Here is a 52,214-nt window from a genome sequence, read left to right as displayed (position 1 = left end):
ACTTACAGTATCTACAAAAGTATGTACTTTCAGGTAGACGATTCTCTTTACTAGTCATATAAATTCTTTTTGGGTCAATAGAATAATGCGACAAGCCTTGTCATCATCACCTTTTCAAGAGGGAGTCGCCGCCATCTTCCGCTTCCATCCTACGTTGAAAGTAGAAGGATTTAGAATACTTACTGCCGTTAGTGAGTGACTTAGTGTTGCTTTTGAACATATTTAAATTCAAGAATAGATCCAGTTCAACTTTAGAACTAAGGACAATCCGAACTTCAATGCACGACAGGAAGTATCACCCACTTACACTGCAGGGATTGGAGCGTAGGAGGGGCGACTCCTGGAGGATCAGTTCGACAGGTGAGACAACCAAGGGAGCTTGCGACTGGTTGGCTCAACGCGAACCCTCAGGAAAGCGTCCCCTCCGAAGCGCAAATCCCCACCCCAACACAACCGCCAGCCTTACTAATTCTAAACTCCAAAAACAACCTCCATCAGCAATACCCGATAGAGGTTGTTCGTGTTTAATTCGTCGCTTTAGCGAGCTGTTTGTTCAAATCCGCGAGGCGGTCTTCCATTTTAGAAAGGCGCAACTCTGCATTTTCGATCATCTTCACATGACCTGTCGACTCCAACTTCTCCATATCACCCTGCAAGCTGATGTAGTCCATCTTCAGCTCCGCGATCTCTTGCTCCAACTGATCCTTCGTCATAACGGAAAACTCCTATCATATGTTTTCCTTTAGTGTAACATATTCTGCCTGGTGCGTTTAGGAAACTCTAGCAAGTAACGGATCGCCTCAATTACCTCTTCGTTACTCGTACCGACATCGATCTGCAACTGCTTTTTGATCGCGCGTTCCTTACGCGCATCATGCAACAACGGTTCCATAATCGCGTTCAGTAAGTTCGACTGTGTTACTTTACGGCCGAGCCCGAGGTGGGTGAAGCCGTTTCTTTCGGTCGGAAAGCCGAGGTTTGATTCGAATTCGTTTTGGGCAAGTACAATACATGGGACACCAATAACAGCTATTTCATAAGGCGTATAGCCCGCATCGCACAGAACCATATCGGCTTGTGAGAACAACTCTGCACGGTTGTCCGGGGCTTGGACGACTTTTGTGTTCGGTCGGCTCAATGCCATCATTTGGATTTCACTCACATCATGTTTATAATTCTTTCCTAGTAGCACCATAACGGATAAAGGAATTTGCAATTGCTTTAAATGTCGTAACGCACGAAACGTGAGATTGCCCGGATCTTCATCGCCGAATGAAATGACAAGTTGCGAAGAAGACGGGGATTTTCTCTTTAAACCGGCATGCCGAAAAGATTCTAGTGAAGCGTCTGCCATGAATGTCTGAGGCCCCACGATATAGTGGTCAGCATTCAGTTCTTGAGTTTCCGGATACAGCGTCTGAATCACCCAGTCTGCTAATTGTCCGCCATCACCAAAATCATCGAAATGTAGAATACTAGGCACTAGTTCATGAATTTTAGTCATTTCTTCCTTATAGCTTGGACCACTGTCGCGAATCAAAAGATCAGGCTGAAGTTTGCCTATTAATTTAATGAATGAAGAAGGACCGATTACTTTATGGCATGGGAATTGTTCGCTTGGAACTAGTGTTTCTTGATCGTATAAAAAGATGATTTGTGCTTCGCTTTTTAGCGTATTTGCCAGTATTAGTGCACGGCGTAAAGGATAACTTCCCTTACCTTCAGTTATGGAAAGATAGATCACGATTGTTTTTTGGACTTGTTTTTCGATAGGAACCACCCTTTCTGAATCTGCTCGTTCCTCTTACCCTATGAAAAACCGGAATAGTTTATTACAATGGGGAGAAAGCGATTCGGAAAGGCTTGGAAGAGGGAAGGAGGCGATCAACCTAATGTTCAATTCATTGATTATGGATTTGATGTTGGTCGTGTTAATTGGCGTGGCATCGCAGTGGATAGCTTGGCGTACGAGGATGCCAGCGATTGTCGTGATGGCAATTGCAGGGCTATTAGTTGGACCGATTTTTGGTTTGATCAATCCGCAGCAATCCATGGGAGATTTATATTCACCCATCATTACATTCGCAGTGGCTATTATATTATTTGAAGGTAGTTTGAATCTCGATTTTAAAGAAATTAAAGGATTTGGACGTCCCGTTGCGAGAATCGTAACGTTCGGTGCGTTTATCGCGTGGATTGCAGGTTCACTTGCAGCTCACTATATCGCAGGATTGTCATGGGAAGTGGCATTCATCATTGGGGGACTATTTATCGTCACAGGTCCTACCGTAATTTTACCTCTTCTTAGACAAGCACGGTTAAAACCCCGTGCAGCCGCCATATTGAAGTGGGAAGGAATTGTCGTCGATCCGTTCGGCGCACTTCTAGCAGTATTTGCATTTGAAGTCATCAAGTTCATCAATAGTGAAGTAACTGCCAAAGCGATGTTGTTGTTCGTTGGTGCTTCATTGTTCTCTGTACTTCTAGGTTGGGGAACGAGCCGGATTCTAGGTACAGCATTTGAAAAAGGTTGGGTACCGGAGTATTTGAAAGCTCCAATTTTATTCGGCCTCGTGTTATTTGTCTTCGTATTATCTGATGAGATTATGCATGAGACAGGGTTATTGGCCGTCACAGCGATGGGGATGACGATGGCTAATATGCACTTGACTACATTAGAAGATATCCGCAATTTCAAGGAGAATATTTCGGTATTGCTCATCTCAGGAATTTTCGTCATGTTGACGGCGTCTTTAGACCCGCATATCTTGATTGAAATTTTGAATCCGAAAATTATTCTATATGTACTCGCGATGCTATTTGTCGTCAGACCTCTGTCAATATGGGTATCAACAATCGGTACGGATTTGACGAATCGTGAAAAAACACTCATCGGGTGGATTGCGCCACGTGGTATTGTAGCGCTAACCGTCTCAGGCTATTTCGCGACCATATTGCTTGAGAATGGTTATAAAGATGCGGAGCTGTTAACCGCTTTGACATTCGCACTTGTGTTTGCGACTGTTGTCGTACATGGTTTTTCAATTGGCTGGCTCGCAAAGAAACTCAATTTGGCCACGCCGGAAGAATCCGGTGTAGTACTGATCGGAAGTACAAGATTTGTAGCAGAACTTGCGAAGAATATTAGTAACGCCGGTCATAAAGTTTTAGTTATGGAGGGCTCATGGGGCGGTCTGTCCAATGCACGAAAACTCAGTGTGCCAACGTATATGGGGGATATTTTATCCGAGCATACAGGCTATCATTTAGACTTGACGCCATATCGTTATATTTTGGCGATGACCAAGACAGATTCATATAACTCACATGTCTGCGCCGATTTCACACCGGATCTAGGACGGGACTTACTATTCCAGACGACCACACATAAACGAAGCGCAGGTCAACAGTTTAATTTGGCAACAGGGCAATTCCTGTTCACGCCGAACTTGTCCATCCATGAACTGGACGAACGTATCAACCAAGGGCACGTATTCCGTAAGACGTTGCTGACGAAACAATACAGCTACACGCAGTACTTACGCGAGCGCGATGACCAATCGATATTGTTGTACATCATACGGGCAAATGGAGAAATGGAGTTCTACACGGCGGAGAAAGAACTGAAAGCACAAACAGGGGATACAATCGTAGCGCTGTCGACGCTGAATAAAACAATCGAACGTACAATTGACCGACTAGAAGAAAAGAACGGCAAAGCGACTGTGCCGAAAGAAGTCATCGAAACAAAGTTCTTAGAAGATACACCGAATGAAAAACCAGCGATACCAGGCGAAACACCGCCGAAGATCATGAAAGATTGAGTGATTTGAAATATAAAGTAAGGTACTCGTGTTAAGTGACATTTATCGGTGTTCATTGAAGTTGAGATTGTGATTGTTTCTTTGTGTGAATTTGACAAGCCCTTGAACTTAACCAAGTTCAAGGGCTTTGCTTATTCATGCACTGTCTACAGTGGCAGATCTATTACCTCCATGATGAATGTAGGATTGAAGCGGAAGCTGGGGCGACTCCGGGAGGATAAGCGTGCGCCTTGAGACCCCGCAGGGAGCGAAGCGGACGAGGAGGCTCAAGCCACGCCCACGCCCTCCGGAACGCGTCCCCAGCTGGAACTTCAATCCCGTGCACTCTGAAACTAACCAGTAGCATTGTTTGTTCACATGCAAAAAAGGGTACCTATACTACACATATTCCCAAAACAAAAACTAGTAAATACCACCCGCCTCGCATATCCATCTGGTATGAAATGCGTACCTATTGGACAAAATGAAATCACCAATCTAAGCGAATCCAATCTTTTGTTGGATTGGCACTTCGCGCGCTACTGCGTAAACTAGTCATACTAGATACATATGTCGAAAATACCTATTCGGAGGTGATACCATGAATGCTGTAATAGGGTTTGCGAGCGCCGCCGAACAACTACAGCGGTATGACGCAGTCCGTAGAAAGAATGCCGAAAACGCCTATGAACGCCAAACGGAATTCCGTGAACAAGTCCAAAAGACCAAAGACGAACTAGTCGCATTGTTACGTGGAAACACACAACCGATTGAAAAGTCCGATGAAACGCAACAAGATTTCCAAAAACTTGGCGCAGGCCAGATAAAAAATATTTCGATTCCGCTCGGCAATAATTTAGATGAAACGATCGATATCTGGCGTAAAGTCCGCAAAGAGGCATACTCTGAATCACCGCCAACGACTGCGGATTATCAGCTAGCTAGTAATGCATCAGCGAAAATAACACAAGCAGAACTACAATTAGCGTTACATAATCGCGCCAAAACGATTCGTGATCAAATGGGTACAGTCGACAGCACCGCGGCGAATGACAGACCGAATCGTATGCAACAGCAATATAGCCATGCGTTTTCCATCTATCAAATACAAAATCAAGCTAGAATGAATCAATACGAGATGGATCAGCCACAAATGAATGTCAGTGTTTGATCTGATTCAGTTGAAATCGAAGCCCGTTTTGCTGGAACCCAGTGAAGGGGCTTTTTCGATGATATCTATTTTGTGAGTTTTCTATCCAAACGAAGAGAAAGGAAGTACTACTTATGTCAAAGAAGAGTAAGTTACCGAAAACCAATGCAATTCGCCTGATCGAAAGCGAAGAGATTCCATTTGAAATCCGTAGCTATCAAACGGATGACGGACATAATGATGGTGTTTCGGTTGCGAATAAAACGAATGAACCGGTCTCTACCGTTTATAAAACACTCGTTGCCATGGCGAGCAAAACAGACCTACTCGTTTTTATCATTCCGGTCTCAGACGAGCTAGACTTGAAAAAGGCAGCCAAAACGGCAGGCTTCAAAAAAGTCGAAATGCTTCCAATGAAAGAATTGATGAAAGAAACGGGCTATGTCCGTGGCGGTTGTTCACCAATTGGGATGAAACGGGAGTTGCCGACATTCATTGACCAACAAGCCGAAACGCTCGATTATGTTTATGTGAGTGCAGGCAAAGTCGGTTTGCAAATGAAATTAGCGCCACAAGATTTGGCGCAAGTCGCAAAAGCACAATTTAGTGATCTCGTAAAGTAAGTCCATAGCAACTTTGTCGATTTCTGTTACAATGAATCAATGAAGACACTGACGATTAGAAGAAAGAAGAATGTATATGCGTAATTTATTAGCTTGGCGATGGATATTTTTCATCGGCGGCATGATGATCATGTCGCTTGGCATCTCGTTGATGATCAAAGGTCAGCGGCTTGGAATTGCTCCTTGGGACGTGCTCCACCTCGGTTTGTATCAAAACTTTGGATTAACGATAGGATCATGGAGTATTATATCGGGTTTTGTTATCATTTCGGTCACTTCGATTATTTTGAGAGAGTGGCCAAGAGTAGGTACATGGCTTAATATGTTGGTCATCGGATTATTTATCGACTTTTTCAACTGGCTTATCCCTGATGTCACTTCGTTGACTGTGCAGATTATTTGTTTCATTATGGGTGTATTTGTCCTATCTTATGGGGTGGGAATATACGTATCGCCGAATCTTGGGGCAGGGCCACGTGATAGCTTGATGTTGTTATTTGTTGAAAAGTTTGGCTGGAGCCTTCGATTAGTACGAACTACGATAGAAGCCATAGCCACACTGATCGGTTTCTTACTGGGTGGACCTGTGGGAGTCGGTACATTGGTTGTCGTCCTATTCTCTGGTCAAATCATTCAGATTGCTTTACCGCAATGCAAGAAAATATTATTGAAAATCACTCATCAAACAGATGAAAAAGTTTTATTACACTATAAAGGAGCATAAGCCCACTCGGCTGTGCTTTTTTTATTTGCCTATACATATAATGAAATGAAGAAAGAAAGGGTGGTCAATATATACGGACATATTACAGAATATATGGGAACGGCTTATACAGGACAAGGCGTGCAGCATAAATATGAGGAGTTGCTCGCGGAATCAAAGAAGACGATATTTTTGAAGTGTTTGCCTACCCATTCCTTATCGCAAGTACTCAATGACTTGGCGGTCTATTTCGTCAACAGGGGCTATAGTGTAGATCGCTTCATGAATCCTGGCCATGTGGATAAAACCGATGCACTTTTTGTTAAAGGACTGGAACTTTTCATCTTGCAAGCATCCCATCCGATTTCATTCGAACCGACAGATCTTGGCAAGCGACATAAAGTCTTTTGCTTTTATGATGTTTATCATCTGGATCAGCTACTTGGACATCATGACGAAGTGAGTGCTTTGTTGAAAGAAGAGCGAATGCACTTCGGTCAGTCGTTGAAGGAGTTAAAACGAGCAAAAGCGATTCATGACGAATGGGAAGCAGTGAATATCGCACGCATGGATTGGCCCCGCCACGAGGAGATTACGGAAGAATTAAAGCGAGAAATATTTAAGACAATTGAGTTAACCAAATCGGCTCACATCTCGCATCGCATTGTCGGTTCATTGTCATCTGGCAGCGCACATGACTTCATCCCGTCTATCACGAAACGAACGAAACGTCGCTTTCTAATCAAGGGATTACCCGGCACAGGCAAGTCGACGATGATGCGTGCGCTAGGAGACGAAGCGCAGCGACGGGGTCTAGATGTGCTGTACGGTTGGTGCGGACTAGATCCCGCAAGTATCGACTTAGTCCTGTTTCCGGAGTTATCGGTGTGTCTGTTTGATTCGACGCAGCCTCATGCTTACGATGCAGAAAGTCCGCGCGATGAATTAGTGGATATCGTGCCGTTATGCGCAGAAGATGAAGAAGCAGAAAAGCAAATCGATGATATTCGACGCCGTTATCAAGCAGTGATTGGGGAAGCGGGCAGTCAGATGAAAGTCGCTGTTCAATCACAAAATAGTGCTAGAATTCAAATGGACCGTGCGTTAAACGTAGAAGTATTTGAGAAGAAGTTACAAGATCTCTATGCCTTTATTAAAGCATTTGAAGAAAAGTAATGGCGTATAAAACACAAAAAAACCGCAGACTCTGCGGTTTTTTACTTGAATTCATGAATATAAAAGGCTTCGTTATACAACCAGTCAAGTGCATCTTTGTCGTTTGCAGCCCATCGTTTTTCCATGTCAGGTAGCATCCAAACTGTTTGAGAGGCATGTGCGCGTAATGCAGCAATCTTTTTATCTGCTACGTTCGGTGTATGGTGCACAACATGCGGCTCACCCAGTTGGTTCAATGTATCATTATCGAATGCTTTCATGTACAGTACCGGTCGATCCGCTTCTGGCATACGGCTCATCGCTTCAATCATGGCCACGCCTGTTGCGTTGTGGTCGGGATGTACAGCAAGCGTCGGGTGGAATGAGATGACTACTGAAGGATTTAATTCTTCAATGAGATCGGTCATCATTTTAATAAGTTTCTCGGGATCTTCAAATTCTATCGTTTTATCGCGAAGTCCCATCATTCGTAAATCTGTCAATCCCATCGCATCACACGCATCCAGCAACTCTTGTTTACGGATTTGCGGTAGTGTTTCGCGGTTTGCAAAAGGAGGGTTTCCGAGATTTCGGCCCATTTCGCCAAGGGTCAAGCAAGCATAGGTAACGGGTACGCCCATTTCAATATATTGTGCAATCGTGCCAGCAGTGCCGAATGATTCATCATCAGGATGAGGGAACACAACGAGTACGTGTCGTTCTTTTTGTAACATCAAAAAAATCTCCCTTCTTAATAAGCAAATGGCGTTTCACTGATTTCAAGCGCTACCGCTAATTTTCCGTCAGGTCCAAGCCCCGCCATCAGTAAACGATTATGTTCGTCAAGTGTATAGTGTGTGATCCCTTGTGCGTAAATCCAGCCACTCGGCAATTTCAAGCCAATGCGGTGAGGGGATTCGCCTGCCACTTTTCCAAGTTCATAACGGATCACGACATTACGAATAAACGCGCCAGCATTGAAAAATCCTTCTTGGAAATGAGAAGCATACGATCCATTTGTCGTTTCCAAATGTATGTAGACATCTTTATTGGCAAAGGAGTCCAGTAACTCCTGTAAATGTTTCACGTCAACAGTTTCCATGCTCATCCTCCTAAATCGTGCAATCTTTCTATTTAATATTATATAGATATTGCCGTTTGAATGCGATTAGACGGCTCACAAAAAAAGTCAGGAGTATACCTGACTTGTAAGCAATTCATTATACTTCCTGCAGCTCAACTTGCGGCACGTCGAACTGATTTTTCGCACCGTGCATGACAGGTCCTACATACTCATTGAGCTTCCAGCCATGCGCAATAGCCGCTGTGACAAACTGCTTCGCTTCAATGACCGCGTCTTTGATCGACAACCCATTCGCCAAATTTGCTGTAATAGCTGCTGCAAACGTACAGCCTGCCCCATGATTATGATACGTATCGGATCTTTCTGCTTTCAGTAACGTAAACGTCAATCCATCGTAGAATAAATCCACCGCTTCCTCATGTTCGAGTTGTTTGCCGCCTTTGATTACGACATTACGTGCACCGAGTTCATGAATTTTTTGTGCCGCTACTTTCATATCGTCTATTGTCTTCGGTGTTTTCATAGAAGCTAATTGTCCTGCTTCGAATAAATTCGGCGTGACGATTTCTGCTTTTGGTACGAGATATTTAATCATCGCATCCGTATTCCCAGGATTCAATACTTCATCTTCCCCTTTACACACCATGACGGGGTCGATGACTACATGATCCAAACCGGATTCGTCAATTGCCTGACCTGCTGTTTGAATGACTTCTTCTGTGCTCAACATGCCTGTTTTGATAGCATCGATGCCAGTAGATAACGCCGTTTTCAATTGTGCTTTCACGACGTCGATTGGCAATGAATAGACATTATGTGACCAATTCTGATCGGGATCCATCGTGACAATCACTGTCACTGCTGTCATGCCATACGTACCGTGTTCTTGAAAAGTTTTCGAATCTGCTTGAATGCCCGCACCGCCTGAAGTATCCGAGCCGGCAATCGTCAATGTTTTCTTCAATGCCATAATAAAACGTCTCCTTCACTTACTAAATTTTCTTGTTACTTATAGTATACAACTAATTGTCGAAATACAAACAACTCGGGTATGATGAAAGTCTAGAAAGCTTGTAATACGTACTGGTTTTGCCAATGAAACCTATTATTCGACAGAACGTACAAATAGAAACGGAGTGTTTGATTAAATGAGAGGGTGTGAGCCATGAGTAAGCATGAATCGTCTAAGAGAGGGAAGAAGGAAATAACGGAGGCTGATGCGCAAGCAGCCGTAACATTTGCTGGACGAAAAAAGACTAAACGGAAGCGTAGGGGAGGACTTTTCGAACTCGCTTTCACTTTATGGTCTTCGTGGAGAAAAACCTATATTTTATTAATTTTAATTATGGTCGCCGCACTTATAACCCTGCCAATCGCAGGTTTTTATTTAATGCAACTGGGCTCTACTTTTTCAGAACAAAAAACTGCTTTTGTTGAGCGTGTCCAAGAGCTTCAACAACTAACAACAGCGGAAGCTTATACGAAAGTGCTCGTCAAACGCACCGACAATGAATTATTTGGCCAAAGCATCGGCGTCAATTTTCCTGGAACGAAACGAAATTTATTAGTAATCATTCCTGGTTCCGTTAAAGCGGGGATTGATTTAAGTAAAATCACTGAGCAAGATATGCGGGTGGATGAAGAAGAAAAACGTATTGAGCTGACAATCCCGAAAGCTGAATTCCTCGGCGGGGCAGAATTGTATTTCGATAAAGTGGAAGTCTATTCTGTAGAAGGACTATTCCGTGGAAAAGCAGATATAAAGGAAGGCTATGAGCTAGCGAATGAAGCCAAAAAGCTGGTTTTAAAAGAGGCGTCCGAACAAGGCGTGCTGGAATCCGCTGAACAGAGTGCTGTAAAAACGCTAAAAGATATGTTTTCATTCGCAGGCTATCGACTGGATATTGAATTTAAGGAGTGATGCATATGGTAGCAGAATTTCGTAATGATTGGGATCACATACTAAAAGATGAATTCGACAAACCGTATTATCAGGAATTGCGTACGTTCTTGCGTGAGGAATATACAAATCACATCATTTATCCGCAAATGACCGATATGTGGACGGCGTTTAAACTGACACCTTTTCAGGATGTCAAAGTCGTGATATTAGGCCAGGACCCGTATCATGGGCCAAATCAAGCGCACGGTATGAGTTTTTCTGTCCAGCCTGGCGTGAAGGTACCACCAAGTTTACGCAATATCTTTAAAGAACTGTCATCGGATATCGGGATGGATGTCCCCACTGAAGGAATGTTGACAGGGTGGGCCGAACAAGGTGTATTATTATTGAATACTGTACTAACTGTGCGCGAAGGAGCAGCGGCCTCGCATCGTGGAAAAGGTTGGGAACGCTTTACGGACGAAGTGATTCGTAAATTGTCGATGCGTAGCGCACCAATTGTCTTTATTTTATGGGGACGACATGCGCAGGAAAAAACGGCATTGATCAACCGCAGGCGCCATGCGATTATTGAATCACCGCATCCAAGTCCGTTCAGTGCGTCCAGAGGATTTTTTGGCAGTAAGCCGTTTACTAAAACGAATGATTATTTACGGGAGTGGGGAAGAGAGCCGATAGATTGGGCGAAAACTACCAAGTGAATAAATTGAGAGGAAGTGTGACGATGGCCGTCAATTGCTTCGATTGTATCTTCTTTTATACAACATGGGATCCTGCAAGTCCGCGCGGCTGCAAGGCATATGGATTTAAGACGAAAATGTTGCCATCTATAGTGGTAAAGCGTTCTTCTGGTATGGAATGCATGAAATTCGAACCGAAAAAGGGGATGAAAATACGATGATCACAGCTGCACAATTGCTTGGAGAAATCGAGCAACAAGTACGCTTGGCGAAACAAACGCAGGATGAAGCGGCACGAAGAGAAGCCATCTATGCTGTGCGAACGTTATGTAATGTCATGCTCAATGATGAAAGACCCTCTACAACGTCCATCCCGCAAGCAATGCAAATGAGCTCTGTTCATGCGACGCCGATTACGTCGCTAAACGAGCAACCATTGCAGGAAGCGGATGCCAATGGAGAGTCACTGTTTGATTTCTAATAGCGCCACAAACCGTTCAAACACCTGTCATATCTACGTGTTTTAATATGGTAGACTGGAAACAGGACATACAAGATTCGTTAGAAAGAAGGAATAATCATGCCGTTTTTTATTATCGCAGGAGCTATTAACGCCGCGATCGCAGTTGCATTTGGGGCGTTTGGTGCACACGCATTGAAAGATCGCCTGTCCGAACATTACTTAGCCGTTTGGGAAACCGCGGTACAATATCAGATGTTTCATGCGATTGCGTTGCTCGCCATAGGTATTTTGATGAGCAGCACATTGCTTGGACCATCAACACAACTATCATGGGCTGGCTATTTAATCTTGGCCGGTATCGTGATTTTCTCCGGAAGTCTGTATGTACTCAGCTTATCTGGAATCGGAATCCTCGGCGCCATCACACCGATTGGCGGCGTTGCATTCATCGCAGGCTGGATCATGTTGATCATTGCCGCGGTGAAATTCGGAAGATAACAAGGGAAAACCGCTCACACATGATGAGCGGTTTTTTCTTATGGCGTTTGGTCGAAGTAATTTAATTCCTCAGGGAACTCCGCATAATCGAAGTAGATCATAGGGAATAAATAGCGTCGCCCTGTATTGGCTTCGCTGAGGATGACGTGATCGCGTCCTGCAGCTTCTACCATACCCGTAACAGACTTCGTATTCTTGCCTGCTTCTACCGCATGTTCAAATGAAAAATGAAAGACACCGGGTTTTCCTCTGTTAAGCCGTAAAATATTCTCGATGTACGACTGCTCTCTAAAAGGCGTATTTGGTGCGTTCCCCTGTACATTTGTTTGTGGCGGGACCATTTGTTGCTGGGCATAGCCGGGATTCCAATAATATTGAACCATTTCAACATCCTCTCCAGATCTGTTAGTTTTACTCGCGGGCAGTCTTGTTGGGCGAGGGAAAGGTGCGTTGCGTTTTGAAGTAGTCTGGTCGTTTCAGACGTTCTTCAGTCTGCGTAAGACGAGCAAGCGCATGTATCCTCTTTTTGTTTTTCGCGATGAAAGCTAAAGCAAAACCCCCTTGGTTGTATCTTATGTTGGAAGGGTGGTGGGTATGAATGAAGTTTTTTTAGAGGGCGTTCTAGGCCTGGGGGGAAGGTACCGTTACACTGCGTTCCAGGCGGACGCGTTTGGGAGGGCCTGCGGTAAGCCTCCTAGTTCGCTAGTGCAAAGATGTGCTCCTAACGCTTCGCTTTTACACGCAAAAGCCGTCCTTCGTTACGGCTTTCGCTCCAATCTCTTCATTGCAAGTGGGTAATACTTCTTGTTGCGCATTGAACTGTCGCAAACGCTCAACAATCTGTTCAAGCGCTCATATTTCCTGCGTAGCCGCTCATTAAACTGATTAAACGCTCATAACTCAAGTCTAACCGCTCTATCATCAGCGACAAGCGCTCATACTGAGTCGACAAGCGCTCATACTGAGTCGGCAACCGCTCATATAAGCTGAATCCACCATATAAGTAGGATTGAAGAGGAAGCTGAGGCGACTCCCGGGAGGATCAGCGAGAGCCGTAGCGTTAGGAGCATGCACTTTTATAGGTTGCATTTGAGTAAGCCACGCCCTCCGGAAAGCGTCCAAAGCTGGAGCTTCAATCCCGAACCACTAGCCCAATTTGCTCTCTTTCTTCGCAACAAAAAAAGCCGCGAAGTGTTTCATTCGCGGCTTCAGTCGTACGTATTATACTTCGAAAAATGCTTCGCGTTTGTCAGCGTCCAAAATTGTACCGATGAAGAACGAGCCGAATACGCCGTAGCGTGCGCTGACTTCGTCAAAACGCATTTCATAGATGAGCTTCTTGAACTGCAACATGTCATCTGAGAACAACGTGACGCCCCACTCATAATCATCAAAACCGACAGAACCGGAAATGATTTGCTTTACTTTACCTGCATATCCGCGGCCAATCATGCCGTGGCTGCGCATTAAACTCTTGCGGTTGTCCATGTCAAGCATGTACCAGTTGTCTTCGCCTTCGCGTTTCTTGTCCATTGGATAGAAACAAACGTATTGGCTACGTGGTAATTCAGGATACAAACGTCCGCGTACATATGGGTTCTGGTATGGATCTTCGTCAGATTCACCTGCTAGGTAATTCGATAATTCAACTACCGACACATAAGAATACGCTGGGATTGTGTAATCCGCAATCGTTAACTTATTGAATTCTGCTTCTAGCTGCTGAAGTTCATCCATTGTAGGACGTAATGTCATTAGCATGAAGTCTGCCTTTTGACCAATTACTGTATAAAACGCATGACTGCCTGTTTTAGCATCATCCGCTTCTTGCATACGCTCCAAAAATGTTAGGAATTCATTGACTGCTGCCTGGCGCTCTTCTTTTGAAATCATTTTCCAAGAAGGCCAGTCCATCGTACGAAAATCGTGAAGTACATACCAACCGTCTAATGTAATAGCTGCTTCGTTCACTTGAATTCAGTCTCCTTTTAAATCAAAGTAGTTTCTATTTCAAGTGTATCATAAACAGTCTTTACTCGTTAAGGAATAAGGTAAGACTACCAATCGCCAATTATGAAATTAAGTATCTAGGTGACAGTTGTCTGAAAACTTCGGAATTCTTAGTGTATTCATCTAGCTTTTCAGGTATGATGAATAGGAAAATATAACAAAGGGTGGGAATGACACATGGCAGATCTTTTTGAAGGTATTCGTAAAACGTTGGAAGGTAAAGGAAAGACGATTGTCTTACCTGAAGGGGAAGACGTTAGAATACTAGAAGCAGCTGTACATCTTCAACAAGAGGGGATTATTACTCCGGTTTTATTAGGGAATGAAGAAACGGTAAATAAAGCAGCAAAAGATGGCGGCTTCGATATTTCTGAAATTAAGTTGATCGATCCTGCAAGCGCTTCCTATTTTGAAGAACTTGCGGAGAAATTCGTTGAACGTCGTGCAGGAAAAGCCACGCTTGAACAAGCACGTGAGCAATTGAAAGATGTAAACTATTTCGGAACTATGCTAATCTATACAGGACGTGTAGACGGTTTAGTGAGTGGGGCTGCACATTCGACAGCAGATACAGTTCGTCCAGCATTGCAGATCATCAAGACGAAGCCTGGTATTTCAAAAACAAGCGGTGCTTTCATTATGATGAAAGAAGATGAGCGTCTGATTTTTGCAGACTGTGCTATTACTGTGAATCCTTCAGCTAAAGAGTTGGCTGAAATCGCTGTGGAAAGTACAAAAACTGCAAAAGCATTCGGAATTGATCCGCGCGTTGCGATGCTTTCATTCTCTACTAAAGGGTCTGCCGTGACAGAAGAGACGGAAAAAGTAGTCGAGGCGGCTAAAATTGCAAAAGAACTGGCACCTGAGCTATTGATTGATGGAGAATTCCAATTTGACGCAGCCTATGTACCAAGTGTGGCAGCGAAAAAAGCTCCGGAATCTGTCATCAAAGGCGATGCAAACGTCTTTATTTTCCCAACATTGGACGCAGGGAACATTGGCTATAAATTGACAGAACGTTTAGGTGGCTACGAAGCGATCGGTCCGATTCTTCAAGGTCTGAATGGTCCTGTTAACGATTTGTCACGTGGCTGTTCCGCAGAAGATGTGTACAAACTGTCTATCATCACAGCCGCCCAGAGCCTATAATCGAAGGTTCGAAGTTTGTGAACCGTCTACATATAATCCAGATCAACCACCATAGGAGAGCTAGACATGTCACAAGATAAACATTTATTGAATCAACCAGCTTGGCGTTTCATCGACGAATCCATTTCAGCGCGTACTCGTTCTGCGCTTGAATCCTTCGCCATGGATGATACGTTATGCCAATTAGTTGGCCAGCAAAAAAGCGCCCCTGTCGTTAGGACGTGGGTACATGACAAGACCATCGTGTTAGGTATTCAAGATCATCGGATGCCGTTCATTCAACAAGCGATGGAAGGAATCGAGCAGCACGGTTATCAGTCAATTGTTCGGAATTCAGGCGGTCTGGCAGTTGTTCTAGATGAAGGGATATTAAATATATCCTTAATCTTTTCCGAACAAAAGTCCTCGATTGATATTCCAGTAGGCTATGAAGCGATGCTATCACTAGTTCAGCTATTATTCCCTGAACTAGGCGAACGGATAGAAGCCTATGAAATTGTTGGATCTTATTGTCCTGGATCGTATGATTTAAGTGTCGACGGCAAGAAGTTCGCGGGGATCTCTCAGCGACGTCTGCGCCAAGGAGTCGCTGTACAAGTGTATTTATGCATTGAAGGCAGTGGTTCAAAACGAGCGGAGATCATTCGTGAAGTCTACGAGAAGGGCTTACAAGGACAGCCGACAAAATTCAGCTATCCCGTGATCCAGCCTGATACGATGGCGTCGTTATCGGAAATTCTCGATACGCATTTGACGGTCAATGAAGTCGTTATTCGTCTGCAAATATTGTTGCGCTCGTTGACAGAAGATGTGCAACACGGTGGATTAACAGACGAGGAAATGGAATTGTACGGGTTTTATTTACAACGCGTCTTTGAACGCAATCAAAAGATGCTGTCATAGAACGAAAAAAAGCTGCCAATCAGTTATTGATTGGCGGCTCTTTTGATGAGATTAGATTTCCATTAGGTTCCATTTTGAACAACGGTGCTATGTGCTCGCTTTCTTCATTCAAAGCGATTAATCGGCGTGCACGATTCATAATTTGGACAAATTGCTCATAATCGTCTTTCAATGTTCTGTTCTCTTTTTTCAGATCTTCTATTTGCGTTTCCAGCGATTTCATTTGTTCCGTCGCTGTTTTTGCTGTCTGTCTCCATCGAAGTGCATCCGTATCCGCACCCCCGTTATGATGCATGCGAATCAAATACGCGATGACCGTGTCGAGCGATAGGGCGGATAAGGGAACCTGTATTTTCTCTTGGCCATCTGCGCCTGTCTCGGGGTTGTACATTTGCTGGTTACGTCTTTTAAAATCTGTACCTAGCACACGTAACGTTTGCTTTCTCTCTTTCTTCGCTTCGGAGAGTTCACTCTCGTAGTCTCTTCGCACGACTGCATTCCATCTGAACCCGCAAGCTGCTGCTGTTCGATTCAGTGCGTCGCCTACTTCCTCAAATGCACCTAGCTGTGTACTTCCTTCTCTTACATGTCGTAGCACCGTCTCTGCCAATAATTCATCGTCCTGTTCTAACCATGCATCTTGTCTAACTTTCACCATCTCCATGCCTCCTGTCTTGTACTCTCTTTCTACTGCCATTATGACCACGAAATGAGTCTTTTATTCAGAGAGTCACAAAATTCTATCAAGATGGTAATAAAGTGGGCAGGTTTTTGGGTGAGTGGGAGTTAAATATGGTAGTTGGTAGGGTGTTGGGGTGGGAATTGGCGCTACGGAGGGGGACGCTTTCCTAGAGGGCTCGCGGTGAGCCAACCAGTCGCGTTGCTCCCTTGGTTGTCTCACCTGTCGAGCTGATCCTCTGATAGTCGCCCCCTCCTACGCGCCAATTCCTTGCAGTGTGAGTGGATGATGCTCTTTGTTGCTCATTAAAATAAGTGTTGTAATGAATTTCGAACTTCAGGACTTGGACTTAAATAAGTTAAGACAAAACAACAGTTCACATACCACCTACAGTGAGTGATCTAAGTACCACCACTCATTAAGTAGGATGGAAGCGGAAGTTGGGGGCGACTCCCGATGGATCAGCCCGATCAGGTGAGACAACTAAGAGAGCTTAGCGAACAGTTGGCTCACCGCGGGCCCATGGGAAAGCGTCCCCCAACTGGAGCTTCCATCCCCAAGTAGACACTAAGTCCTTCACGTTTATAAACACGTGCCATCATCAACCGTTTAAAATCCGTCATAGAGTACTATGTCACGTTCCGTCGTTTTTTGTTATACTGGAACGAATGAAGGATGAGGTGACGACATGGCGTACCAAAACGAAAAACTGTCCGAAGAGAAAGTGTTTAAAGACCCCGTGCACCGCTACATACACGTCCGGGATCGCGTAATATGGGACCTGGTCAACACACGCGAGTTCCAGCGATTGCGTAGGATTCGCCAGCTCGGCACCACGTACCTAGTGTTCCACGGCGCAGAACATAGCCGCTTCCAGCATTCGCTCGGTGTCTATGAAATCGTTAGACGAATTCTCGATGACGGCTTCAGTGGGCGTGAAGAATGGGACGAAGAACAGCGACTCGTCGCTCTTTGTGCAGCGCTATTGCATGATCTGGGACACGGTCCGTTTTCCCATGCATTTGAAAAAGTGTTCAATCTGGATCACGAACAATTCACCCAGCAAATTTTATTGGAACAGACAGAAGTCCATGAAGTGCTGCGTCGTGTGTCGCCAGATTTCCCTCAAAAAGTGGCAGATGTCATCGACAAAACGTATCCTGATAAATTGGTCGTCAGCTTGATTTCCAGTCAAATCGACGCAGACCGTATGGATTATCTTCAGCGCGATGCGTATTACACTGGCGTTTCCTATGGCCATTTCGACATGGAACGGATTTTGCGTGTCATGCGTCCGACCGAAGATCAAGTCGTCATCAAGCAGAGCGGTATGCACGCGGTGGAAGACTATATCATGAGCCGCTATCAAATGTACTGGCAAGTTTATTTCCACCCCGTGTCGCGAAGTGCAGAAGTGATTTTGATCAAAATTTTACACAGAGCGAAACATTTATTTGAAACTGGGTATGCATTTAAGCAAGAACCTATGCATTTCATCTCGTTCTTCGCACAAGAGTTCAAATTGAAAGAGTACATAGCTCTTGATGAGGGCGTGTTATTGACGTATTTCCAGCTGTGGATGGAAGAAGACGATACGATTTTAGCGGATTTATGCGATCGCTTCGTGAACAGACGGCTATTTCAATATGCCGAATTCGATCCTGCAGTGCAGTACATGAAATTCGGTGAACTTATTACATTATTCAAAGAAGCAGGGCTCGATCCTGACTATTATTTAGTGACGGATTCTTCATCTGACTTACCGTACGACTTTTATCGTCCGGGTGAAGAGAATGAGCGTGTGCCGATTTATTTACAACTAGAAAATGGCGATTTACGTGAACTATCACGGATGTCTGATGTAGTCGAAGCGATATCAGGCAAACGCAGAACAGACCATAAAATTTATTATCCGGAAGATTTATTAATAGATGGAAACCCGTTGCATGAGAAGATTTTGGAATTGTTAAGAGGTTAAGAGAGGGGTTGCGGGACTTGCTGCAAGAGCATGCAAAAATCGTTCAGTTTATATCGTTGGCGAATGAAGTAAATGGCCGTAAGAAAATGCAGAAGATGGTTTATATATTAAAAAAAATGAATTTCCCGTTTGCTGAGAAATACGAACTTCATATGTATGGTCCTTATTCGGAAGAACTGACATTGCGAGTGGAAGAATTGTGTGAAATGGGCTTTTTGGCTGAGCGTTTCGAGGACAAGGGTTCGTATAAGCAATATTGCTATCAAGTGACGGATGAAGGGTCGAAATTCCTTGCGACAGCGGAAGCACCGAAAGAACAGTTGCCAAAATGTATCGAGCGATTGAATGAGAAGTCGTCACGCTTTTTGGAATTGGTCTCTACATTACTGTTTTTCGATCAGCTCGACAAAGAGGATCAAATTGCTAAAGTACGTATCGTGAAAAACAAACTGAATTTTACTGATCAGGAAATGGATCAAGCTTTTGCCTTCATCGAAGAGATGCAAGTGAATTCAGTCAGCTAAATGGATCAAGTGAAAAGGATTCTCGCGATGAGAATCCTTTTGCTGATTTTACTGTTCACTCATAAGTTTCCCGTTCTTAAAAAGATGATTTTTTGGCATTTCTTCAATGAAAACTGTTACGCTATCAGTAGTAGCACCAGTCGTTTCCACAACGGCTTGCGTAACTTTTTCACATAGTGCACGTTTTTGGTCGTCAGTGCGACCTTCAAGCATTTTTACTGTGACGTATGGCATTTCATTTCCTCCTTTGCAGAAAATTCAGGTATAGTACATATAATAACAGAGACGGAGGGCGATTTACATGGCAAGTGAGCAAAATTCAAAACCAAAGTTAGGCTTTACAATAATAAAAAATGACCCCACAGATGGACATAAAGGATTCGGCATCGGTTCGTTGTCGCTAGAAAACATTTCGCCTGTGATCATCGATGTAGAAGCGGGTACGGCACAAGTGGAAATGGGTGCTATGCATGCTCGTAGTGATACGGAACGAGGCATCAAATTTACCACAGACCGCAAAGATTCTGAAGGCGGCAAACCATACTGGCTCGTTTGGGTGACAATTGATTACCGTGAAGAAGGTCCATATTACGCAGGAATCACTGCGTGTGAAATGGTCGTCAACCGTGAAAAAAGACGCGGCTATAAGTTACTCGCAGACCACGTGAACCGTATGGATAAATCAATGAAGCGTCAAATTATCGTAGACGTAATGGACGATCGTTCGAAAAAAATTCTTAAAGACTTTCTGAAGTCGCATAACGCAGAACTGTGGGAACGTAGTACACCTGAATTACACGAAGGTTTGCGTACGGAGTAAGACCTAAAACAACATCATTGAAAAGTACAAATCTCGTCAAATACGTCAAAAATGTGACAATTTGCATTACGTCCTCTTTGAGGTTGAATGTCTGCAACAAAGGAAGTAAACTAAACATACAGCTTTGCGCTGTAATCTAGGACACCCGCTATGTAGACAGTCGTTTGATGAAACCACAAACCCAAGCAGTGCGGATTCATTCGATCCCTGCATAACGGTCAAAAAGCCTCGCTCTCCGCGGATACGGAGAACGAGGCTTTTTTTAATGGGGATTTGAGGATTTACTTTATTTGTGGCGTTTATATTTTGTGTCTATTCGCTCAATCGCGAAGGCTGTTTGCTCAATGCGAGTGGTCAAGCGCTCTATCTGGAGACGAATCCGCTCAATCACCCTGGCAACGTGCTCATAGTTCGTCGTTAACCGCTCAATCGCGACGGCTATCCGCTCTATGCAAGCAGCCACCCGCTCATTGTCGTCTGCCCCTAGAGCTCAATTGCCTGTGCGCTCAATATTTCGTGTACTCGCTCATTGTTGATGCACGACCGCTCTATGAGGAGAAATGTCCGCTCTATCATGGTCTGTATCCGCTCATAATTACAGGTCATGCGATCAATCCCGCCGCTTACCCGCTCATAACTCAAAAAATCCAAATCACTCCACATCACTCAAAAAACGAAAATGGGAATAAATCCATTTTAGAATTTTGCTCTTCTCCTGAATTTTGTTCTCTCAACGAGCGATCCGTACATAACTTTTTCGGAACATCTTTATCCTTTACATAGACCAATCGCTGCTTCGTGCATTCATTGACCGCAATTCCGCCAGTTTCGATATCGACAACGACGCTTTGTACACCGGAGGGGGGAAGGAATGGTTGTGGCGCCGTTCCTTCATGCGCAGCCTCCATGAAATCAATCCAGACTTTTTTCGAGACTGTTTTATCTTCTAAATCCTCCAGTTGTTTTCCGCGATCGAAGCCTGTCCAGATGCCCGCTGTTAATGTGGGCGAGAAGCCAATCAAATACTGATCCGATATCGTCGTTCCGGACTTTGCCGCGTAAGGCCGTGTTTGTTTCGGGCGCATCGACAAACCTGTAGAAGTTAAATAATCATTGAAGACAGGGTCAAACATTCCAGTCATTAAATGCGTCAGCACAAACGCGTCTTGTTCGGACATTGCTTGCTTCGGTTTATTCGAAGGATGCTCATAGACCAGTTTTCCGTTCGCATCTGTAATCGATAGAATCATTTGAGGTTCGACTTGTTTCCCTTTTGACGCAATGCGATTATACGCTGACGTCATCTCGAACAGTGTCACATCGGAAGTTCCGAGAGCAACGGCAGGGGATTCAGGAAATGCGACATCGATGCCAAGTCGCTGCGCCATTTTCGTGTACGGTTTGTAACCGACTTGCTCAAGCGTTTTGACTGCATAAATATTATCCGAAATCGCAATTGCCTGTGCCAATGAAATCGGCTTCGCCGCAAACTCTCCGTTAATATTGCTCGGCTCATACGTCGAACGACCGTCATCATACGTAAACAGCGTCTTTTCGGCTGTCATGAATGTTAAGGGGTTCATCCCTTTTTCCAGCGCTGCCGCATAGAGAATCGGCTTCATCGCAGACCCCGGTTGACGTTTTGCTTGAGTCACACGGTTAAAGGAACTATCGCCAAAATCCACTCCGCCGACCATCGACGTGACGAATCCGGTGTCTGCAGCCATGGAAATGAATCCAACTTGCAGATCATTTGCAGGCATTGCTTGTTGAATGGCTTGTTCTGCCGCTTGCTGGTGCTGTTGATTCAACGTCGTTCGGATTTGCCAGCCACCTTCCGCAGGTACTCGACCTTTCGAAGCAAGGATGTCTTCCGCCTGTTGCCACGCAGCGTCCAAAAAGTAAGGAGCCACTTGCTTCATGTCTTTCCAACTCTCTGTCTGCAACACGATACGCTCTTCCACCGCGCGTTCCTTTTGCGCAGTTGAGATATAATCATATTCCTCCATTTGATCGAGTACGAGAAGTTGGCGGTTGCGTGAATTCTCTGGGTTATCAAGAGGTGAATAAATGGAAGGACCTTTTGCGATTGCTGCAATTGTAGCGGCTTCTTCCAATGTCAGTTCTTTCGCGGCTTTGGAGAAATAAAATCGACTAGCCGCTTCTACGCCGTACATTCCATGGCCAAAGTAGACAGTATTTAAATAACCTTCCAAAATCGTATCCTTGTCATAGAAAATTTCCAGTCGATAGGCAAACAGCGCCTCATGGAGTTTCCGTGTCCAAGACTTTTCGTGTGTCAAATACAGATTCCGCGCATATTGCATAGTAATCGTACTCGCTCCTTGCGCCTTACTCATCGTTTTTACGTCTTTCAGAACTGCACCCGCAATTCGTTTATAATCAAATCCATTATGCGAATAAAATTGCTTATCTTCCGTTGCTACGAAAGCATCCGAAAGAAAAGGGGACATATCGGATAGCTTCATCCAATAACGTCTATGTTGTGAAAAATGATCCCCGATCTGATGCCCGCTATGATCGAGGAACAATGAAGCCTTTGGTACGCTCAATGAAGGGGCGCCAAGTACTTGAGCATATATTCGAAGGGCGATTAAGACAGTCACGACCGCGGCTATGGACGTGATCGATAGGGATAATACAATCTTTTTCCACTTTTTGCGATTAGTGGACTTTATATAATCGGTACGTTTCATTGCTCATCACATCCCGTTCCATTCAGTATCTTTTGACAGTATGGGACGGTTATGGCCGGATTAAACGACTCACAGGAAAAGTTTAGACGTGTAACATTGAAACTGGTGCCGGAAGAAGTGTATAATGAGTGAATCTATTTACTTAAGGCGGTGAACGAATGGAAGCGCCAAAAATGCAAGTTCAGCTCCGTTCCGTTATTCAACATCCAGAACAGCAAGCAGAAACGCATACGATGCAAGCGACTGGAGAAATCATTGAGAAAAAAGGGCAGGCTTACTTATTGTTTGAAGAACGATTAGAAGGAATGCCAGCAGTCCGAACGACCGTGAAATTACATGCCGAAGATGCCTTCATCATGCGTAAGGGCGGTGTGCAGATGCGATTGCCGTTCAGACAAGACGATGTTCGTTTCGGCACATACGGGAATGGCCCAGCAGTTATGGATTTAGCCGTTCGTACGAATCAACTGGAGTGGGTACCTGGACGCTTTACGGTAGCGTACGACTTACATTCAGACGAAAGTTTATTAGGGGAATACCATTTGACAATAACCTACTCGGAGGTAACACAATGAATGCAGTAGAGCAGATTCAACATGAAATTAAAGAAGCCTTGAACCAAGCTATTGAAAAAGCACAACTAGTCGAAGGTGCAGATATTCCAGAAATTAAACTGGAATCACCAAGAAGTAAAGAGAACGGAGACTATGCAGCGAACATTGCTATGCAGTTGACGAAACTTGCGAAAAAGCCACCACGTGCGATCGCGGAAAGTATCTTGGAGCACCTTGATACGACGAACACCGCAATCGACTCCATTGAAATTGCTGGACCTGGTTTCCTCAATATCCGTTTAAAAACAGACAGCCTCGGGGATATCGTGAAATCTGTCCTCGACCAAGGAGCAGACTACGGACGTTCAGACAGCGGACAGCAACAGAAGATTCAAGTTGAATTCGTCTCAGCGAACCCAACAGGCGACTTGCACTTAGGACACGCACGCGGGGCTTCCCTTGGTGATTCATTATGTAATATTCTCGACAAAGCTGGCTATGACGTAGCACGCGAATACTATATCAATGATGCGGGTAATCAAATAAATAACTTAGCGTTATCTATTGACGTTCGATATTTCGAAGCGCTTGGATTAGAAAAAGAAATGCCCGAAGATGGCTATCGTGGTGCAGATATTATCACGATCGCAAAAGGCCTCGTCGAACAATACGGCGACAAGTATGTCCATGTTCCAGAAGAAGAGCGACTGGCGTTTTTCCGTGAACACGGCTTGAATATCGAACTGGATAAACTAAAGAAAGACTTGGCAGACTTCCGCGTTCATTTCGACCACTGGTTCTCGGAAACGTCTCTATATAACAATGGCAAGATCGAAGTCGCACTCAATAAACTTCGTGAAAATGGTCACGTCTATGAAGAAGACGGTGCCACTTGGTTCCGTTCCACTACATTTGGCGACGACAAAGACCGTGTGCTGATCAAACAAGACGGTTCATTTACGTATTTAACGCCAGACATCGCCTATCACCAAGATAAATTGAGTCGCGGATTCGATAAACTCATCAATATTTGGGGAGCGGACCACCACGGATATATTCCACGTATGAAAGCGGCAATCCAGGCACTTGGCTATGACCGCGATACGCTTGAAGTAGAAGTGGCGCAAATGGTTCAGCTTTATAAAGACGGAGAAAAGTTCAAGATGAGCAAGCGAACAGGAAAAGCGGTCACACTACGTGAACTTGTAGAAGAAGTCGGCCTAGATGCTGTACGTTATTTCTTCGCGATGCGCTCAGGCGACGCACAAATGGACTTCGATCTAGATTTGGCAGTATCCAAATCCAATGAAAACCCTGTCTACTACGCACAATATGCGCACGCGCGTATTTGCTCAATCTTGCGTCAGGCAAAAGAACAGAACGTAGAAGCGTCAACAGACAACGTCACGCTATTGCAAGACGAAAAAGAGCTAGAGCTACTAAAGAAACTCGGAGACTTCCCGAAACTAATTAGCGACTCAGCTCGCATGCGCGCACCACACCGGGTGACAACATATATCCAGGAACTCGCGGCTACATTCCATAGTTTCTACAATGCTAATAAAGTGCTCGATCCGGAAAACAAAGATCTTTCCGAAGCGCGTTTGGCTTTGATTACAGCAACTAAAACTACGATTGCCAACGCGTTGAAACTGGTTGGCGTTAAAGCACCTGAAAGAATGTAATATGTTGAAAATGGCCAAGCGGGTTTACTGCTTGGCTTTTTTGCTTTCGCTTTTTGAGGGGGAAGGGGAAGAGCAAAAGCCGTCCTCCGTAACGGCTCTCACTTCGCTTCACTGGTGTTCCTTTCTGAGTTAGAGAATGAAGTTCAAGAGCTTACAAGCAATTGTTTTCTAAGGTTGTGAGAGGAAAAGCACCGTTACGCTACGTTCCAGGCGGACGCGTTCGGGAGGGCTCGCGGCAAGCCAACCAGGTCGCTGCGCTTCCTTTGGTTGTCTAGCCTGTCGAGCTGATCCTCCCCGAGTCGCCGCCTTGCACTTCGCTTCACTGGTGTCCTTTCTTGAGTGTGAAAGTGAAGTTCAAGGGCACACCTCGTGTTTTCTTGTCATATCGAGTAGGGGATGTAATTGATGCGTTGCGTACTTATCTTGTTGAAAAAATGAATATGTCCAAAAAGTTCCAATGGCCCTAGACGCATCAACAACTTAAAAGCGGTTCAACCTGCCAACACAACAAAAAGTAAGGAGTGAGGCGGAAGCAGGGGGCGACTCCGGGAGGATCAGCCTGACAGATGAGACAACCAAAGGGAGCAAAGCGACCTGGTTGGCTCAACCAAGGCCCTCCGGAAAGCGTCCCCCTGCTGGAGCCTCACTCCCAAACACGTTTCAATCTCCTCCTATCCCCTGTACAACCACCGCTATTATCGCTATAATAAGTCATAATTACATATCTTCTGAAAAGGTTCTCGAAACTTGAGATGAAAAGCGAAATCGGTTCAAATCCGATGCGGTCCCGCCACTGTAAGTGCGATGCACAAGCCAGGTCACCTGCCTTTTTAGAAAATGAAGTTCCGCGGCAACCTACGAGGATAGGTACAGTGGAAGAAATCATGCGCTGATTTCATCCCACCTAATCCTTCGAACTATCGGAGGTTTTTTTCATGTCTGCGGCTTGCGTAATGCACCACACATATTAGAGGAGGAACACACATGAAGAAGTTTTGGCAACTGATGCTGACAGCAATGATCGCGGTACTACTACTTGCAGCATGCGGAAGCGACAGTAAAAAAGAAGAAACACCGGCAGATGAAAATCAGTCTGGCGAAGAATCGAAAACAGAACAACAATCAACGGATACAACGAGTTATCCATACACGTTGACAGATGCAACCGGTGAAGAAATTACATTTGAACAAGCGCCGGAAACTGTCATTTCATTAATTCCAAGCAACACGGAAATTTTATTCGGTATTGATGCAGGTGATCAAGTTATCGCAGTAACAGAAAACGATGACTTTCCTGAGGAAGTAGCGGATCTTGATACAGTAGGGGACTTTACGGTCAACGTGGAAAAAGTCATTTCATTGCAGCCGGAAGCGGTATTTGCACATGAAATGATGATGGGTTCGAATGAAGAAGGTTTGAAACAAATTCGTGACGCAGGCATCCCGGTAATCGTCGTACCGAATGCGGGAACTTTTGATGAGACATATGAAACAATTGAATTGATTGGTAAAGTCATGGACAAAAATGTGGAAGCGAATCAAATCGTTGAAGATATGAAGACAAAAATTGCGGATATCGAGAAGAAAGCAGCGGACATCACGGACAAGAAGCGCGTGTTTGTTGAAAACTCCGATGCACCTGAAATCTATACGCCAGGAACAGGGACATTCCCTCAGCAATTCTTGGATATGATCCACGCTGAAAACATCGTGACAGAAGAAGGCTGGATTATGATCAGCCCTGAAACAATTGTAGATGAAAATCCGGATGTGATTTTAGCTATATATAGCTATGTTCCGAACGTCGTAGAAAATATTAAAACGCGTGACGGGTTTGATGCGGTGACTGCGGTCAAAGAAGATCAAGTTATTCAACTGGATGAAGATATTACAAGCCGTACAGGTCCACGTTTAGCTGATGGATTAGAATTGTTTGCGAAAGCAGTCTATCCTGAGGTATTCGGTGAATAAAACCGCTCTCGCCTATGTCGTGTCGATTGCCACATTGCTTGTGGCGATCTGGCTCGGCGTATCGATCGGTACAGTGAAAATACCAATAGAGACGCTATGGAATCAATCGGATGCGACTGCGAGTAATATTTTGTGGAAGATCCGTATGCCGCGTGTGTTGCTGGCAGGAATCGTCGGTGCATCACTGGCTATTTCAGGAGCCGCTTTCCAAGGGCTATTGAAAAACCCATTAGCTGATCCTTACACCCTCGGAGTGTCATCCGGTGCCTCTGTCGGCGCCGTGATCACACTCTTTTTTGGTATTTCACTACCGATTCTTGGCGCATTCACCTTACCCGTATTTAGTATGATTGGTGCCGCGGTGACGATGTTTCTAGTGATCGGTTTTGCACGTCTCGTCGATCGGTCAATGAAAATGGAAACGATTATTTTAACAGGAATCATATTTGGTTCATTTCTCGGTTCCGTACTGTCGCTGATGATTGCGTTAACGCAAGAAGAACTCCGTCAGATTGTCGGTTGGCTGCTTGGTAGCGTATCGATGCGCGGTTGGAATTATATTGTAATGGTACTACCGTTTTTCATCATCGGCTCATTCATGCTGTGGCTCAATCGCCGTGAATTGAACGCTTTATTATTCGGTGAAGAACGTGCACATCATCTCGGAGTCAATGTCAAACAGCGTAAATTGATGATTTTGCTAGGTGGTTCGGTATTAACAGGTTCTGCTGTTGCTGTATCTGGAACAATCGGCTTCGTCGGCCTAGTTGTACCTCATATGACACGCATGTTATGGGGCTCCGATCACCGTCACGTATTGCCGTTATCATTATTTAACGGTGCTTCATTATTGATCATTTGCGATCTCGTAGCACGAACTATTATTTCACCGGCTGAATTACCGGTCGGTGTCATTACAGCATTCATTGGCGCTCCGGTGTTTGCCTATATCTTTTACAAACAACGTAGAAAAGGAGCGATGTGAAGATGTTACAAGTGGACAATTTATCGGGAGGCTACGGTAAGGAACCGATTGTGCGAAATGTGTCGTTCCACGTGGAAAAAGGAGAAGTTCTTGGGATTTTAGGGCCGAATGGTAGCGGGAAATCTACGTTACTGAAAATCATCTCGGGAATTTTGCCGAAACAAAGCGGTAAAGTGATGATTGCAGGTAAACCTTCTGGCGCCTATACCCAAAAGCAGTTTGCGCAACAAGTGGCCGTCTTGCCACAGCTTCATGCGCACGCCTTTTCCCATAGCGTCGAAGACACCGTCGCTCTCGGTCGTTATCCATACCAGTCGGGGATTTTCTCGAGCTGGTCGGAGCTAGACGAGCAAGCGGTGCAGGAAGCGATGAACCATACAGGTGTCACGCGATATGAAAATACCGCGATTGAATTATTATCGGGTGGCGAGCAACAACGCGTATTCGTTGCGCAAGCACTCGCCCAGCAAGCACCCATTTTATTATTGGATGAACCAACGAACCATCTCGATATCGCACATCAACAGCAATTGCTCGATACGATACGCAATCAAACGAGACAGAAGGGGATCACGGTCATCTCAGTATTTCACGACATCAATCTGGCCGCTCTCTATTGTGATCGTTTGTTGCTGTTAAAGAACGGGGAAGTAGCATCCATCGGCACGCCGCAAGACGTCGTACTTGAACAGGAAATTCATCATGTGTACAACGCGCGCGTCAAAACACAGCCCCATCCTGAAATGCCGAAGCCTCAAATGACGCTGTTGCCGAACTTGCAAGAAAAGGTAGAACGGTTTTGTGTAAAGAAAGCAGATGTATTGATTCAGCAAGATCACGTCTTGTTGCAATCAAGCCAACCACTGAAGACGATTTCTTCCGCAGTTCATAATGCAGGACTTGGCTGGTACCGGACGTTCGTCAATCGTGGCGTGCGTGCGGATTATATGATCGAAGATGTACAAAAAGAGAACACGGATTACTTGCGTGCGCTAGGTTATCATCTGACAGATACAGTCGCCATGATGACTGCCGTTAGTCCGGAGCATGTTGAAGTGGAGGAATACGAAGGAGAATTCGGCTCGATTGTCGTAGCGGTGACAGCAGGTGTCGGAAACGCAGTGGACGTTTCGAAGTCCTGGCAACGTGAAGATATTCCTTACATCGGGACGATCAATACATGGGTCTTCATTAATGGTGAATTAAGTGAAGAAGCTTTCGTCCAAGCATTGATTACCGCAACAGAAGCGAAAGTGAAAGCGTTACAGGATGAGCAAGTGAAGGATCCGGAATCCGGCACGGTTGCTACAGGTACTTCGACAGACAGCTTGCTGATCGCGTCTACCCAGCAAGGAGAACACTTGCCCTACGCTGGACCGATAACGCAACTCGGGAAGTTGATCGGTAAAGGGGTTTATGATTGTACGGTGCGAGCTATTCATTCGTATCGATTAGCAGTAGGTGAACGTACATGATCCCTGCACATTTTATTGCGATCGCGATTGGCATGGTGCTCGACCGACTCATTGGTGATCCTCCGAACTGGCCGCATCCAGTCAAGTGGCTAGGTACGACAATTAGTAATTTGACAAAGCTATTGAATAAAGGCCGTATGCGCACTGTAAAAGGTGCGATTTTATGGTTGCTTATTTGCATGACGACGTTTTTTCTCGTCATTTGGCTCGTCAGTATCGCGTATCGTCTGCATCTGTTCGCAGGCATCGCAATCGAAGCGCTACTCATTGCGGCGGGTCTTGCGCAAAAGAGTTTGCGTGATGCAGCATTAGTAGTCTATGAGCCATTGAAGTCAGGAGACATGAACGAAGCACGTAAGAAACTTAGTTGGATTGTTGGCAGGGATACGAAGAAGCTTGATGAGAGTGAGATATCCCGTGCTACGATTGAAACGGTTTCGGAAAATACGTCTGACGGAATTACGGCTCCATTATTTTGGGCATTCTTGCTCGGAGCACCAGGTCTGTGGTTGTATAAAGCAGTCAATACACTCGATTCTATGATCGGGTACAAAGATGAGCGTTACCGTGAATTCGGAAAGGTTTCGGCTCGTATGGATGATCTCTTTAACTGGATACCTTCAAGAATTACCGGATTGCTCATACTATTGTTCACTCCAAATGAAGGTGGACATTCATTGAAACAGCGGATTAGCGGCTGGTTAGGCGATGCCAAAAAGCATATGAGCCCGAATAGCGGCTATCTGGAAGCAGCAACTGCATGGCAACTTAATATCCAGTTAGGCGGCAGCAGTACATATCGCGGAGTAGTGTCGGAACGGGCGGTACTTGGTCCGGCAGTCATTGCGAATAAAGAACATATCCGTTCCGCTACGTATCAAATGCAAGTCGTGTCTTGGACTTTCTGGTCACTAGGCACAGTATTAGGAGGGATTTTCTATGCGATTGCCTGAACACGGTGCGAACAGCAAACGATTGTATGCATCAATGAATATCACGATGCCTGATGAAGTGCTGGATTTCAGTGAAAATTGTAATCCAGCAGGACCTCCACCGTCCGTAGTAGAAGGGTGGCCAACGTTGATTTCGACCCTCAACAGCTACCCAGATCCAGACGGTCAGCCGTTTCGTTCGGCGGCTTCGGTTTTTCATCAAGTAGACGAACAACAAATACTCGTCGGCAACGGTGCGGCAGAAATACTATCTTTATTGGCGGGTAGCTACCGAGGGAAACGCGTCCTCTTAATTGACCCAACCTTTTCAGAATATCGCGCCACGCTTGAAGTGAACGGCGCAGAGGTCATATCGCTTCAAGCTAGTGAAGCAGAAGGTTTTCAATTGCCTATGCGTCAGATTTTGGAGACGTTACCTGAAGCGGATGCGATCTATATTTGCACACCCAATAATCCGACAGGCTTGTTGCCTACAAAAGACGAGCTACTGACGATTATAGAAGCAGCTAAAAATAGTTCGACAGATGTTGTGCTAGACGAAGCGTTCATTGATTTCGTCGATGAATCAAAGTCCTTTATTCCGCAAGTCGCGAACTATCCGAACTTGTTAATTGTTCGCTCGATGACGAAAATGTATGCGATTCCTGGTATCCGTCTAGGGTATCTAATCGCACATTCCGAACGAATCGGAATACTGAAAAGAAGAGCTTCCCACTGGCATGTCAACGGGCTTGCTGCTGAAATCGGTGTGTTATGTTTACAGGAAGAAGTGTATTGTGAACAAGCGATTTTGCATGCGCAAACAGAACGTTTGAAGATGACGCAGTTTTTGCATTCGCATGGCTGTGAAGTACTCGACTCTTCGGCAAACTATCTTGTCATGAAGCCTAGGCAAGATGCGAAGAAGCTGTATAAAGATTTATTGAAACAAGGCATCGTCCTGCGCCATTCGGAAAACTTCCGCGGGATGGACGGGCGCTGGTTACGGATCGGCATGAAGTCCGAACCCATGATGGCTACACTGCGGGAGGCGATGGATCAATGGTTCAAGCGACAGTAACGTTTATCAGTGGCGGTGCGCGCAGTGGAAAAAGTGCTTATGCAGAACGTCTGCTTACGAATCAACCAGCAGGTCGCCTCGTCTATATTGCTTCCGGTGTAGCAGCCGATGAAGAGATGAAGCAACGGATAGAGCAACATAAAGAAGATCGTCGACATGCGAATTGGCACACAATCGAGCAACCGAAAAATCTCCATGAAGTGTTGCCGTTTCTAAAGCCAGGCGATCTGGTTTTATGGGATTGCCTCACTACGTGGCTCGCCAATGAAATGTATGAAGGATACGAAGAAGGGGCACCTTGCGTTTCGCGTTCGGGCTGTTTAGAACAAAAGCAAGAAAAATTACTTCGTACGATTAAGCATATGAAAAAAATCGTCTCCCATCTAGTCATTGTTTCCAATGAAGTCCTCGATGAGTGGCCGCAATACGAAGAAGAGACGGAAATATACCGCCAAACAATCGGTACGCTTCATCAACAACTCGTGGAGTTTGCAGACCGTGCGATTGAAATGGATCACGGCATACCAATCGTATGGAAAGGGGAACGTATATGAACGGATTAATGATCGTAGGCACTGCATCAGATGTCGGTAAAACGATGATTTGCACCGCGTTATGCCGACTGCTTGCGAATGAAGGCGTCCGTGTAGCACCTTTCAAATCACAAAACATGTCGGGCTTCTCTGAAACAGTTGCAGACGGACGTGAAATCAGTCGGTCCCAATTCCAGCAAGCGCAAGCAGCTCGCACGCAACCGATCGTTGAAATGAATCCCATTTTGATGAAACCGAAAGAAAACTTGCAGGCTGAAGTTCTATTGATGGGCGTACCGCTTGAAACGATAGATGGGCAAACCTTTCGTGAAGAGTGGTTCGATAAAGGCCTTGAAACGATCCAACAAGCATTAGATTATTTGTCCGATCACTACGACACGCTGATCATCGAAGGGGCGGGAAGTACCGCGGAAGTAAATTTGATGGACCGTGAACTGACGAATATGCGCGTCGCGGAACTGGCGGATGTGCCTGTCATTCTAGTTGCGGACATTTCTAAAGGCGGTGCTTTTGCATCGATTATTGGCACGCTTCAACTACTTTCAGAAGAAAGACGTCAGCGCGTCAAAGGGATTATTATAAATAAATTTTACGGCGATGCTTCTTATTTCGAAGACGGCGTGAAATTCATTGAACACTACACGGGGATCCCGGTTGCGGGTGTCATTCCCGTCTTAGAAAACCATGGAATTCCAGAAGAAGACATGGACCGTGCTACGCTTCCTGCAACAGAAGGTATCGATGTCTACGAACAATGGGCGGCTCACGTCAAGAGACATATCGACTGGCCGTTCATTCAATCTATTTTGGCGTAAAGGAGCGAGAAGATGAATAGCATTTTATTAGCGCTCCAATTTTTCACATCGCTACCTGTTCATAAAGAACTGCCACTCGGAAAAAAAGAAGTATCGGGCATGTACATCGCCCTGCCGTTCGTCGGTGGGGGAATCGGTCTACTGCTAGCGGGCGTTGCCTATATCACGAGTGATTTCAATAGTTTCCTTGCGGCGGTATTCATTTTGCTGGCGGGACTCATTGCCACTGGAGGCTTGCATGTAGACGGTTTTGCCGATCTTGGCGATGCATTCTTTTCCTATCAAGATCGTGAAAAACGTCTGATCATCATGGATGACCCGAGACTCGGGGCATTCGGCACGTTGTCGTTACTCGTTTTACTCTGTTTGAAAATCGGTTTATTTATTGAAATTCTACAGCATGCAAACGGCTGGGCATTGCTAGTGGCGGTCCCGATTCTCTCTCGCGCGGCTTTGGTAGGGTATTACACATTAACGAAAACCGCGAAACCGAGCGGCATTGCGTACTTTTTCAAACAACATTTCCTGCGGGGGCGGATGCTAGTTGCATCGAGTGTAATCAGCATAGTGACGATTGTTCTGTTAAGTATTCAATTCCGCTCCATAGTATTAATTCCCGTCTTGTTACTCGTCATCTGCTTGTCCATCTGGCTTTATAATCGCTGGACGATTAAACATTTTGGCGGTGTCACTGGGGATCTATGCGGAGCATTCATTGAAGGAATGGAGGTGCTATTATGGCTCGTCCTTATCGTATATTTCTCGTTCGGCATTTAAAGACAACTGCGAATGCACAGAAGATATATTGTGGGTGGACGGATAGCGGATTGGTTTCTCTAGAAGGCGAGGCTATTGAATTTCCAGTAGCTGTCCAACATGTAGTGGGAAGTGATTTGATTAGAACACGTCAAACAGCGGCCATTTATTTTCCACAAATAGACTTTACGGCTGATCCACGCTGGAGGGAATGTAATTTCGGAGACTTTGAAGAGCAGACATATGATCAATTGAAAAATGACCCCGACTATCGCAACTGGCTAGACGATTCGTGGAACACACCACCACGTAATGGAGAAACATTGCAACAGGTTAAGTCACGCGTGTTGGATGCATTAGCTGAACTGCCGAATGATGCAGTCGTCGTGACGCATGGCGGCGTGATTCGTGTAGTGCTCGATACATTCACGCAAGACCAACGTTCATTTTGGGACTGGGACGTAACGAACGGCTCCATCTGGCAACTTGAATGGGCTAGCGAAGAAGAATTCAAGGAGGGGAAGCCATGCACGTCTTTATCGGCGGTGCCTATAACGGCAAAACAGACTATGTGAGACGTTGGATTGGCGATTCGGCGGCAAGTTTCTGTACAATGGATACAGCAGCAACCGCTAAATCTGGTGAATCACTCGTCATTACCGATTTACATGAGTGGCTGATGACTACAGACATAACAGAAACAGAAGCTAGCAACGCAGTACGCGAGATCGGCGGACCGAACACCGTCTTCATTTTGACGGAAATCGGGCGGGGCATTGTACCGTTTGAAGCACAGCAAAGAGAACTTCGCGATCGTTGCGGCCGTTTATACCAGCAATTATTCACAGAAGCAACAACTGTCACAAGAATTTGGTATGGTATACCTCACACAATCAAAGGAGTGAAGTGAAATGAAAATCTATACGAAGACTGGCGATAAAGGAACGACAAGTTTAATTGGTGGACGCGTCGCAAAAGACGACTTGCGCGTCGAAGCATACGGCACGATAGATGAACTGAATTCATTCATCGGTAAAGCGATGACGGAACTTGACGGCGAAAAGTTTGCAGATATCCTGACTGATCTAGAAACGATTCAAAATGAATTATTCGACGGTGGCGGCGACTTAGCAAACGTTATGAAAGAGCGTCATTACAAGCTCGACGAAGAACCTGTCACAGTTCTTGAAAACCGAATCGATAAGCTAATGGAAGAAGCGCCTGAACTAGAACGCTTCATCCTACCAGGTGGCTCACCAGCAGCTGCAACATTGCACATCGCGCGTACTGTCACACGCCGCGCTGAACGCGTAACCGTCACACTGATGAACGCAGCAGATGACGTATCACCGGTTGTTGGACGCTACTTGAACCGTCTATCGGATTACCTATTCGTAGCGGCACGCATCGTCAACGCTCGACTCGGCATTTCAGACAATGAATACGTCCGCAGCGCAAAAGTATTCCGCACGAATGAAAAGAAAGATAAGTGACCATAGGTAAACAGGGCCCCTGATTCGACTAGGGGCCCTGTTTTTTGTGGAGTGGTGCTCAAAGTGTCTGCGTATCCGCTCAATGACGAGGCATAAGCGCTCAAAGTGTCCGCGTATCCGCTCAATGTCGGGGCCCAAGCGCTCAATGCGTCTGCGTATCCGCTCAATGTCGAGGTCTAAGCGCTCAAAGTGTCCGCGAATCCGCTCAATGTCGAGGCCTAAGCGCTCAAAGCGTCCGCGAATCCGCTCAATGTCAAGGTCCAAGCGCTCAATGCACCCGCGAATCCGCTCAATGTTAAGGCCAAAGCGCTCAAAGTGTCTGCGTATCCGCTCAATGTCGGGGCCTAAGCGCTCAAAGTGTCCGCGAATCCGCTCAATCGCCCCGCATATCCGCCCAATCCAACAACCCCATCAAACCCGAATCACCTCATACAACTCCGTAAACTCTCTCCTCCCTAAAATCATCGGCACTGGATACAGCGGATTCGCTTCCGCAGCGGCGCGTTTAACCATCAGTGGAATATCTTCAACCATAATCCCATCCACCTGCTCGGGAATATTCATCGCATGATTCAACGCCCGAATTTCCTCGATGAACTTCTCTGCTTTCATGCGCTTCGTATCCGAGTGACTGGTAATACCAATTAAATCAGCCAACTCAGAAAGTGGTTCATACACACATTCGCCGTAATACTCGAGTACGTGCGGCAAAATAATCGCATTCGCTAATCCGTGCGGCACGTTGTAAAATCCGCCCAGCGTGTGTGCAATGGCATGGACATTGCCGACATATGCTCGAGTAAATGCTTTGCCGGCTAAATAAGAAGCGCGTTGCATATTCGTTCGCGCAGTCAAATTATCTCCATTGCGATAGGCTTCATATAAATTGGAGAACACGAGTTGTACGACTTCACGGCTATCGTTCCACGTTTCATTCGTATTACTGTTGCCGATATACGCTTCGACGGCGTGCGTTAACGCATCCATTCCAGTAGCTGCCGTAATCGCTGGGGGCAATTTCATCGTTAACAATGGATCGAGCACAGCGTAGTGGGGGATCAGTGACGTATCACTAATCGCATACTTCTCATGCGTTTCACTGTTCGTCACGACTGCAGCTAGCGTAGCTTCACTTCCTGTTCCTGCCGTCGTCGGTACCGTGAACAACGTGGGGATTCGCTTGCGCACATGGAATAAACCTTTCATTTCAGGGATTTGTTTATCGGGTCTCGCAATTCTGGCACCCACTGCTTTTGCGCAATCAATCGGGGAACCGCCACCGAACGCAATGAGTGCTTCGCAATCATTCGCTACGTACAAACTACGTGCTTCTTCAATGTTCATGATCGTAGGATTCGCGACAGTTTGGTCATACACTAAGTATTTAATGCCAAGTGAATTAAGCCCAACTAGCATGACGTCTAGTAAGCCAAGTTTGGCAATTTCGCGATCTGTAATAATGAGCACACTGCGTATTCCAAGACTTTTCACTTTTCCCGCAAGGCCTTCCAAACTACCAGGCCCGACTAGCAGCTCAGGCTCTCTCCAAGGTAAAAAATTCATTCCGACTTTGAGACCTTTTTGAACTGAGCGCGCATATAATCGATACATAGTAAAACCCCTTTCCAATGCTAGCAACACATTATGAGAACGTTATCATGAAATGACTATATTTACTATAATAAAATAAGAATATTCTAATTGATTCAATAATGATATACTAAATGTGTCGTGGGAATATTTTCATGAATTTAGAACAATTTTACATCTAATCTAGAGTTAGATGTAAAATTAGCATATCGATAAAGCCTATAATAGCAGCTTTAGATGAGTGAATTATTGTAATAAATAAATAACTACTTGACAAAAAGACCTTTCAGCCATAGTTAGAAAATAAAAAATAAACTTTCAAAAACAGTTGACTGAATGATCATTCATTATTACACTATACATAGAATATAATTGAAAGCGGTTTCTCAAAGGGAATCTCAAGTAGAAGAAATGGAAGGGGAATAAGAGATGAATATACTACTCATCGCAAACTGGATTTTATTTGTAGCAGTCGTCGTATACGGCTTTGGTCTATTCCTATACTTATTAAAAACTCGCTACGAATTCATCCGACTGGGGAGAAAAGAAGAATTCGACAATGACGTCAAAGCGCGTCTAAAGAAAATTTGGGTGTACGTATTTGGACAAAAGAAACTATTGAAAGATAAAAAGAGTGGGGCCATCCATGTCATGTTCTTCTATGGATTCCTACTCGTTCAATTTGGGGCAATCGACCTCATCTGGAAAGGCTTAAAGCCGGGATCACATCTGCCACTTGGCCCATTGTATCCGGCATTTACATTCTTCCAAGAGATTGTCGTATTCGTCATCCTAGTAGCGGTTGTATGGGCATTCTACCGTCGTTACATGGAAAAGCTAGTTCGTCTAAAGCGCGGCTGGAAATCAGGTCTAGTTCTTATATTCATTGGACTACTCATGCTCTCGACACTAGTTGCAAACGGCGCGAACATGATTTGGCATAATGAAGGCACAACATGGACAGAGCCAATGGCATCGATCATCGCAACGGTATTTAGCGGTGTTCCAACAGGCGTAGCCGTCACGATATTCTTTGTCGGCTGGTGGGTACACTTACTGACATTGCTGACGTTCCTAGTGTATGTACCACAATCTAAGCACGCGCACTTGATCGCAGGTCCGGCAAACGTTTATTTCCACCGCTTAGATCACGCGGGACGTTTGAAGCCAATCGATTTTGAAGCACTTGAAGAAATTGAAGACGAAGAAGATATGCCGCCACTTGGTGTAGGTAAGATCACGGACTTCACACAAGCGCAAATGATCGACTTCTATGCATGTGTAGAATGTGGACGTTGTACGAATATGTGTCCGGCAACGGGTACAGGTAAAATGTTGTCACCGATGGACTTGATTACGAAGCTACGTGATCACTTAACAAACACTGGTGCTATCATGACGAAACAACAGCCATGGGTACCTCAACTTATGTTTAAAAACTCACAAGGAAATCAATTGGCACTCGCTGCTACAGCAGAAGGAATGACAATTGATGAGCTATATAGTCCTTCATTGATTGGAGACGTCATCACTGAAGAAGAAATTTGGGCATGTACGACGTGCCGTAACTGTGAAGACCAGTGTCCGGTAATGAATGAACACGTAGATAAAATTATCGACCTTCGTCGTTATCTTGTGATGACGGAAGGGAAGATGGATCCGGATGCACAGCGCGCGATGACAAACATCGAACGTCAAGGTAATCCATGGGGCCTTAACCGTAAAGAGAAAGAAAACTGGAGAGATGCACGTCCAGACTTGCACATCCCGACAGTGAAAGAAGCGAAGAAAGCTGGAGAAGACTTCGAATACTTACTATGGGTTGGTTCTATGGGTGCGTTTGATAACCGCTCACAGAAAATTGCTCTATCTTTCGCACATTTATTGAATGAAGCAGGGGTAAGCTTCGCGATTCTTGGTAACAAAGAGAAGAACTCCGGAGACACACCACGTCGACTCGGAAATGAATTTTTATTCCAAGAGCTCGCAACAGCAAATATCGCCGAATTTGAAAAAGCGGATGTTTCGAAAATTGTTACGATTGATCCGCACGCATACAATATCTTCAAAAATGAATACCCAGATTTCGGTCTACAAGTCATCGTGAAACACCATACCGAGTTGCTACACGAATTGGTTACGTCAGGCAAACTAGTACCGAAACATGCAATCGATGAAGTTATCACGTTCCACGATTCATGTTACTTAGGCCGCTACAACGATGTCTACGATCAGCCAAGAGAAATCCTTAAAGCGATTCCAGGCGTTCAGTTGGTAGAAATGGAACGTAACCGCGAAGACGGCATGTGCTGTGGAGCGGGTGGCGGTATGATGTGGATGGAAGAAGATGCAGGCCAGCGCGTCAACGTTGCACGAACTGAACAAGCGCTTGAAGTCAGCCCGGGAATCATTTCATCTGGCTGTCCGTATTGCTTGACGATGTTGTCAGACGGAACGAAAGCTGTTGAAGTCGAAGAACAAGTCGGCACATACGACATTGCTGAACTATTAGAACGCTCGATCTTTGGCGAACACCAAACGATCGCTGAGCCTGAAGTAGAAGAAGTGATAGAAGAAACAGTAGTTGTGGAACAAGTAGTAGAGTCGGAAGAAGTGATTTCAGAGCCTGAGTTAGCTGTAACGGTTGAAACAGGGGATGAAACACTGGAAAACGCCGATAGAAAACAAGATTAAAATTATTGCGAATATCGTGTCAATACCGTACAATAAGATATCTAAAGCGCTAACAATTGAATGAACTATAAATAAGAGGGGCTATGCACCCTCTTATTTAGTAGTAAGATATCGAGCGAGCGTTCAGTCAGTAAACAAATAGGGGGAATGGGAAAATGAGAACAGTGATTTTACAAGGTGCTAGAACACCATTTGGGAAATTAAGCGGGGCATTGCAATCGAAAACAGCAAGTGATCTAGGCGGTATTGCTATCAAAGAAGCATTGGCACGTGCTGGCGTACAAGGTGATCAAGTGGATGAAGTCATCATGGGGACTGTTTTACAAGCAGGGCAAGGCCAAATTCCTTCACGTCAAGCAGCTGTCAAAGGCGGCATTCCGTACGGTGTCAAAACTGAAACGATTAACAAAGTATGCGCTTCCGGAATGCGCAGCATCACACTAGCTGACCAGCTGATCCGTCTTGGGGATGAGACAACGATCGTCGCTGGCGGGATGGAATCTATGACTAACGCACCGTATTACGCAAATGTCCGTTCAGGCTTGAAAATGGGCGATAGCACATTGGTAGATGGCATGATTTATGATGGACTGACGTGTTCATTTTCTGAAGGCAATGTCCACATGGGCACATATGGAAACAGTACAGCAAATGACTTTTCTGTAAGCCGTGAAACGCAGGATGAATGGTCACTGCGTAGTCATGAGCGCGCACTTGCAGCGATCGATAACGGATTGTTCGCAGAAGAAATCGTTGGCGTTAGCATTCCACAACGTAAAGGTGATCCAATCGTTGTGACAGAAGATGAAGGTCCACGTAGAGGCAGTTCACTCGAAGCGTTGGCGAAACTCCGCCCAGCTTTCGGTAAAGACGGAAGTGTCACAGCAGGAAACGCACCCGGCATCAACGACGGTGCATGTGCTGTTGTGTTAATGAATGAAGAAGAAGCGAAGAAGCAAGGCAAAGAACCGCTTGCTATTATTCTAGGTCACGCGGAAGTAGCCATCGAACCGGAACGTTTCCCTGAAACACCAGGTCATGTCATCAAAGCGTTACTTGAGAAAACAGGGAAAACGGCAGACGACATCGATCTATATGAAATCAATGAAGCATTCGCAGTCGTTGCGCTTGCAAGCTCACAAATCGCTGGACTAGACGAAGAAAAAGTCAACGTCAATGGCGGCGCGGTTGCACTAGGACACCCGATCGGTGCAAGTGGAGCGCGTGTCGTTCTGACACTGGCGAATGAATTAAATCGTCGCGGTGGTGGAATCGGTATCGCAGCAATCTGTTCAGGTGGCGGCCAAGGCGATGCGATCATGATCGAAGTACCAAAAACTAACTGACCGGGGGCATTCCAGATGACAATTGAAAAAGTATTCGTAATCGGTGCAGGGCAAATGGGCGGAGGAATTGCTCAAGTCTGCGCGCAGGCAGGCTATCAAGTAACCCTTCACGATCTCAATGAAGAAGCATACGACCGAGGTTTTGCAGTCATCACAAAGAACTTAGAACGCAACGTGGAAAAAGGACGCATGACAGAGGAAGAGAAACAAGCAGTCCTAGGTCGTTTCACGAAATCACTAGATATGCAAAATGCCAAAGATGCCGACATCGTCATCGAAGCGGCAGTTGAAAATATGGCAATCAAAACGAAAATCTTCGCAGAGCTAGATGAAATCACATCGGAACATACGATTTTGGCAACGAACACATCTTCGTTACCTATCACGGAAATCGGTGCAGCGACTAAACGTCCAGGAAAAGTGATCGGCATGCACTTCATGAATCCAGTACCGGTCATGAAGCTGGTCGAAGTCATCCGCGGACTCGCGACAGATGATGATGTCTACGAAGCAGTCGAAGAGATGACAAAGAAGCTCAATAAAACACCAGTTGAAGTGAATGACGCGCCAGGATTTGTTGCGAACCGCGTCTTGATGCCGATGATCAACGAAGCCATCTTCACATTATACGAAGGGGTCGCAACGAAAGAAGCGATTGACGACGTCATGAAAATGGGAATGAATCATCCGATGGGCCCTCTGCAACTAGCAGATTTCATTGGACTTGATACATGTCTGTACATTATGGAAACATTGTATGAAGGATTCGGCGACTCGAAATACCGTCCATGCCCGTTGCTGCGTAAATACGTCAAAGCAGGTTGGCACGGCAAGAAAACAGGCCGCGGTTTCTATTCATACGAATAAATGAATTAAGTTGAAAGCAAGAGGTGAAAAGGATGGATTTTACATTAACAGAAGAACAACAAATGATGCGCCAAATGGTTCGTGACTTTGCAAAGAACGAGATCGAACCTTGGATACCCCGGATGGAAGATGGAGAATTTCCACGTGAACTACTAGAGAAAATGGGCGACCTTGGATTGATGGGAATTACGGCGCCTGAACAGTATGGAGGTTCAGAGATGGACTTCTTGTCATATATCATCGCGATTCACGAACTATCAAAAGTTAGCGCCGTCATGGGCGTCGTGTTGTCTGTCCATACTTCTGTTGGAATGAATCCGATCCTTTACTTCGGTACGGAAGAACAAAAGAAACGCTACTTGCCGAAAATGGCATCCGGCGAATATCTCGGTGCATTTTGTCTGACAGAAGCATCGTCCGGATCAGACGCAGGTTCATTGAAAACAAAAGCGAAGCGAGTCGACGATCATTACGTGATCAACGGCTCCAAAATGTTCATTACAAATGGCGGGGAAGCGGACGTCTACATCGTCTTTGCTAACACCGCTCCTGAAAAAGGAACGTACGGTATCACTGCATTCATCGTCGACCGAGACACGCCGGGATTATCCATAGGCAAAGACGAAAAGAAAATGGGCCTTCACGGCTCACGAACCGTCGCGCTCAGCTTCGACAATATGAAAGTGCCAGTGGAAAATAGATTGGGTGAAGAAGAAGGCGGCTTCAAAATCGCCATGGCCAACCTCGACGTCGGCCGAATCGGTATCGCTGCTCAAGCACTAGGCATAGCAGAAGCTTCACTCGAAGCCTCAGTTGCCTATGCAAAAGAACGCGAACAATTCGGCAAACCAATCGCAGCCAACCAAGGCATAGGATTCAAACTAGCCGACATGGCCACCGCAACAGAAGCGGCCCGACTACTAGTCTACCGTGCAGCGTGGCTACGTTCAGAAGGCAAACCATGCGGCAAAGAAGCCTCCATGGCCAAACTATTCGCATCCCAAGCATCCGTAGACAACTCCATAGAAGCCGTCCAAGTATTCGGAGGCTACGGCTACACCAAAGACTACCCAGTAGAACGCTACTTCCGCGACGCCAAAGTATGCCAAATCTACGAAGGCACAAGCGAAATTCAAAAAGTAGTCATCGCCAAACACCTAACAAACTAAAGTTAGAAGCGCTTAGGGGAGCGCATGGCACGGTTAGCACAAACTACGGCTGAGTGTGATTCACAACAACTTACAAATTTAATGATGTCAGTTTGCTTCAACAAGCTATAAGTAGGGATTGGGGCGGAAGACAGGGCGACTCCGGGAGGATCAGCCCGATCAGGTGAGACAACTAGAGGAGCATAGCGACTAGTTGGCTCACCGCGGGCCCTCCGGAAAGCGTCCCTGTTTGGAGCCCCAATCCCCAAACCACAAGCCTAACTTAAGCTTTAGCAATTTCATTCATTAATCAAACAAACAACCAAACAAACAAAAGGGTGGGAGAACAATGGACTTTAAATTATCAGAAGAACACGAAATGATCAGAAAAATGGTACGCGACTTTGCACAAAATGAGGTAGCACCAACAGCAGCACAACGAGACGAAGACGAAACTTTCGACATGGACATCTTCCATAAGATGGCCGAACTCGGACTCACAGGTATTCCATGGCCAGAAGAATACGGCGGCATCGGCAGCGACTTCCTAGCCTACGTCATCGCAGTTGAAGAACTATCCCGTGTCTGCGCATCTACAGGCGTCGTCCTGTCTGCACACACATCTCTAGCAGGATGGCCACTATTCAAATACGGCAACGAAGAACAAAAACAAAAATACTTACGTCCACTTGCAGAAGGTTCAAAGATGGGGGCATACTGTCTAACAGAAGCTGGCTCAGGATCAGACGCAGGCGGCATGAAAACTACAGCAACGCTTGACGGTGACGACTACGTGCTAAACGGCTCGAAAATCTTCATCACAAATGGCGGAATTGCTGACACATATATTGTCTTCGCTGTAACGGATCCGGAATCCAAACATAAAGGAACAAGCGCATTCATTGTAGAAAGCACATACGAAGGATTCTCTGTAGGTAAGAAAGAGAAGAAGATGGGCATTCGTTCATCTCCAACAACAGAAGTCGTACTAGATAACTGTCGCGTACCGAAAGAAAATCTTCTTGGAGAAGAAGGCGACGGATTCATTATCGCAATGAAAACGCTCGATGGCGGACGTAACGGAATTGCTGCTCAAGCAGTAGGAATTGCACAAGGCGCGCTTGACGCTGCAGTCGACTACTCAAAAGAACGTGTACAATTCGGTAAGCCAATCGTAGCCAACCAAGGCATCAGCTTTAAACTAGCGGATATGGCGACAGCGACAGAAGCTTCTCGTCTATTGACATACCAGGCTGCATGGCTCGAATCGAACGACCTGCCGTACGGTAAAGCATCTGCTATGGCGAAATTAATGGCTGGTGACACAGCAATGAAAGTAACAACAGAAGCAGTTCAAGTATTTGGCGGCTACGGATATACAAAAGATTATCCGGTAGAGCGCTATATGCGTGACGCGAAAATCACGCAAATTTATGAAGGTACACAAGAAATTCAACGTCTCGTCATTTCTCGTATGTTGACGAAATAACAGGAGGTCTATGCAATGCCCAAACATGAAGTGAAATCTACCGTCAAAGATGAAGAACTTATTCAGAAGCGACGTGCACAAATTAGCCGGGGCGCTGTGAAATTGTTTATCGATAAAGGATTCCACAGGACGACTACACGTGAAATCGCCAAAGAAGCAGGCTTCAGTATTGGCACACTGTACGAGTATATCCGGACAAAAGAAGACGTCCTGTATCTCGTCTGTGACAATATTTACAATGAAGTCAAAGTTCGTTTATCTGAGCTCGATAACAATGACAACACGGTAGAAGGGCTACGTGTGGCGATTGCACGGTATTACGAAGTCATCGATCAAATGTCAGATGAATTCCTCGTCATGTACCAGGAGTCGAAGTCGTTACCGAGCGAAGCGCTTCGTTACGTACTTACTAAAGAACTGGAAATGGTCGAGCAATTTGAAATCATCATTCGTAAATGCATGGAGGCAGGTAATCTACGCATCAGACCGGATGAAGTATCATTGACCGCACACCACATCCTCGTATCTGGCCAAATGTGGTCATTCAGAAGATGGGCGTTGCGCAAACAATATACATTAGAGCGCTATACGAAAGTACAAACTGATCAAATTATCAAAGGTGTAGAGAAGTAAATAACTTGCGGATTCCGCCATGAAAATCTTCGTGGCGGCGGTCGGCATGTACGGAAGGTGGAAGGCTAATGGGGACTGAAGAAATTTATAAACCGAAACACCATATTCGTTTCGTGACGGCATCGAGTTTATTCGACGGGCATGATGCATCAATCAATATCATGCGCAGAATATTACAGGCAACCGGAGCGGAAGTTATTCATCTCGGACATAATCGATCTGTTGAGGAAGTTGTAAACGCTGCCATTCAAGAAGATGTGCAAGGAATCGCTATGTCATCCTATCAAGGTGGTCACGTGGAGTATTTCAAATACATGCATGACTTGCTGAAGGAAAGAGGCGCTTCCCATATTAAAATATTCGGCGGTGGTGGAGGAGTCATCATCCCGAAAGAAATTAAAGAGTTACATGATTATGGCATTGAATGGATCTTTTCACCGGAAGACGGTCGGAAACTAGGTCTACAAGGTATGATCAATAAAATCATGGAACTATCGGATTTCTCCACGACTCCCGAAAGCGAAGAAGCCAACCTGGAACAACTGACAGCAGAAACACCAGGAATCCTAGCCAATTTAATTACCTACGTAGAAGAAAAACATTTGAATAAAGATCAAGCGACGGAGCAATTACTCGATCATGCACGCTCTATGTCCAAACATACGCCAGTACTCGGCATCACAGGCACAGGTGGAGCAGGTAAAAGTTCATTGACGGATGAATTAATTCGTCGCTTCTTGCGTGAGTTCCCTGATAAAAGAGTAGCGATACTTTCCGTAGATCCAACGAAGCAAAAAACAGGCGGTGCGTTACTTGGTGACCGGATTCGCATGAATGCGATCTTCAATAACCGTGTCTACATGCGCAGTTTGGCAACACGCGGATCACGTTCAGAGCTGACAACGGCCATCCACGATGTACTCGATGTAACGAAAGCAGCTGGCTATGACTTGATCATTGTAGAGACGAGCGGAATTGGTCAAGGGGATGCGCGCATTACAGATGTCTCTGATGTTTCGATGTACGTCATGACGAGTGAATTCGGTGCGCCGACACAACTTGAGAAAATTGACATGATCGACTTTGCTGACTTAATTGTTATCAATAAATTTGAGCGCAAAGGTTCAGAAGATGCTTTGATTCAAGTGCGCAAACAGTATCAGCGTAGTCATTTACTATTTGACAACGATTTAGAAACGATGCCTGTTTACGGCACGATTGCGAGCCAGTTTAACGATAAAGGCACCAATACACTTTTCGCAGCGCTAGTTGAAAAAATCAACAACGTAACCGATTCGGATTGGACGACAAGCTATACTGAATTCGTGACGAATCAAAAGCAAACCGTGATTATTCCACCTGACCGTAGCCATTACTTGCGTGAGATCGCATCCACTATCCGTAACTACCATGCGAAATCCAAAGAGCAAGCAAAATTGGCACGTCGCGTGTTCCAACTTGAAGGTGCGATTGAAGCGGTAAAAGAAGCAGATTCCAATGAAGCGTTACTAGATTCATTGAATAGCTTGAAAGAAGGCGTAGAAGAGCAATTAACAAGCGAATCCAAACGTACTTTGAAAAACTGGGAACCTTTGAGAGAGTCGTATCAGCAAGATGAATTTGTTGTGAAAATCCGCGACAAAGAAATTCGTACGACGCTTAATACAGTTAGTCTATCTGGCTTGAAAGTTCCAAAAGTAGTCTTGCCACAATACAAAGACTATGGAGAAATTCTACGCTTTGTCTACAGCGAGAACGTACCTGGCTCATTCCCGTATACTGGAGGCGTTTTCCCATTCAAACGCGAAGGGGAAGATCCACGCCGTCAGTTCGCTGGAGAAGGGACGCCTGAACGTACGAATCGTCGTTTCCACTACGTATCAAAAGATGACGATGCGAAACGTTTATCAACAGCTTTTGACTCTGTCACATTGTACGGAGAAGATCCTGATGAGCGTCCTGATATTTACGGAAAAGTCGGCGAATCTGGTGTAAGTATTTGTACACTGGAAGATATGAAAAAGCTCTATGACGGTTTCGATTTGTGTTCACCTATGACGTCCGTTTCTATGACAATTAATGGACCCGCACCGATTATCCTAGCGATGTTCATGAACGCAGCGGTCGATCAGCAAGTACGTAAAAAAGAAGAAGGGCTTGGACGCACACTTACTGTCGAAGAGTTCACTGAAGTACGTGAAATGACATTCCAAACAGTTCGTGGAACGGTTCAAGCAGATATCCTGAAAGAAGATCAAGGGCAAAATACATGTATCTTCTCTACAGAATTCGCATTGCGTCTAATGGGCGATATCCAACAGTATTTCATTGATAAAAAAGTGCGTAATTACTATTCTGTATCTATTTCGGGCTATCATATCGCAGAAGCAGGATCGAATCCGATTTCCCAGCTAGCGTTCACGCTCGCAAACGGCTTCACGTATGTGGAGTATTACTTGAGCCGCGGCATGCATATCGACGACTTTGCACCGAACTTGTCATTCTTCTTCTCGAATGGCCTTGATCCGGAATATACGGTAATCGGTCGCGTCGCACGTCGCATTTGGGCGATTACGATGCGTGATAAATACGGAGCGAATGAACGCAGTCAAAAGTTGAAATACCATATCCAAACATCCGGCCGTAGTTTGCATGCGCAAGAAATTGATTTCAATGACATTCGCACAACATTGCAAGCATTGATGGCACTGCAAGATAACTGTAACTCGCTGCACACGAATGCCTACGATGAAGCAATTACGACACCGACAGAAGAATCTGTTCGTCGTGCGATGGCGATTCAGATGATCATTATGAAAGAACACGGTTTATCGAAAAACGAAAACCCGCTTCAAGGGGCTTACATCATCGAAGAAATGACAAGTCTCGTAGAAGAAGCGGTATTACAAGAATTCGATCGCCTAAACGACCGTGGTGGCGTACTGGGTTCTATGGAGACGCAATACCAGCGTGGCAAGATCCAGGAAGAGTCGATGTATTATGAAATGAAAAAGCACTCAGGTGAGCTGCCGATCATCGGCGTCAACACGTACTTAAATCCGAATCCTCCGTCTGAAGAGGATATCGACAATATGGAATTGGCACGTGCGACACAAGAAGAAAAAGAGTCGCAAATTATCAACTTGCGCGCGTTCCAAGCTAAACATGCTGACGAAGCAGAGCAAGCACTTGCGGATCTTCAGGAAGCGGCGATTACAGGCGGCAACGTCTTCGCTGAGTTGATGAAGACTGTGCGAGTCGCGAGTCTTGGTCAAATTACGAATGCGCTTTACGAAGTAGGCGGGCAATACCGCCGTAATATGTAATTGCATCTCAAAGGGGATGTCACAGAAGCCATCACTTCTGGTGGCATCCTCTTTTTTTGTATTGGGGTAAGGTTGAAGTCAATGTCGTAGTTGAGGTTAAAGTCAAATTCAAAGTGTAGATGCGTGGGCTAGTGCGTGGGATTGCAACTCCAGCTGGGGACGCGTTCCGGAGGGCGTGGCTTGAGCCTCCTCGTCCGCTTCGCTCCCTGCGGGGTCTCAAGGCGCACGCTGATCCTCCCGGAGTCGCCCCAGCTTCCGTTGCAATCCTTATGTAGAGAGTGGAGAAATACAGAATACTTAACTGGCTATTGAGTGTGAGTTTTTTGACTTTGGTACTTATTTAAGTTCAAGTGCTGAATAGATTACGAAACCGACTTCTTAAGTCACAATATGTGTCACTCATTGTCGCTAGTGTGTGAAATAGTAATTTCTCTAGCAATAGTATAGTTTAACGCCAGAGTGAGTGTAAATGATGGGTACTAAACCAGTCACAAGCGCAGCTTCAATGAGCGACAATAAGTGGCATCCACTCTGATTGCAAGGGATTGGAGCGTAGGAGGGGCGACTCCCGATGGATCAGCCCGATCAGGTGAGACAACCAAAAGGGAGCCTGCGACCTGGTTGGCTCACCGCGGGCCCATGGGAAAGCGTCCCCTCCGAAGCGCAAATCCCTACCCCAACAGCCATTCCAGCTACTCTATCTCAAGTATCCTATGAAACCTAATTCATTTCGTAAAATTCTTTCCCTATCAAAGTGGATAATTTAGTAAGTTAGTCAGTATAATAAGAACAACAAAGAAAAGGGACGTGCTGAATGTGAGATGGTACTATCATGCAATCATAATAGCTCTCTTAATTACACTCACACTCATCTTCTACAACAGCGGACTCGGCGTAATCCCCTTCACCTTTGCGGCGGTCTATCTGGGGTATTTGACCATTACTGAGTATAGAAATATAAAGAGAAGTAAAAGAATGTAGCATATTGGTAGAAATAACGTATATAATGTACACTATGCTTATATGCTACAAGATAAAAAACGTCGATCGGCCAAATCATTAACTGACTTGGTCGGTTCCGCGTGTGATTGATAGAAGAAAGGACGTGCCATACATTGAATATCCATGACATGACAAAAGAAGAACTTTTGGAAGAATCGTTAATCAACATTACGCACCAAGTACTGACAGAACGACGTGAATCCCTCACGTTGGCGGAATTGATGGAAGAGTTCCGTAAACTTACAGGTGTAAGCGAGAAAGAATTGAAAGCGAAAATACTTCAGTTTTATACAGACTTGAACATCGATGGCAGATTCCTTGCGATCCAGGACAACCGTTGGGGCTTACGCGAATGGTATCCAGTCGATCAGATCGAAGAAGAAACGGCGCCAGTCGTAAAAGTACGCAAGAAGAAAAAGAAGAAAAAAGATTATGACGAAGATGATATTGAAGAAGATGATGATGATGATGAAGAAATCTTCGATGAAGAATACGTAGAACTTGGCGAAGAAGATGACGCAGACGACGAAGAAGAGGAAGAAGAGGAAGTAGTCGGACTCGAGGAAGATTTAATCGATCCTGACGACGACCTAGAAGTAATTCCTGAAGTAGAACTCGATATCGATGAAGAAGATGAAGAGGACGAAGAGGAAGACGATGAGTACGAGGAAGAGAAATAATTGGACTTGACTTTTAGTGCCCAAAAATATAAGATTTGGATGGGCTCCTGAAAAGGACACATAAATTCGTGTATACGCGCTCCTTATTGTAGTTACGCTACAAACGGGGCGCTTTTTTGATTTTGTATCGACCCTAATAGCTCGGAAAAAGAATAAATGGAGGCACTACACATGACAAAATATATTTTCATTACAGGCGGCGTCGTCTCTTCTTTAGGTAAAGGTATCAACGCGGCATCACTCGGACGTTTACTTAAAAACCGTGGTTTGAAAGTGACGAACCAAAAATTCGATCCATACATCAATATCGATCCACGCATGATGAGCCCGTACCAGCACGGGGAAGTTTTCGTAACGGAAGACGGAGCGGAAACGGATCTTGACATCGGTCACTACGAGCGTTTTATCGACATCGAGTGTAACCGTTACTCCAATGTAACAATGGGGAAAGTCTATGATCTAGTATTGCGCAAAGAACGCGCTGGTGAATACAACGGTGCAACAGTTCAAGTAATCCCTCATATTACCAATGAAATTAAAGAATTGATTAAACGTGCAGGGCAAACATTAAACGCAGATGTCGTCATTACAGAAATCGGTGGAAGCGTAGGGGATATCGAATCATTGCCTTATCTTGAAGCCATTCGTCAGTTGAAAACAGATCTTGCGAAAGATGACGTGATGTACATCCACAACACGCTCATTCCATATTTGCATGCGGCTGGTGAAATGAAAACGAAGCCTACGCAACACAGTGTAAAGGAATTGCGTAGTCTTGGAATTCAGCCGAACATGATCGTTGTGCGAAGCGAATATCCAGTGCCGCAAGAAATGAAAGACAAGATTGCGTTATTCTGTAACATCAAATCAGAAGAAGTAATCGAAGCACTTGATGCGGAAACATTATACGAAGTACCTCTTCGTTTGCATGAACAAAACATGGACCAATTAGTTGTGGATTACCTAGGTCTTGAAACGCCACAGCCTGAACTTTCTGAAGTGGAAGAACTAGTGAAGTTGGTTAAATCACTAAAAGAAACAGTGAAAATCGGTCTAGTTGGTAAGTATGTAGAATTACAAGATGCATACATTTCCGCAGTAGAAGCTATGCGTCACGCTGGATACGCTTTCGATGCAGACATCGATATTAAGTGGATCAATTCGGCAGATGTGACGAAAGAAAACGTTGCAGAACTTCTCGGAGACGTAGATGGTATTCTTGTACCAGGTGGCTTCGGAGATCGTGCAATCGACGGTAAAATTGAAGCAATCACGTATGCACGTGAACAGAAGATTCCATTCTTCGGTATCAGTTTAGGTTTGCAGTTAGCGGCTACTGAAATCGCACGGAACGTCATCGGGTTGAAAACAGCTCATTCACTGGAGTTCGACACAGAGACTGAGCACAAAATTACGACATTCCACCCAGATTGCCGCACAGCACGCGAAGCAGACAGCACATTGCGTCTAGGTGCTTATCCGTGTAAAGTAGCTGAAAACACGAAGGCTTCTGCTGCATATGGCGAGGAGTTAGTGTACGAGCGTCATCGCCACCGTTATGAAATGAACTTGGCATATCGTGCGCAGTTGGAAGAGGCAGGATTCATCGTTTCTGGAATTAGCCCGGACGGTCGCTTGATCGAAATTATGGAGATGCCGGACCATCCATATTTCGTGGCTTGCCAGTTCCACCCAGAATTCGCTTCCCGTCCAAATCGTCCATCACCACTAATCCGCGACTTCATCCGCGCGGCGCTTGAGCATAAAAACTAAAAAGTATGCCCACAGAAGATTTTTCTTCTGTGGGCATTTTTGATTTTGGATATTTAGAATCTTTGTAGAAGTAAGGGATAGTTTGAGAGTGCGAGGGGATGGAAGCTCCAGCTGGCGGACGCTTTCCCATGGGCTCTCGGTGAGCCAACCAGGTCGCAAGCTCCCTTTTGGTTGTCTCTCCTTTCGAGCTGATCCATCGGGAGTCGCCGCCAGCTTCCGCTTCCATCCTAAGTTGTTAGTGGAGATACTTAGATCACTCACTGTAGGTAGTGTGTGAATTATTGTTTTGCCTAAACTTATTTAGATTCAAGTACTGAAGTTCAAAATGGATTGCAACACTGACTTCAATGCCTAACAAAAAGTATCATCCACTCGCATTGCAAGGGATTGGAGCGGCAGGCGGCGACTCCCTCTTGAACAGACGATAGTGACAAGGTTTATCGAGCTTTTTAGATGAGTGAAAAATATTTTTTAGCTGGAGAGCTATCAAACATATTCCACGTAATACAACTTCGGTTAAAAA

Annotated in this window: 48 protein-coding genes and 1 riboswitch; of the genes, 37 read left to right on the top strand and 11 right to left on the bottom strand. The window is 45.2% G+C overall.

Annotated elements, in window-relative coordinates:
* Nucleotides 1–524: 524 nt before the first annotated feature.
* Both CSV72_RS13480 and CSV72_RS13475 read right to left on the bottom strand, forming a co-directional pair.
* Nucleotides 525–713 carry an SE1832 family protein gene (locus tag CSV72_RS13480; protein ID WP_099678774.1) on the bottom strand — a complete coding sequence of 63 codons (189 nt, stop codon included), beginning with the start codon at nucleotides 711–713 and terminating at the stop codon, nucleotides 525–527.
* Nucleotides 714–742: 29 nt separating this feature from the next.
* Nucleotides 743–1,780 carry a glycosyltransferase family protein gene (locus tag CSV72_RS13475; protein WP_099678773.1) on the bottom strand — a complete coding sequence of 346 codons (1,038 nt, stop codon included), beginning with the start codon at nucleotides 1,778–1,780 and terminating at the stop codon, nucleotides 743–745.
* A gap of 112 nt (nucleotides 1,781–1,892) precedes the next feature.
* Here CSV72_RS13475 and CSV72_RS13470 point away from each other — a divergent pair, with 112 nt between their 5' ends.
* From CSV72_RS13470 to CSV72_RS13450, 5 genes are all read left to right on the top strand, one after another.
* Nucleotides 1,893–3,824, top strand: a complete 1,932-nt coding sequence (locus CSV72_RS13470) for a cation:proton antiporter (protein WP_233191291.1) — start codon at nucleotides 1,893–1,895, stop codon at nucleotides 3,822–3,824.
* 580 nt (nucleotides 3,825–4,404) lie between these two features.
* A complete protein-coding gene (locus tag CSV72_RS13465; RefSeq protein WP_099678772.1) occupies nucleotides 4,405–4,974 on the top strand; it encodes a hypothetical protein in 570 nt (189 codons plus the stop codon).
* A gap of 113 nt (nucleotides 4,975–5,087) precedes the next feature.
* Nucleotides 5,088–5,576: a Cys-tRNA(Pro) deacylase gene (gene ybaK / locus CSV72_RS13460; protein ID WP_099678771.1), complete on the top strand. Its 489-nt coding sequence runs from the start codon at nucleotides 5,088–5,090 to the stop codon at nucleotides 5,574–5,576.
* A 76-nt stretch (nucleotides 5,577–5,652) separates the two neighbouring features.
* A complete protein-coding gene (locus tag CSV72_RS13455) occupies nucleotides 5,653–6,300 on the top strand; it encodes a YczE/YyaS/YitT family protein (protein ID WP_099678776.1) in 648 nt (215 codons plus the stop codon).
* 45 nt (nucleotides 6,301–6,345) lie between these two features.
* Nucleotides 6,346–7,455 (top strand): hypothetical protein, encoded by a 1,110-nt coding sequence (locus tag CSV72_RS13450; protein ID WP_158232219.1) that lies wholly within the window; start codon nucleotides 6,346–6,348, stop codon nucleotides 7,453–7,455.
* A 41-nt stretch (nucleotides 7,456–7,496) separates the two neighbouring features.
* Here CSV72_RS13450 and bshB2 read toward each other — a convergent pair whose 3' ends face one another.
* The 3 genes from bshB2 to thiD all read right to left on the bottom strand — a co-directional run bounded on the left by bshB2 (nucleotide 7,497) and on the right by thiD (nucleotide 9,488).
* Entirely contained in the window at nucleotides 7,497–8,171 is a 675-nt protein-coding gene (gene bshB2, locus CSV72_RS13445; RefSeq protein WP_099678769.1) for a bacillithiol biosynthesis deacetylase BshB2, read from the bottom strand.
* 14 nt (nucleotides 8,172–8,185) lie between these two features.
* Nucleotides 8,186–8,536, bottom strand: coding sequence for a YojF family protein (locus CSV72_RS13440; protein ID WP_029053511.1), 351 nt, complete (start codon nucleotides 8,534–8,536; stop codon nucleotides 8,186–8,188).
* A 118-nt stretch (nucleotides 8,537–8,654) separates the two neighbouring features.
* Nucleotides 8,655–9,488: a bifunctional hydroxymethylpyrimidine kinase/phosphomethylpyrimidine kinase gene (gene thiD / locus CSV72_RS13435; RefSeq protein WP_099678768.1), complete on the bottom strand. Its 834-nt coding sequence runs from the start codon at nucleotides 9,486–9,488 to the stop codon at nucleotides 8,655–8,657.
* Nucleotides 9,489–9,683: 195 nt separating this feature from the next.
* On the opposite strand from thiD, the gene CSV72_RS13430 reads away from it, so the two are divergent.
* The 5 genes from CSV72_RS13430 (at nucleotide 9,684) to CSV72_RS13410 (ending at nucleotide 12,062) form a co-directional block, all read left to right on the top strand.
* Nucleotides 9,684–10,439, top strand: a complete 756-nt coding sequence (locus CSV72_RS13430) for a DUF4230 domain-containing protein (protein WP_099678767.1) — start codon at nucleotides 9,684–9,686, stop codon at nucleotides 10,437–10,439.
* 5 nt (nucleotides 10,440–10,444) lie between these two features.
* Nucleotides 10,445–11,122, top strand: a complete 678-nt coding sequence (locus CSV72_RS13425) for a uracil-DNA glycosylase (RefSeq protein ID WP_099678766.1) — start codon at nucleotides 10,445–10,447, stop codon at nucleotides 11,120–11,122.
* Nucleotides 11,123–11,145: 23 nt separating this feature from the next.
* Nucleotides 11,146–11,322, top strand: a complete 177-nt coding sequence (locus CSV72_RS17050) for a hypothetical protein (protein ID WP_029053507.1) — start codon at nucleotides 11,146–11,148, stop codon at nucleotides 11,320–11,322.
* Nucleotides 11,280–11,582 carry a YwdI family protein gene (locus CSV72_RS13415; protein WP_158232218.1) on the top strand — a complete coding sequence of 101 codons (303 nt, stop codon included), beginning with the start codon at nucleotides 11,280–11,282 and terminating at the stop codon, nucleotides 11,580–11,582. Before CSV72_RS17050 ends, CSV72_RS13415 begins: the two co-directional genes overlap by 43 nt.
* A gap of 99 nt (nucleotides 11,583–11,681) precedes the next feature.
* Complete coding sequence (locus tag CSV72_RS13410) at nucleotides 11,682–12,062, top strand: DUF423 domain-containing protein (RefSeq protein WP_099634628.1); 381 nt, start codon at nucleotides 11,682–11,684, stop codon at nucleotides 12,060–12,062.
* Between the two features lie 38 nt (nucleotides 12,063–12,100).
* On the opposite strand, the gene gerQ is transcribed toward CSV72_RS13410, so the two are convergent.
* Both gerQ and hemQ read right to left on the bottom strand, forming a co-directional pair.
* Nucleotides 12,101–12,445 (bottom strand): spore coat protein GerQ, encoded by a 345-nt coding sequence (gene gerQ, locus CSV72_RS13405; protein WP_099678764.1) that lies wholly within the window; start codon nucleotides 12,443–12,445, stop codon nucleotides 12,101–12,103.
* 838 nt (nucleotides 12,446–13,283) lie between these two features.
* Nucleotides 13,284–14,033 (bottom strand): hydrogen peroxide-dependent heme synthase, encoded by a 750-nt coding sequence (gene hemQ, locus CSV72_RS13395; protein ID WP_099662547.1) that lies wholly within the window; start codon nucleotides 14,031–14,033, stop codon nucleotides 13,284–13,286.
* Nucleotides 14,034–14,249: 216 nt separating this feature from the next.
* Between hemQ and pta the strand changes: the two genes are divergently transcribed.
* The gene (gene pta / locus CSV72_RS13390) at nucleotides 14,250–15,221 is read left to right on the top strand and encodes a phosphate acetyltransferase (protein WP_099678762.1); all 972 of its coding nucleotides are present in this window, start codon (nucleotides 14,250–14,252) and stop codon (nucleotides 15,219–15,221) included.
* 66 nt (nucleotides 15,222–15,287) lie between these two features.
* The gene (gene lipL, locus CSV72_RS13385; RefSeq protein WP_099678761.1) at nucleotides 15,288–16,124 is read left to right on the top strand and encodes an octanoyl-[GcvH]:protein N-octanoyltransferase; all 837 of its coding nucleotides are present in this window, start codon (nucleotides 15,288–15,290) and stop codon (nucleotides 16,122–16,124) included.
* A gap of 19 nt (nucleotides 16,125–16,143) precedes the next feature.
* Here the strand turns inward: lipL and CSV72_RS13380 are convergent, their stop codons facing one another.
* On the bottom strand, nucleotides 16,144–16,782 hold the full coding sequence (locus CSV72_RS13380; protein WP_099678760.1) for an RsfA family transcriptional regulator: 639 nt from the start codon (nucleotides 16,780–16,782) through the stop codon (nucleotides 16,144–16,146).
* Between the two features lie 709 nt (nucleotides 16,783–17,491).
* On the opposite strand from CSV72_RS13380, the gene CSV72_RS13375 reads away from it, so the two are divergent.
* Together CSV72_RS13375 and CSV72_RS13370 are read left to right on the top strand one after the other, a co-directional pair.
* Nucleotides 17,492–18,781, top strand: coding sequence for an HD domain-containing protein (locus tag CSV72_RS13375; RefSeq protein ID WP_099678759.1), 1,290 nt, complete (start codon nucleotides 17,492–17,494; stop codon nucleotides 18,779–18,781).
* Nucleotides 18,782–18,798: 17 nt separating this feature from the next.
* Nucleotides 18,799–19,305, top strand: coding sequence for a YwgA family protein (locus CSV72_RS13370; RefSeq protein WP_099678758.1), 507 nt, complete (start codon nucleotides 18,799–18,801; stop codon nucleotides 19,303–19,305).
* 48 nt (nucleotides 19,306–19,353) lie between these two features.
* Here CSV72_RS13370 and CSV72_RS13365 read toward each other — a convergent pair whose 3' ends face one another.
* Nucleotides 19,354–19,539: a 2-hydroxymuconate tautomerase gene (locus CSV72_RS13365; RefSeq protein ID WP_085428108.1), complete on the bottom strand. Its 186-nt coding sequence runs from the start codon at nucleotides 19,537–19,539 to the stop codon at nucleotides 19,354–19,356.
* A gap of 67 nt (nucleotides 19,540–19,606) precedes the next feature.
* Between CSV72_RS13365 and CSV72_RS13360 the strand changes: the two genes are divergently transcribed.
* The gene (locus CSV72_RS13360; RefSeq protein ID WP_099678757.1) at nucleotides 19,607–20,125 is read left to right on the top strand and encodes a YwhD family protein; all 519 of its coding nucleotides are present in this window, start codon (nucleotides 19,607–19,609) and stop codon (nucleotides 20,123–20,125) included.
* A 662-nt stretch (nucleotides 20,126–20,787) separates the two neighbouring features.
* On the opposite strand, the gene CSV72_RS13355 is transcribed toward CSV72_RS13360, so the two are convergent.
* Entirely contained in the window at nucleotides 20,788–22,842 is a 2,055-nt protein-coding gene (locus CSV72_RS13355) for a transglycosylase domain-containing protein (RefSeq protein ID WP_099678756.1), read from the bottom strand.
* Between the two features lie 158 nt (nucleotides 22,843–23,000).
* Between CSV72_RS13355 and CSV72_RS13350 the strand changes: the two genes are divergently transcribed.
* The 13 genes from CSV72_RS13350 to CSV72_RS13290 all read left to right on the top strand — a co-directional run bounded on the left by CSV72_RS13350 (nucleotide 23,001) and on the right by CSV72_RS13290 (nucleotide 35,143).
* On the top strand, nucleotides 23,001–23,417 hold the full coding sequence (locus CSV72_RS13350) for a YwiB family protein (protein ID WP_099678755.1): 417 nt from the start codon (nucleotides 23,001–23,003) through the stop codon (nucleotides 23,415–23,417).
* Nucleotides 23,414–25,081, top strand: a complete 1,668-nt coding sequence (gene argS, locus CSV72_RS13345) for an arginine--tRNA ligase (protein WP_099678754.1) — start codon at nucleotides 23,414–23,416, stop codon at nucleotides 25,079–25,081. Before CSV72_RS13350 ends, argS begins: the two co-directional genes overlap by 4 nt.
* A 717-nt stretch (nucleotides 25,082–25,798) precedes the next feature.
* Nucleotides 25,799–25,925, top strand: a riboswitch (cobalamin riboswitch).
* Between the two features lie 140 nt (nucleotides 25,926–26,065).
* Nucleotides 26,066–27,052 (top strand): ABC transporter substrate-binding protein, encoded by a 987-nt coding sequence (locus CSV72_RS13340; protein WP_099678753.1) that lies wholly within the window; start codon nucleotides 26,066–26,068, stop codon nucleotides 27,050–27,052.
* Nucleotides 27,045–28,037, top strand: a complete 993-nt coding sequence (locus tag CSV72_RS13335; RefSeq protein WP_099678752.1) for a FecCD family ABC transporter permease — start codon at nucleotides 27,045–27,047, stop codon at nucleotides 28,035–28,037. The genes CSV72_RS13340 and CSV72_RS13335 overlap by 8 nt, the downstream gene beginning before the upstream one ends.
* Nucleotides 28,038–28,039: 2 nt before the next feature.
* Nucleotides 28,040–29,512 (top strand): adenosylcobinamide amidohydrolase, encoded by a 1,473-nt coding sequence (locus tag CSV72_RS13330; RefSeq protein WP_099678751.1) that lies wholly within the window; start codon nucleotides 28,040–28,042, stop codon nucleotides 29,510–29,512.
* Complete coding sequence (cbiB, locus tag CSV72_RS13325) at nucleotides 29,512–30,465, top strand: adenosylcobinamide-phosphate synthase CbiB (RefSeq protein WP_099678775.1); 954 nt, start codon at nucleotides 29,512–29,514, stop codon at nucleotides 30,463–30,465. Before CSV72_RS13330 ends, cbiB begins: the two co-directional genes overlap by 1 nt.
* Nucleotides 30,452–31,525: a threonine-phosphate decarboxylase CobD gene (gene cobD, locus CSV72_RS13320; RefSeq protein ID WP_099678750.1), complete on the top strand. Its 1,074-nt coding sequence runs from the start codon at nucleotides 30,452–30,454 to the stop codon at nucleotides 31,523–31,525. The genes cbiB and cobD overlap by 14 nt, the downstream gene beginning before the upstream one ends.
* Nucleotides 31,507–32,079 carry a bifunctional adenosylcobinamide kinase/adenosylcobinamide-phosphate guanylyltransferase gene (locus CSV72_RS13315; RefSeq protein ID WP_099678749.1) on the top strand — a complete coding sequence of 191 codons (573 nt, stop codon included), beginning with the start codon at nucleotides 31,507–31,509 and terminating at the stop codon, nucleotides 32,077–32,079. Before cobD ends, CSV72_RS13315 begins: the two co-directional genes overlap by 19 nt.
* Complete coding sequence (locus CSV72_RS13310) at nucleotides 32,076–32,894, top strand: cobyric acid synthase (protein ID WP_099678748.1); 819 nt, start codon at nucleotides 32,076–32,078, stop codon at nucleotides 32,892–32,894. The genes CSV72_RS13315 and CSV72_RS13310 overlap by 4 nt, the downstream gene beginning before the upstream one ends.
* Before the next feature lie 12 nt (nucleotides 32,895–32,906).
* Nucleotides 32,907–33,671, top strand: coding sequence for an adenosylcobinamide-GDP ribazoletransferase (cobS, locus tag CSV72_RS13305; protein ID WP_099678747.1), 765 nt, complete (start codon nucleotides 32,907–32,909; stop codon nucleotides 33,669–33,671).
* A complete protein-coding gene (locus CSV72_RS13300; RefSeq protein WP_099678746.1) occupies nucleotides 33,632–34,225 on the top strand; it encodes a histidine phosphatase family protein in 594 nt (197 codons plus the stop codon). Before cobS ends, CSV72_RS13300 begins: the two co-directional genes overlap by 40 nt.
* Nucleotides 34,177–34,560 (top strand): bifunctional adenosylcobinamide kinase/adenosylcobinamide-phosphate guanylyltransferase, encoded by a 384-nt coding sequence (locus tag CSV72_RS13295; RefSeq protein WP_099678745.1) that lies wholly within the window; start codon nucleotides 34,177–34,179, stop codon nucleotides 34,558–34,560. Before CSV72_RS13300 ends, CSV72_RS13295 begins: the two co-directional genes overlap by 49 nt.
* Before the next feature lies 1 nt (nucleotide 34,561).
* A complete protein-coding gene (locus tag CSV72_RS13290; protein WP_099670305.1) occupies nucleotides 34,562–35,143 on the top strand; it encodes a cob(I)yrinic acid a,c-diamide adenosyltransferase in 582 nt (193 codons plus the stop codon).
* Between the two features lie 411 nt (nucleotides 35,144–35,554).
* Here the strand turns inward: CSV72_RS13290 and CSV72_RS13285 are convergent, their stop codons facing one another.
* Nucleotides 35,555–36,754 carry an iron-containing alcohol dehydrogenase gene (locus tag CSV72_RS13285; protein ID WP_099678744.1) on the bottom strand — a complete coding sequence of 400 codons (1,200 nt, stop codon included), beginning with the start codon at nucleotides 36,752–36,754 and terminating at the stop codon, nucleotides 35,555–35,557.
* A gap of 408 nt (nucleotides 36,755–37,162) precedes the next feature.
* Between CSV72_RS13285 and CSV72_RS13280 the strand changes: the two genes are divergently transcribed.
* From CSV72_RS13280 to CSV72_RS13240, 9 genes are all read left to right on the top strand, one after another.
* On the top strand, nucleotides 37,163–39,427 hold the full coding sequence (locus tag CSV72_RS13280) for a (Fe-S)-binding protein (RefSeq protein ID WP_099678743.1): 2,265 nt from the start codon (nucleotides 37,163–37,165) through the stop codon (nucleotides 39,425–39,427).
* A gap of 155 nt (nucleotides 39,428–39,582) precedes the next feature.
* Entirely contained in the window at nucleotides 39,583–40,773 is a 1,191-nt protein-coding gene (locus CSV72_RS13275; protein WP_099662494.1) for an acetyl-CoA C-acetyltransferase, read from the top strand.
* A 15-nt stretch (nucleotides 40,774–40,788) separates the two neighbouring features.
* Nucleotides 40,789–41,640, top strand: a complete 852-nt coding sequence (locus CSV72_RS13270) for a 3-hydroxybutyryl-CoA dehydrogenase (RefSeq protein ID WP_099678742.1) — start codon at nucleotides 40,789–40,791, stop codon at nucleotides 41,638–41,640.
* A 32-nt stretch (nucleotides 41,641–41,672) separates the two neighbouring features.
* On the top strand, nucleotides 41,673–42,809 hold the full coding sequence (locus tag CSV72_RS13265; protein WP_099678741.1) for an acyl-CoA dehydrogenase: 1,137 nt from the start codon (nucleotides 41,673–41,675) through the stop codon (nucleotides 42,807–42,809).
* Between the two features lie 328 nt (nucleotides 42,810–43,137).
* On the top strand, nucleotides 43,138–44,277 hold the full coding sequence (locus tag CSV72_RS13260; protein WP_099678740.1) for an acyl-CoA dehydrogenase: 1,140 nt from the start codon (nucleotides 43,138–43,140) through the stop codon (nucleotides 44,275–44,277).
* A gap of 15 nt (nucleotides 44,278–44,292) precedes the next feature.
* Nucleotides 44,293–44,910: a TetR/AcrR family transcriptional regulator gene (locus CSV72_RS13255; protein WP_099678739.1), complete on the top strand. Its 618-nt coding sequence runs from the start codon at nucleotides 44,293–44,295 to the stop codon at nucleotides 44,908–44,910.
* A 68-nt stretch (nucleotides 44,911–44,978) separates the two neighbouring features.
* Nucleotides 44,979–48,236, top strand: a complete 3,258-nt coding sequence (icmF, locus tag CSV72_RS13250) for a fused isobutyryl-CoA mutase/GTPase IcmF (protein ID WP_099678738.1) — start codon at nucleotides 44,979–44,981, stop codon at nucleotides 48,234–48,236.
* Between the two features lie 1,130 nt (nucleotides 48,237–49,366).
* Entirely contained in the window at nucleotides 49,367–49,918 is a 552-nt protein-coding gene (gene rpoE / locus CSV72_RS13245; RefSeq protein ID WP_233191290.1) for a DNA-directed RNA polymerase subunit delta, read from the top strand.
* Nucleotides 49,919–50,089: 171 nt separating this feature from the next.
* Entirely contained in the window at nucleotides 50,090–51,691 is a 1,602-nt protein-coding gene (locus CSV72_RS13240; protein WP_099678736.1) for a CTP synthase, read from the top strand.
* Nucleotides 51,692–52,214 lie beyond the last annotated feature (523 nt).

Source organism: Sporosarcina sp. P20a (assembly GCF_002743175.1).
Taxonomy (GTDB): domain Bacteria; phylum Bacillota; class Bacilli; order Bacillales_A; family Planococcaceae; genus Sporosarcina.
Note: the sequence above shows the minus strand (reverse complement) of the source record. Positions and strands in the feature narration are given on the sequence as shown.

Coding starts and splice junctions, on each gene's coding strand:
- thiD (WP_099678768.1), bottom strand. CDS start 9,488: ATGGCATTGAAGAAAACATTGACGATTGCCGGCTCGGATACTTCAGGC.
- CSV72_RS13410 (WP_099634628.1), top strand. CDS start 11,682: ATGCCGTTTTTTATTATCGCAGGAGCTATTAACGCCGCGATCGCAGTT.
- CSV72_RS13265 (WP_099678741.1), top strand. CDS start 41,673: ATGGATTTTACATTAACAGAAGAACAACAAATGATGCGCCAAATGGTT.
- CSV72_RS13260 (WP_099678740.1), top strand. CDS start 43,138: ATGGACTTTAAATTATCAGAAGAACACGAAATGATCAGAAAAATGGTA.
- cobS (WP_099678747.1), top strand. CDS start 32,907: ATGAATAGCATTTTATTAGCGCTCCAATTTTTCACATCGCTACCTGTT.
- CSV72_RS17050 (WP_029053507.1), top strand. CDS start 11,146: ATGGCCGTCAATTGCTTCGATTGTATCTTCTTTTATACAACATGGGAT.
- CSV72_RS13430 (WP_099678767.1), top strand. CDS start 9,684: ATGAGTAAGCATGAATCGTCTAAGAGAGGGAAGAAGGAAATAACGGAG.
- gerQ (WP_099678764.1), bottom strand. CDS start 12,445: ATGGTTCAATATTATTGGAATCCCGGCTATGCCCAGCAACAAATGGTC.
- ybaK (WP_099678771.1), top strand. CDS start 5,088: ATGTCAAAGAAGAGTAAGTTACCGAAAACCAATGCAATTCGCCTGATC.
- CSV72_RS13315 (WP_099678749.1), top strand. CDS start 31,507: ATGGTTCAAGCGACAGTAACGTTTATCAGTGGCGGTGCGCGCAGTGGA.
- CSV72_RS13285 (WP_099678744.1), bottom strand. CDS start 36,754: ATGTATCGATTATATGCGCGCTCAGTTCAAAAAGGTCTCAAAGTCGGA.
- CSV72_RS13355 (WP_099678756.1), bottom strand. CDS start 22,842: ATGAAACGTACCGATTATATAAAGTCCACTAATCGCAAAAAGTGGAAA.
- CSV72_RS13300 (WP_099678746.1), top strand. CDS start 33,632: ATGGCTCGTCCTTATCGTATATTTCTCGTTCGGCATTTAAAGACAACT.
- CSV72_RS13465 (WP_099678772.1), top strand. CDS start 4,405: ATGAATGCTGTAATAGGGTTTGCGAGCGCCGCCGAACAACTACAGCGG.
- argS (WP_099678754.1), top strand. CDS start 23,414: ATGAATGCAGTAGAGCAGATTCAACATGAAATTAAAGAAGCCTTGAAC.
- CSV72_RS13425 (WP_099678766.1), top strand. CDS start 10,445: ATGGTAGCAGAATTTCGTAATGATTGGGATCACATACTAAAAGATGAA.
- CSV72_RS13455 (WP_099678776.1), top strand. CDS start 5,653: ATGCGTAATTTATTAGCTTGGCGATGGATATTTTTCATCGGCGGCATG.
- cobD (WP_099678750.1), top strand. CDS start 30,452: ATGCGATTGCCTGAACACGGTGCGAACAGCAAACGATTGTATGCATCA.
- CSV72_RS13240 (WP_099678736.1), top strand. CDS start 50,090: ATGACAAAATATATTTTCATTACAGGCGGCGTCGTCTCTTCTTTAGGT.
- CSV72_RS13255 (WP_099678739.1), top strand. CDS start 44,293: ATGCCCAAACATGAAGTGAAATCTACCGTCAAAGATGAAGAACTTATT.
- lipL (WP_099678761.1), top strand. CDS start 15,288: ATGTCACAAGATAAACATTTATTGAATCAACCAGCTTGGCGTTTCATC.
- CSV72_RS13290 (WP_099670305.1), top strand. CDS start 34,562: ATGAAAATCTATACGAAGACTGGCGATAAAGGAACGACAAGTTTAATT.
- CSV72_RS13280 (WP_099678743.1), top strand. CDS start 37,163: ATGAATATACTACTCATCGCAAACTGGATTTTATTTGTAGCAGTCGTC.
- pta (WP_099678762.1), top strand. CDS start 14,250: ATGGCAGATCTTTTTGAAGGTATTCGTAAAACGTTGGAAGGTAAAGGA.
- CSV72_RS13275 (WP_099662494.1), top strand. CDS start 39,583: ATGAGAACAGTGATTTTACAAGGTGCTAGAACACCATTTGGGAAATTA.
- CSV72_RS13415 (WP_158232218.1), top strand. CDS start 11,280: ATGCATGAAATTCGAACCGAAAAAGGGGATGAAAATACGATGATCACA.
- CSV72_RS13450 (WP_158232219.1), top strand. CDS start 6,346: ATGAAGAAAGAAAGGGTGGTCAATATATACGGACATATTACAGAATAT.
- CSV72_RS13295 (WP_099678745.1), top strand. CDS start 34,177: ATGCACGTCTTTATCGGCGGTGCCTATAACGGCAAAACAGACTATGTG.
- CSV72_RS13350 (WP_099678755.1), top strand. CDS start 23,001: ATGGAAGCGCCAAAAATGCAAGTTCAGCTCCGTTCCGTTATTCAACAT.
- CSV72_RS13380 (WP_099678760.1), bottom strand. CDS start 16,782: ATGGTGAAAGTTAGACAAGATGCATGGTTAGAACAGGACGATGAATTA.
- CSV72_RS13470 (WP_233191291.1), top strand. CDS start 1,893: ATGTTCAATTCATTGATTATGGATTTGATGTTGGTCGTGTTAATTGGC.
- CSV72_RS13270 (WP_099678742.1), top strand. CDS start 40,789: ATGACAATTGAAAAAGTATTCGTAATCGGTGCAGGGCAAATGGGCGGA.
- icmF (WP_099678738.1), top strand. CDS start 44,979: ATGGGGACTGAAGAAATTTATAAACCGAAACACCATATTCGTTTCGTG.
- CSV72_RS13360 (WP_099678757.1), top strand. CDS start 19,607: ATGGCAAGTGAGCAAAATTCAAAACCAAAGTTAGGCTTTACAATAATA.
- rpoE (WP_233191290.1), top strand. CDS start 49,367: ATGACAAAAGAAGAACTTTTGGAAGAATCGTTAATCAACATTACGCAC.
- CSV72_RS13310 (WP_099678748.1), top strand. CDS start 32,076: ATGAACGGATTAATGATCGTAGGCACTGCATCAGATGTCGGTAAAACG.
- CSV72_RS13330 (WP_099678751.1), top strand. CDS start 28,040: ATGTTACAAGTGGACAATTTATCGGGAGGCTACGGTAAGGAACCGATT.
- CSV72_RS13375 (WP_099678759.1), top strand. CDS start 17,492: ATGGCGTACCAAAACGAAAAACTGTCCGAAGAGAAAGTGTTTAAAGAC.
- CSV72_RS13340 (WP_099678753.1), top strand. CDS start 26,066: ATGAAGAAGTTTTGGCAACTGATGCTGACAGCAATGATCGCGGTACTA.
- CSV72_RS13440 (WP_029053511.1), bottom strand. CDS start 8,536: ATGGAAACTGTTGACGTGAAACATTTACAGGAGTTACTGGACTCCTTT.
- CSV72_RS13365 (WP_085428108.1), bottom strand. CDS start 19,539: ATGCCATACGTCACAGTAAAAATGCTTGAAGGTCGCACTGACGACCAA.
- CSV72_RS13480 (WP_099678774.1), bottom strand. CDS start 713: ATGACGAAGGATCAGTTGGAGCAAGAGATCGCGGAGCTGAAGATGGAC.